Genomic DNA, 53,310 nt, shown 5'->3' with positions numbered 1-53,310 from the left:
AAGAGGTTATTTAAGGCATTTTAGATCAGACAAAATAATTAAGATGAAAAATAGGCTTAGAGCAGATGCAATTGAAGAATTATAAAAAAGTGAAAGGATGATTAATTATGAAAGCAACTGGTGTAGTAAGAAAAATTGATGATTTAGGAAGAATTACGCTTCCAATGGAACTTAGAAGAAATCTAGGAATTAAGATTGGAGATCCAATAGAAATATTTGTAGAAGGTGGGGATATTATCTTAAGAAAATACCAAGTAGGATGTCATTGCTGTGGGAAAATGGAAGGACTAACAAAAATATTAGATTTAGATATATGTCCTAAATGTTTAGCCGAATTTAAGAAAGCAGCAGAGCTAATTAATAAAGTTAGAAAGGATGAAGCTTGATGAACAATTTATCAGAAAAGTTGCAAAAATACATTAGCGAAAATACCGTTATAGTTTGTGTCGGAACTGACAAATGTATTGGAGATTGTTTAGGCCCTTTAGTTGGAACTTTACTTACAGAAAAAGGTTTTAACTTTCCTGTATATGGTACATTAGAAAAGCCAATTCACGCATTAAATATGGATGAGCGTTTAAGTGAAATATACAGTAAACATCCTGATGCATTGATAATTGGAGTTGATGCCTGTTTGGGCAGTGAAGAAAATATAGGTGAGATTCGTGTAAGAGATTATGCAATAAGTCCTGGTAAAGGAGTCGGTAAAGAACTTCCTGAGATTGGAGTTGCATCGGTCATAGGTATAGTAGATTCTGGTGATAATTCTGAGTTCTTTTTTTCGAGAAGTATAAGACTCTCGTTTATCATGAACAAAGCAAAAGAAATTGTTGAGATATTAACAAAAGCTGCAAAAGAAGAGAATTCAATGAGAAATTTTTATAGAGAGGAGATTGAAGAAAATGTCTGTAGTTGAATATGACGATGTTGGAAGAATGAAATATAATCCGGAATATCATTTTAATCAGGGTACATCGTGGAGTGCAGAAGATAAAGAATATTTAATAGAATGGCTAGATAAAATCGGATTAGAAGAAATGTCACTTGCATTAGGAAGAACTGAAGCAACAATTTCAGAAAAAGCTAGAGTATTAAGAAAACAAGGGAAAATGAAGCCAGATGCAAAATCAAGAAATCCTAGATTGCTAAGACTTGAACTTAATAAAAATAAGCAGAGAAAAAAACGAACAGTTTGGAATACAAAATTAAGTCAAGATCAAGTTGAAGAAGCTGTAAGGCTTAGAAAAGATGGGAAAACACTTAATGAAATAGCAACTATGTACAATGTATCAATATATACAATATTTAATTCAATAAAAAGAGCTACTAAGAATCCCGACCAAAGCATTCGAAGTAGCACAACAAAAAATTCAACTTCATTATACCATATGGATGGAGGAATGCAAGTTGTTAGTTAAATGTAGTGCAATAACATGTATCCATAATAAAGATGGGATGTGTAGCTCAAAATCAATAGAAATGATTGATTTTGAGTATTACGAAGACTTAGAAGGCAAGAGAAAAAATTTATCAGAAGATGATATGAAATGTTCGACTTACAAAAGTGTTTATAGAGATTAGGAGGCAAGTATGGCCGAGAATAAAGAACAACCAAAGTTAAACATACAGAAAAAAATATCTAGGGCAAGAGTGATGCTTCAAGAAAAAGAATTGAAAAAGACCGGATACAATAAGTACTCCAACTACACTTATTTTGAATTAGGTGATTTTCTACCTCACATTAATAGAATATGTGATGAACTTGGGTTATATTGCGAATTCCAATTTGAGGCTAATGAAGCTAAGCTTACTATTACTGATTCAGACAAAATTGAAGATTTTAAAACCTGGTCAACCCCGGTTGAAATAGCAATTTTAAAAGGATGCAGTGCAATACAGAATATAGGAGGGACCCAAAGTTTTGCAAGAAGATATTTATATATAATGGCATTTGAAATAGCCGAATCAGATTCAATAGAAGGTGGAGAAGTAGATCAAGAGGCTGAACAAGGTAAACAAAAAATTAATAAAGCTAGCGTATTTACAATTAAAAGTCTGTTAGATGAAACTCATTCCAACGAAAAGAAGTTCTTAGAATGGGCAGGAGTATCAAAAATTGAGGATATAACAAATGCTGCCTTGGGGACATGCATAAATAAATTAAATAGGATAAAAGAAAAGTTAGAGAAAGAAAAAAAAGATACTGAAAAAGAAAATATAATTCCAGAACAAATAGATTTTTAGGAGATGGACCAATGAAAGATTTAGAAGTAATTAAGGAGTTGCCAATAATAAAAACAAACTTTAAAGATGTGAAAGTATCTTTAAAGGAAACAATCGCTAAATATAAAGGGATAGTAGTAACAGAAGAAGGATTACAGGATTGCAAAGCCACTCAAAAAGAACTTGCAGGACTTAGAAACAAGATTGATGACTTTAGAAAAACAGTTAAGAAAGATATGGAAGTTCCTATTAAAGAATTTGAAGGGCAGTGTAAAGAACTTATGGGTTTAATTTCAGATGCAGAGCAGCCAATCAAAGAAGGAATTACTATATTTGATAATAAACGTAGAGAGGAAAAGAGAAACAAGGCATTAGAACTTATTCAGGAAAGTATACAAGCATATCAGTTAAATGGAAAGTATTCATCTAATTTAACTGTATTGGACAAATACTTAAATCTTTCAGCAAGTGCTAAAAGTGTCAAAGAGGATATAGCACAAAGAGCTGCAAGTTTAGCTAAAGAACAGCAAGATGAACTCAAATTAAAAGAAATAGAGAAATCTACAATATTAGCAACTATAGAGAGTGCTAATGCAAATATAAAATCAAAGCTAAAATTTGAGGATTTTGATAGATATATAAATATGAATTATCCATTAGATAGGATAATTAAAGAAATTAATATCAGAGCGGAAACCATAAGAAAGGCAGAGAATCCACCAGAACCTCCTAATGAAGAAATAAAGCCTATGGATAAAGTAAATGGACAGAAAGTTATTCATACAGATCCTAAACCAGCTCAAAAGCAAGCAAAAGAAGTAGAAACATTATATTTCTATGAACTTAGAGTAATTGCTAATGGGGAAAATATGTTGAAATTAAAAAAATTAGTACAAAGTGAAGGATTTAAATATGAAACGTTAAATAAAGGCGTAGTCAAGAAATAGGAGCTGATTGAATGGCGGGATGGCAGAAAATATATAGGGATATACAAGACCACTGGTTATGGGAAGATAAGCCATTCAGCAGAGGACAGGCATGGATAGATTTAATACTAACAGTTAACCATGAGGATAATAAAACTTTGATTGATGGTGAACTTTTAGAAGTTAAAAGAGGGTCAAAAATTACGTCATTAAGAAAACTTGCTGACCAGTGGGGATGGAGTACAACAAAGGTAAAAAAGTTTTTAGAAATGTTAGAGAGAGATAAGATGATTACTTATAAAAGTGACAATAAAAAAACATCGGTAACTATTGAAAATTACAGTGTTTATCAAAGTAAGGATATTTCAGAAGTAACAGTAAAAAAACAATCAAATAACACAGAAATAATGCAGAAAAATTTCAGAAGTAATTCAGAAGTAATTCAGAAAAAAACAAACAAGAATTATAAAGAATATATAAAGAATTATAAAGAAGGAGAAGAAGAGAAAGAAGTACAATTAAACCCCCTTTCCTTTCCGACTCCATTTCATGAGATTATTTTTAATCAATGGCATGAAATATCATATAGGACATGGTTTGAAGGTTGTGAAATTGAAGAGAAAGAGAATTTAATTATTATTACTGTAAAAGAAGCACTTAAAAAGACTGCTATACAGAACAGTTATGCAGATCCATTAAGAATCTTGCTAGGTAAGGATATTAGTATTAAGTGCATAGAAAGTGAGGAATAGAGAAGATGGGAGATATTATAAATTTAATTATATCTATAAAGGCCTCAGATATTTATCTTGATGATATGACTGGAACATTAACAATAGAAGCTGCAGTAAAAGAAGCTCAAAGGAAAATGCAAAGAAGTCTAAATAAAGTTAAGGGACTTCATGAAATTATAAAGTGTTTGAGAGGTGAAGATGATGATTGATATAACAGAACACATGGGGTTAGCTTATCACATGACTTGGAAAGTTTATCCTAGAGTGAAAAATAAATATGAATTTGAGGATTTGTTTCAGGTAGCCTGTGTAGGACTAATTAAAGCTGGAAAAGGTTTTGATGAAGCACGAGGAATTAAATTTACAACTTATGCAGTTCCAAAGATAAAAGGAGAGATCATTAGATTTATAACAGACGATAAGAAGTTCAATATTTCTAGAAGTGTGCCTCACAATTTCATGCTGTGCTCATATGAAGCTGAAAGAGAAAATGGAAGTTTAGAATCAAGAATAGGAACTGAAAGCTTTGAAGATGATTTCATAAATATAGAAATCTTAAATGAAGCTATTCAAAAATTATCAGATAGAGAAAAGAAGATATTAAAACTGCACATAATAGATGAACTCACTCAAAAGCAAGTAGGAGAAATGTGTGGAATAGCCCAAAATCAAGTTTCTAGGATAAAGAGAAGAGCTATTAAAAATCTAAAAGAATTAGTGAATTTTAGTGTTTGTGAGAAGGTGACAATGTGATATTGAAATTTATGCAGTTAGGTAAGAATCCTATAACTGGCGAAGATAATGAAAAAGATACTTGGGAACTTGTAAGTAAGGACTTACAAGAGGAATCAAATGAGCTGCTAGAAGCTATTCAAGAAGGTAAGCTAATTCATATAGCTGAGGAAACCTTTGATGTAATTCAGGTATGCATAAGATCATTAGTTTTATTAAAGAAAAATGGAATTAATTTAGAGGTTGAAAACAAGCAACATAATAAAAAATTAGTTAAGAGACGTTGGAATTATTTGAGGTTTATCAGAGTGTTTTGGGATAAGTAGGTGGGTTTATGTATGAAGAAAAATATTGTAATGAATGTGGTACAAGTTATGGAGTAGAATTACATCACATAATGTCAAGAAAGCAGCTTAAACCACTAGAAGATTGTAAGCATAATCATGTGAACCTTTGTTATAACCACCATAGAGATCATAAAACAGGGATTCATCATAATAGAAAATTATATTTAAAGTATAGGCTGATATTTCAGAATTATTTAGAAATGCACCTATTAAAAGATTATGTAACTAGAGAAGAAATAAAAGAAGTTTTAGAAATAAAAGATAAGCCGTTAGATAGACTCTTAAAGAGTTTAAGAATGCACAAGGGTAAATATGCTAGAGAAGATGTGATTCTTAAATGTATGGCCGATAAGAAGGTAACAGAGGAGGAAATTTTGGGGTTAGAACAATAATGGATACCTCAAGAAAGACTCTAATAAATAAATGTTGTTGCCACTTTTGCATGAACTATCAGCCACAATATAAAAATAGCATTAAATTATGTCATGGAATATGCAGAGTTACAGGAGCTTATAAACAAAGAACGGATAAGTGTAAGAAGTACTTTAAGGAAGGACTACAAATTAGATTATTGGAGGAATAAAAAATGAATTTAGAAGAAAGTATTAAATTAACAGTTGAAAATAAATTAAAGGATGGATCCATAGAAAAAATGGTTTCAGATTACGTTGAAAAAGGAATTAGTGAATCATTAAAAGAGTTGTTTGGTTGGAGTGGAGATGCAAGAAAAGTAATTGAAGGGCAAATAAAATCAGTCATGGTTCCATACTTAGAAAACTATGATTATTCCCAATATATTGTCAAGTTGGACAGCGTTTTAGCAGATGTATTAAACAAAGTTACTGGCGATAATAGAAAGTTGTTATCTAATTTTAAAGAATTAATGGCTACAGATGTTGAAATAAGGGAAGTTAAAATTTCGGATGTATTTAAAAAGTGGTGTGAATATGTAAGCAAAAACGTTGAAACCGATGGTTTAGAGGTTACCTATGATGATGGGCCAAGCTATGAATCAGTAGAAGTTTCATATGAATTTGAGGAAACTGAAGAAAGAAGTTGGTTAAAGCAAGAAAAAGGAAGAATCATTTTTGAATGCGAACATGATGAAAAAATGAATGTTTGTATTGATGTTTATAGATGGGATGATATTCATAAAAAGAATCAATGGAGCTTTAGTGTTGATGATAATTGCAATTTAAACTCTCTAAGACATATTGATGAATTCAAATTATATCTTATGGCATTAAAGCAAGCCAATGTTTACATTGAAATTGATAAAACGTATGACAATGAGAATGTATATCCAGAAAAGGAACCAGAAGCATATTATGAATAACGTTAGGAGAGCCAGATGATATGAATGATGATTTTTTAAGAGGTATGGGAATAGGAGTTATTATAGGGGGGGTTACCGTTTTAATAGCTACACTAAAGGGATTTAAGATAAAATTAAAAGATTTATTTAAATAGTTAAATCTTGCAGGACTAGGAGTGTTAGCAGCAGGGATTACAATTGCTAATGTTAAGGTTACTGCAAATTAAGAGGGGATTTTCCCCTCGATATAATATATGTATTGAAGGTGATACAGATGATTATAAAAGAAAGAATCCAGAAATTAATTAAAGATGATTTTTATATAGATCATAAGGCTATAGGGAAAACTCAGATGCAAGAAAAACTTGATTATGTAAGGATATATGATAAAGCTAAAAAGTTTAGTGCTATTCAAATTATAAATATATCAAAAAATATGATTTCTGACATTGATAAGAAATTAGCTAATTCATACTTAATCAAAGAGGAAGTTTGGCTTATTGGTGGAGAAATAGCATTGGATTTATATATCTAGAATGAAAGGATAATGTATCTATGAAAAAATATAAAGTTAAAGTAGAACAAATAAAAGAATATGAAATAGAGATTGATGAGACTAAGTTTACAGAAGAAGATATAAAAGGCTTTGAAAGTGCTATGTGGAAACTTGATGAAGTTGAAGATGATAAGTATGCTTCAATAGCTTATGAGATAGCTAGAATAAGAGCAAATGATTTAAGTTATGAAGGGTTTGGATATCCATTAATAAAAGGTGAAAATAATTCTTTTAGAGATGGTGAAGAGAATGATGCAATTAATTTTTCAAAAATAGATGAGGACTATATAGGCATTGAAGTTGAAGAAGTGAATTTGTAGATTCGGTTGACAAACTTACATGAAAATCCTAAATAATTAACATCGTTATTTGTAGATTAAAGGAGTGGTATAACAATGAGTTTATATAAAAAAGGGACATGCGATTATTGTGATGATAAAAATAAGATTTTAAGACCTTCACCATTTATGGCAGATGCAAAAGCAATGATGTGTGAGCATTGTTGGAATGAAACAAAAAAAGAATATGAAGCTTCCGACGGGGTACAAATACCTGATTTTGATAGTAATAAAGATGAATATGAGATTTTAAAGAATAGTATAGAAACTAAGGAAGAATGGATAATTGAATTAACTGAATCTGATAGTGAAATATGGGGTTCCGACATAGATTGTACAAGCAGGGAAGAAGCGATAGAAAAAGGAATGGAAGCTGCTAAAAAAGATGGTTTAACATCATTCAGAATTGGTAAAAAAGAACCATGTGGAATGGCAATAATAGATGTTGATACCATAATAGAGTATGCTCAAGACCAGTTATATGGTGAAGTCGGAGAAGTTTCTGAAACTTATTTAGAAGAGGTCACTAGAGATCAAGAGAAGGAGCTGGAAGAAGCCTTAAATGAAGTGTTTTATAATTGGCATAAGAAACATGAACTGTTCCCGAACTGTTATAAGGTTCTAAATGAAGAAGTGATAGAAGTTAAGTAATTCAGAATGTGTAGAAAGTACATGAAAGGCGGTTTTATGGAGATAAAGAAGATTAAAAGCAGAATATGGGTAAATGATTATACTATAAGCTTTGAGTATGATACAAAAAGACGTAATCATAAAACCCAAGAAAGAATAGTTACAACAATAGATGAAGAATCGGCCAAAAGAGATTTTTGGTTATGGGTACAAGTAAATAATGAAGATAAACCTTATAGAGCTATGGCTAACGTAAACATTCTAGACATAGCAAAAGGAGAAGGCAGATATATTAGCCTTTAACCGATATTCAATTCAATCGTTCCTGGAATACCAGGTTGCAAAGACTAGGGGAAATTAGTCATTTACCCTAGTTGAAAAAAGCTAAGAGGTAAAGCGTAAAATCCCCTCGGTTGGCGAAATATTTGGAAAGTAGCTAAATCACGATTTCCTTAATAACTTAGACAATTTGAGTTATTAAGGTGATTAAATTGAATATATTAGAAGAACTTGAAAAAGGGGATATACCAAATAATAAAGAAATATATGAATCATTTTTAGTAGGGAATAAGAAAGTACAAGATTATAAAAAAATATGCTGTTCTGTTTCCGGTGGAAGTGATAGTGATTTAATGATAGATTTGTTCATGAGACTTGATGAAGAAAAGAAAGTGACATTTGTATTTTTTAATACTGGATTAGAATATCAAGCAACTAAAGAACATTTAAAATACTTAGAAGATAAATATGACATTGAAATAGTTGTTATTAACGCTAAAAAGCCTATTCCTATAACATGCAGAGAATATGGGCAACCTTTTATATCAAAACAAGTAAGTGAATGGATAGAAAGACTACAAAGACATAATTTTAAATGGGAAGATAAAAGCTTTGAAGAGTTATATGAAGAATATCCAAAATGCAAAGCGGCTTTAAGATGGTGGTGTAACGAGTGGGGAGAGGATAGTAAATTCAATATAAGTTACAACAAAGGATTAAAAGAATTTATGATAATTAATCCTCCAGAGTTCAAGATATCACCTAAGTGCTGTAAGTATGCTAAAAAAGATATAATTCATGATTTCATAGAAGAAAATGATTTTGATTTAAATTGTTATGGAGTAAGAAAAGCAGAAGGTGGAGCAAGATCTGCAGCCTATAAGAATTGTTTTACTAATAATGCAGTCAATGAAGACACAGATGAATATAGACCAATATTTTGGTATAAAGATAGCACTAAGAAAGCTTACGAGCAACATTTTAATATAAAACATAGCAAATGTTATACAGAATATGGATTAAAAAGAACTGGTTGCGCTGGTTGTCCATTTAATCAAGACTTTGAAGAAGAACTAAAAATAATAGATCAATATGAGCCTAAATTATTCAAGGCAGTAAACAATATTTTTAAGGATTCTTATGAGTATACAAGAGCCTATAGAGCATTTGTTAAAGAAAATTTCAAGAATGTAAATAAAGAAATAGATGGTCAAATGAGCATTGATGATTATATAGCAGTTTAGTTACTGCATAATACTAAAAACTGATGAAATATAAAAAACTATAGAAAGGATGATTAAAATGAGCAACCTAAACGAAGAGGTAAGTATTAAATTAATAGGAAAGATAACCTTACTTTTACCAGTGTTAGAACAGAAATTAGATTTACAGTTAGAAATTAAAAGAGCTATAGATGAAACTTTATATAACTATGATGTTCAAACTAAATGTACAGATCTAATTACTTCAGATATAGAAGAAAAAGCTGCTTTATATAGAGCTTGTAAAAAGTTAGAAGGTTTAAGCCCAAATACGTTAGAAAATTATAGATTATTTTTAGAAAAATTAGATCAATTTTATACAAAACCATGTGGCACAATTACAACAATGGACTTAAGAATGTTTTTGGCTGTACTTGGAAAAGGTAAGCAGCAATCTACTATTAATGGTTATATAACAATGCTAAAAGCCTTTTTCGGATGGTTGCAAAATGAAGAATATATTATCCGAAATCCGGCTGCCAAGCTGAAATTAACCAAAGTACCAAAGGTTATATTGCAGGGATATAAAGCAGAAAATTTAGAAAGATTAAGGGAAGCTTGTACCACAGAAAAAGAAAAATGTTTATTCGAGCTATTAGATAGTACTGCTTGTAGAATATCTGAATTAGATGAAATTAAGATTGAAGATATAAATTTTACTGAACAAAGCCTAATAGTAACAGGTAAAGGGAACAAGCAGAGGATAGTGTATTTTTCTACAAAAGCTAAACTTCATATAAAAGCATATATAGGAAAAAGAACTAGCGGATATCTATTTGTATCAGATAAAGCACCACATCAACATATAAGAGTAAGAGCATTACAATTAATTTTATCTAAGATTAAGAAGAGAACAGAGGTTACGGAGAGAGTTCACTGTCATAAATTCAGAAGAACTCAGGCAACATATTTATTAAACAGTGGAATGACTATTCAGGGAGTACAAAAGATTTTAGGACATACTAGTCCAGATACAACTCAACGATATGCTCAATTAAGTCAAGAAAACTTAAGAAATGAATATAGAAGATTAGTTGTATAGATAAAAAATAAGGACTTAAATGTTACTATTATAAAACTCTATTATCAAATAACTATCAATATCATAAGAAAGGAGAACATATTATGGGAGCTAAAAACTGGACTAAAGAAGAAGTTGGATTACTAGAAGATAAATGGGGTTCTACTCCAATTCCTCAAATAGCCAAACAATTAGGTAGAACAATACATTCAATAAAATGCAAAGCATACAAAATAGGATTAGATACTTTTATAGATTGCGGTGAATATGTAACCTTTAATAAATTCACAAAAGCAATAGGATACGGTGGTAGTTATGGCTATTTAGAGAAAAGACTTTTAAAACTAGATTTTCCATTAAAACATAAAAAATCTATAAAAATGAGATATAAAGTTGTGTATATAAAAGATTTTTGGATATGGGCAGAGCAGCATAAACAGGATATAAGTTTTGCTAAATTCGAGAAAGGCATGTTAGGTGAAGAACCAGATTGGGTACAAGAAAAAAGGAAAGCTGATTCATCCAATCCAAGTAAACTCAACCATAATAGAAAGTGGACTAAAGCAGAAGATAATTTGCTTATAGAGAAAACTAAATTATGCAGATATACGTATAAAGATTTAGCAAGAGATTTTAATAGAACTGAAAATGCGATTAAAAGAAGGTTACATGATTTAGCAGTACCGTATAGACCAGTTCCTTTAGATACACATGTTAAATGGACTGATGAAGAAAACAAGAAAATGTTTGAACTTCATGAAAAAGGTTATGACACATATGCTATAGCTCAAGCCTTAAACAAAACTCACTTAAGTATTTCGGATAGATTAAAGAAGGTTGTGGTTTAATTGAAAAAGTTAAATATTTTAGATGGTCAAATTGATTTATTCAATATGCCTATTCAAGAACCTATTATCAAGCCTAAAGAAAAAGTTATAGTTGAGAAACAAGAGATAAAGGAAGATCGCTTCCAGAATATAATAAACCTTTATAAAGAGAGCTGTAATAGAATCATAAAAACTGTTTCTGGAGCATTACTTGTTGAATTAGAAGATAAGACAAAGTATTTTAATGGACAAGGCGTGCATGAATTTGATTTAGGTATAGATATAGGATTAATACCGGCAGATGAGATCCTTATCGTTAACCAAGATAAACCTTTAAATGAAATACAGCTTAAAAAATTAGAAGAAATTAATCCAAATAGATATATAAAGCGTAAAGGTGATGCAAACATAATAATACCTGGTGATAAAACTACAGTTATAACACCTCGTGGATGGGTAATAGAGTGGGATCAGAAACCCGTATATAAAGAAGATGAAGTTGTCTTGAGAACAATAGAAATAAAAGTTCCGGATCAAAATTTAAATGCAGGAGATATCGTTGAATTTGAATATGAAAAAGAAACATATAAAGGGAAAATAGTAAGCATTTATAACAATGGCGAAACTATAAATGTAGTTTGGAATGGAAAGCATACAGCCTTTTATTATAAATGTGTAAGAAAGATAGCTTAGGAGGGATAAAACAATGGAGTATGTTAATGAAATTAATATTAATGAAGCTGTAATTCATGTGCTAGATAGCAATGGAGAGGAAGCAATATTAAATGAATATAGTTTGGAATTAGACGAAGAGACGTATATGTTTTTAAACAAGCATATTGAAAAGTGTTTAAAAGACGAAGAACTTAGATATGCAAAGTTCAATCAAGAAAGAAGCATAGTTAAGGAGGTAACGCAAGATTATTTAAATGGAATAGATAAAGATTTAATAAATTTATCCAAAGAGTTAGCTAAGCAATTATTCATGATAATGTTAGGCAATGTAAATATTCCAAGTGCTGATTTAATAGTTGCATCAATAACTACAGATCAAGGTCCTATGGTTGCAATACTTAAATTAGATTATATTAAGAACTTTACTCATGAAGTCCAATTCATAGATAAAAAAGTAGGAGTTGGAATTGTACCACAAGCAGCAGGACTTCCGGGCAGAGGACAAAAAATACAAAAGGCTGCATTCATTAAACCAATTAGAGAAGATGAAAGATACAATTTAATGGTTTTAGACAAACAAAAAATCAGTAAAGAGGATGAATATGGGGCCAATTACTTTATAAATACATTTTTAGGTGCAAGCATAGTAACTAATGAAAGAGATATGACTAAAACTTTTGTAAAGGCGGCTGAGAACTGGACCAGAAGAAATATTACTGATGATGCAGTAAAAGCCGAAGAGATTAGAAGCACTATAAAAACTAAGTTAAAAGAAGATGATGTTATAAATATAGATGAATTTTCAACAATTCTGTTTTTAGAAGATCCACAAATGGGAGAAGACTTTTCAAGCTATATAAAACAACAAGGATTAAACAATGAGGTGTTAGTAGACAAGACTTGGGTAGAAAAGAAACTAAAGAGGACAAGGCTTAATATAGATAAGCAGATAGATTTATACATTGATGAAGATACTTATCATGATTCTAGCAAATTTGAAATAGTACCAAATGGTGATGGAACTATAAACATGGTAATAAAGAACGTTATTAACTATATAGAAAAGTACTTAGAGTTTTTAAAGAAGGTAATCTTATGAGATATCTTAAAACTAACAAGAGTAATTGGAGAAAACTCTGTAAGGGAGAAATACAGGCAGAACAGTTAGAAATTAATATGAAGGAGAGTGGCTCAGAAATGGAGACATGTAATAATTGCGACGAATGTGTTTATATTGGAGAAGGAGATTATGCATGCATAAAAGAGGGAGAACCTAAAATAGTAATAGTAGGCTTTAGTATACCGACAAAGGATTATGGATGGTGCAAAAATAAGAATTAAAAACTAAATATGAGGATGTTATCATATCACTGTATTAAGATTTCATTCTCATATATTAGTGAAAATCATATGATAATAGAATTGAACAAGGTGATTTAAAATGGAAAAGAAAATTTGCAATAAATGTGGACAAGAACTATCCCTTGAAATGTTTTATAAAGATAAAAAGGCTAAAGATGGATATAGAAATCCATGCAAAGTAAGTGTGAAGAAGTATTACGAAGAGAATAAAGAGAAATACAGAGAAAATAATAAGGAATATTACAAGAACAATAAAGAAAAATTAACTGAACGTCATAAAAAATATTATGAAGAAAACAAAGAATATTATGCTAACCATAGAAAGCAATATTACAAAGAAAATAAAGAAAAAGAATCCGAATTAATGAAAAAATGGAGACAAAACAACCTGAAAAAAGTGGCTAGATGTTCTAGAAAATGGGCAAGAAATAATCCAGAAAAAACTAGAATTAAAAATCAACGCAGAGTTGCTAAAAAGAAGCAACTACCTTCAACACTTAATGAAGAACAATGGATAAACATTAAAAACTACTTTAATAATAGATGTGCTTATTGCGGCAAGGAACTGCATTTAGAACAGGAACACTTCATTCCAATAACCAAAGGTGGAGAATATAGCTCCAATAATATTATACCAGCTTGTAGAAGTTGCAATGCAAGTAAGCACGATAAAGACTTCTTTGAATGGTATCCGAAATATAGGTATTACAGTAAGAAAAGAGAAAAAGCTATACTTAATTTTCTTCAATATAGCAATAATAAACAACAATTGCATATGACAATCAATTACAAATAAAAGGAGGACAATATGGTAAAGAAGAATCCTGGTAAATTATTTGAAGAAGATATTAAAAGATCAGTTCCAGAAGATTGCTTTATATATAGATTTAAAGATGGGACTGCAAATTTTAGTGGATCTAGAAATGAAAATGTAAGATTTCAAGCTAAGAACATATGTGATTTTATGATAATGACTATAGAAAACTTAATATTGCTAGAGTTAAAATCTCATGCAGGTATACGTATTTCATTTGATTGTATAAGAGAAAACCAAATAAAACAAATGTCTGAAATAGATCATCCAAAGATTAAAACATATTTCTTATTTAACTTTAGGGATATGGAAAAGACATTTGCTATTGAAGCAAAGAAAATTAAAGGGTATATGGAAACATCAGATAGAAAGTCATTTCCTTTTACGTGGTGTGAAGAGAATGGAATTGATGTATTAGGAACTAAAAACAGGACTAGGTGGAGATATGATTTAAAAAGATTCTTTGAAGAAGTGGAGGGATCTTATGAATGAATTAAACAGCAAATTCATAACAACTGAGGACCTTAATAATTTCAATAATCTTATGGATGAAATAGATATATTAAAAGACAATGATTATTCAAAAGCTTATACACTTCATAAAAAAGCTCTTAGGCAATATGACAGATGGAGCACAATACTTTTTGATATAAGAACTGGGGAAAGCAGAGGCATAGCTAAAAATCCAGCATTAAAGGATAGAGTAGCACAAATATTAAAAATGATAGATAACTCTTATATTACAGCTAGAATGGTTTGGGGCAAGGCTAAAGATGATATTACAGGAGGCAAGTATTAATGAGTAAATTAGATGAAATAAAGAAATACTTAACTGAAAATATGGGAAAAGAAAAGCAAGAGCTATTAGCAGATATTCGTGAAAAATTTTCTGTAACAGAAAAATCAGCAGATATTTATTATTATCAGTGGAAAGGGGAATTTACAAGAAGTAAGAATTGTAAACCCAAAGAAGAAAAGAAGGTAGAAGTTAAATATCAGGAAGAGGAAAAGAAAGAAATTATAATTCCACATGATGTTAAATCTATTAATGTAGATGAACAGGAAGTATTTAAGCAGACAAAGCTAAAAATGATTTCTGGAAAATTTGAAGGTGAGTATGGGGAATATGAAGTTGCAGATTGTGCAGTAAAAGTTGGAGATGAATTAATTAAAAATGAGAGCGATTTAGAGAATTTTAGAAAAAATCAAATAAGGCAGTTTTATATGATGCTTGGAGAAATAGCAGAAATTTTAAAATTAGTTAAGTAGGTGAAGCTATGAGGAGAGCGACAATATTTAAGTGCAATATGACTGATTGTAAAAGCAATGAAGATGAAGCTTGTACTATGACTTATATATATTTAGATAAAAGAATATGCGCAAATTTTGAAGAAAAAGAATCAGTAAAGAAAATAAAAGAGATAAAGAGACTTGTTGTGGATAATACAGAAGATGATTTTCTTAATATAGCAGTACTAAAATTAGATTGTCCGCATTCATATAATATGCCGGAAAATAATGCGAATTGTATGAATGGGTGTTGGAGCTGCTGGAAGAATTCTGTTATATCATCTGGAATGGATTTTAAAAAAGTTGATAAGTAGGTGAAGCTATGAACATGGAGAATATCAAGAAAGAATTAGATTTATCTATATCAGACGAAGAGAAAGACATAGCATATGTAAATAAGCTTAATAGAACTAAAGATAAAATAAAGTATTTAAGGTTTGTAAAAGGATATACGCAAAAAAAGACAGCTAAAATGATAGGTATATCTGAAAGGCATGTCAAACGTTTAGAAAAGGAATTGAAAATGTCCCCTTAATGTCCCCAAAATGTCATCTAGGCAAAGAATAAATGGAAGAATATAATAAATATAAAGATAAAAAATGTCCAGCTAAATGGTATGGGTGGACTATATCTAAAATGAGGTGATTTAGTTGCTTGATAAAGAAAAGATAAAAGCATTTTATGTTAGTGGATATAATGCAGTGGAGATAGCTAAAAAACTTTCTTCAGAAGTTGAAGCGGTAAGAAAGTGTATTCAAAGAAATTTTGGAAATTTAAAGCACAAACATGAAATTGCTGTTCTCCAAAGAAAAGAAGAAATTAAAGCAACTAATTATGAGGCTAATAGATATATTAGTGATAGATCATTTATATTAAAGAATAGGTCCGTATATAAAACATTACCTAATGGAGACATAGTATTAAATAGAAAAGTATCAGGAGCTGTCGCTTGGGATACACCCAGGAGGCTAGTAAATGAAAATAAATGCATAGTTTAAATAAATCCAGCAAAGCGTACCCCTAAACGCAGTTATTGGATTAAGGTTATGGACAGGCAAGACCGTGTAACCTCTCATAAATTCTCAATATACCCTTTTATAACATAAAAATACCTTGTAGAGTTGAAGTCTTAGGTTTATACCTGAGAGATTAGTAGACGATATGAGGTATTTTATTATGCTTATAAGTCAGTAGAAACAAAAAATATATTATGAAAGGAAGTGGATCCCTCCATGGCCTTAATATATAGTATCTACTGACTTAATTTTTAATTCAATAAAACAGAAAGGAGCCAATAAGTAGATGGAAAGTATTTATAAAATGTATAAATGCAAAAGAAAAAAATGTAGAAGAGAAATGATTTTATTAAGTGAAGATATTAGAAAAGCCAAAGAAGAAGGAAAATACTTATCATGTGCTTATTGTGGCAGCAAAGATATAGAGAAGATAAAAGAAACAGATAGCATAAAAGATTGTTTTAAAAATGATGAAAAGAAAAGGTGAGAGCTATATGAATAAGAAGGTTAGAAATGAGATATGTGAATGGGCTCAATTAATAGCACTTATACTATCTATGCTGTATAGTTACAAAGACAGAATACTTTGGAGTATTTATATGTTACTTGTAATGTTAGTTATTGAATTTATTTGTAAGGATAGAGAGGAAGAGTAATTATGAAATGTTCAAGTTGTGGAAATAGGGTATCACTTTTATTTGGCTTTACTGAACTGCCTAAAAATGAAGACAATCGAGAAAAGATAAGATTATGCCATCAATGTGGATTAAAAGTTTTTAGAGGCGTTTTATATACCCCTCAATTAGCTCGATATATAACTGAGGACGATTTAAAACAATTAGATAAAAGTTTAAAGTGGGGAAAAGACAATAAAGATGAGATAGAAGCAGCAATCAAAAATGAAGGTAGATAGAAAAGATTAAATAAACATACTGGAGGTGGTGAAAGTGAGATATGGCTAGACAAAGAAGCCCAGCTAGGGATGAAGCTTTTGAAATATATAAGGAACATAAAGGCAATATAACAAATAGAGAGATTGCAAACATACTGAATGAAGACGAAAAGAAGATTGCGGTATGGAAGCAAAGAGATAAATGGGATAACAATTCTAATGTTGTACAACAAAAAAATAAATGTTGTACAACAAATAAAAATACCAATAAAAAAGCTAAAAAGAAGAGTGGTAAAGAGCCTATTGCAGATGAAGTTGAAGAGATCATGAGTAATGAGGAATTAACTGAGAAGCAAAGGCTTTTTTGTTTATATTATATTCAAGATCATAATGCAACTATAGCAGCAATTAAGGCAGGATATAGTAAAGATACTGCACGAATTATAGGAGCTCAGAACTTATCAAAACTTAACATTAAAAATGAACTAAAAAGGTTACGGGGATTAATAGGTAAAGAAATATTTACGGAAACTATAGATATATACAGGCAACAAGAAGCAATAGCCTTCGCGAATATTAATAATTTTTTAGAAATAGATGTAAAAGGCGAGGATTTTAAATATAACACTGTACTTGTAAAGCCAAGCGATGAAATAGATGGTAGTTTGATAAGTGAGGTAAAGCAAGGAAAGTATGGGGTTTCCATCAAGTTATATGACAAGAGTAAAGCGTTAGATTCTGTTTATAATATTTTAAAAGAAATACCCAAAGAAGAAATTCAGCTAGAAAAAGAAAAACTGGATTTAGAGAAAAGGAAACTTGAAATCGAAAAGCTAAAGGCCGAGATCACAAAACTTAATGTTAATGGTGCATCATCAGAAAAACAAAAAGGAAATATGGATAAATTATTGGAAGTATTCAATAAAGGTCCGGTAGTTGAATAATGGATTTTGGACAATTTGGTTTAAAAGCATGGAACTTTATAAACACACCAATAGAAAAAGATGCACGTATTAACATTCTTGAAGGTAGTGTAAGAAGCGGCAAAACTATTGCCATGATGCTCAAATGGTTTAGATATATAGCAGATGGGCCTAAAGGATTATTAGTAATGACAGGAGTGTCAAAGGACACTATATATGATAATGTTCTTAGAGATATGTTTGATACATTAGATGAAGATGACTATTCGTATAATAGACAAACAGGAGACTTGAGAATATTTGATAGAAATATAAAAGTTATTGGCGCTAAAGATGAAGGGTCAGAAAAATATCTTAGAGGTAAAACTTTGGCAGGCGCATATTGCGATGAATTGACATTGATGCCAGAGAAATTCTTTAAACAGCTTTTAAACAGACTTTCGATAAAAGGTGCTAAGTTATATGGCACAACTAACCCAGATAGCCCTTATCACTATCTATATAAAGAGTACATAGATGATAAAGGAAAACTAGAAACAGGAATGGTTAAAAATTATCATTTTATGTTGGATGATAATCCAAACTTAGATGAAGAATATAAAACATTTATTAGAAATGCTTATACTGGATTCTGGTATTTAAGGATGATAGAAGGCAAATGGGTAATAGCCGAAGGTGCAATTTATGATATGTGGGATAAAGACTTAAACACATTCACTGATGAAGAATTACCACAATATTTTAAAGATAGAGCGCAAAGATATATTGCTATTGATTACGGTAATACTAACCCAACAGTATTCTTAGATATTTGGGATGACGGTGATATTATATGGATATTAAATGAATACTATCATGATAGTAAGAAAAAAGGCCAAAAAGAAATAACTCAATATGTAAATGACTTAGTGAATTTTGTGGGCGATGACTACCCAAGAGCAATAATAATAGATCCATCAGCAGGAAGTATGAAAACAACAATTAGAAATAGAGGGTTAAGGATAAAGGATGCTGATAATGATGTTTTAGAAGGCATAAGAATGATGGCAACATTTATAGGAAATAGAAAGTTTAAGGTCCATAAAAAGAATTGTCCTCATTTCCTTGAAGAAATTGCGGGATATGTGTGGGATGAGAAAGCGGCTTTAAACGGAATAGAAAAACCAGTAAAAGAAATGGACCATGCTTTGGATGCTGCAAGGTACTTCATTAAGACAATAATTAAGCCTAGAAGATTAGCAAGATAAATTGTAAAGAAAAACACATGATAATATTTACGCTTACATCTTAAACAATAATGCCTTAAGAATAGTTTGTTTGTGTTTTAAAATCCGATAATTATATTTACAATGGTTTATTTTACAAGTATAATAAAATCATAATCTATAAAGGGGTTGTGATTTATGATATATGGATATTGTAGATGTAGTACCAATGAGAGCAAACAAGATATTACGCGCCAAGAAAGGGATTTAAAGGCATTAGGAGTTACAGATAAGAATAATATCTACAAAGAGTATGAAAGTGGTACAAAATTAAATAGAATAGAATTACAAAGGCTGCTAGACAAAGTCAAAGAAGGTGACACAATAGTTTCTACAGAGGTTAGCAGAATAACTAGATCAACTAAACAGCTATGTGAGATTATAGAGTTTGCTAAAAACAAACATATTAAGCTGGTTTTAGGAACATTTGTAGTAGATTGCACAAAAGATTTAGACCCAATGACAGAAGGAATGCTAAAGATGATGGGCGTGTTTAGTGAACTGGAAAGAAACATGATAAGTCAAAGAGTTAAATCTGGAGTTGCTAATGCTAGAGCCAAAGGGAAAATAGTAGGAAGGCCAACATTAACTATTAAGGATATACCACAAAAGGTTGTTGATATGTATGATTTATATAGAAATGGAACAATAAGTAAAACAGACTATGCTAAGATATGCAACATATCAAGGCCAACATTAGATAAATATTTACAATTAATTAAAGAAGGTTAAAGGATGCTCAATATTGGGTGTCCTTTTTATTATGCATTAGAAAGGAGGTAATTGAGTGAAGAAGACTAAAAGGAATAGGAACTATAATAAACAATACACAAAGGATGGAAAGATAATTCAAAACAGCAATAAAGCCAAAAAAACTGCAATAATGGATGCGTTTCAAAATGTTTTAGCCAGATTAGGAGCAGGAACACCAAACCTTATTGAGAGTACAGATTATCCAATGACAAGGCTTACTCAAAACTTTCAATTGCTTAATAGTTTATATAGATCACATTGGATAATAAGAAAAATAATAGATTGTCCTGCGGAAGATATGGTTAAAAATTGGATAGACATTAATACACAAATGGATCCTGATGATATAGAAAGATTTGAAAGACTACAACGCAGAACAAGAGTCAAAAGGGATATTTTACAATGTTTAAAATGGTCAAGGCTTTATGGTGGCGCGGCGGCAGTAATAATTATCGAAGGGCATGAAAATATGCTAGATCAGCCTTTGGATTATGATTCAATAATGCCAAATAGTTTCAAAGGTCTTATTCCAAGTGATAGATGGACAGGAATAACTCCAGGAGCAGATATGATAACTGATGTAACTAATCCTGATTTTGGGTTGCCTGAGTATTATGAGTGGGCTACAGATGAGTTTAGTGTAAAAGTCCATCATAGTAGAATTCTAAGGTTCACAGGGAGAGATTTAACCACTATAGAAAGATACACAGAACAACATTGGGGAATAAGTGAAGTTGAGCTTTTATTTGATGAATTGAAGAAAAGAGATAATACAAGTTTTAATATCGCTCAGTTAGTATTCCTTGCTAATTTAAGAGTGCTTAAAATGGGCGATTTAGGAGAATTACTTGCTATAGGTAATGAAGATGGTCAGAAAGATTTATATAACACCATTCAAGCTCAAAACTGGCTTATGAATAATATGGGAATGTATTTATTGAATAAAGAAGATGATTTTCAAACGCATCAATATTCATTTTCAGGATTAAATGATATATATGAAAGTTTCATGTTGGATATTGCTGGTGCGGCTGAAATGCCAGTAACAAAGATATTTGGAAGAAGCCCACAGGGAATGAACGCTACTGGCGATGGTGACAAAGATAATTATTATAACACAATAGAGCAAAAACAGACTGCACAGTTAGAACCAGCGTTAGATAAACTACTACCGATAATGTATGTTAGTGAATTTGGAGCAGTTCCGGAGGATTTAGATTATTCATTTAACCCAATAGAAACTCCAAGTGAAGATAAGCTCGCTGAAATAGTTGATAAGAAGTCATCGTCAATTATAAATGTGTATAACGCCGGACTAATATCTCGAAAGGTTGGATTAAAAGAATTAAGACAGTTGGGTAACACTACTGGAATGTTCACCAATATAACGGATGAGGATATAGACAATGCTACTGATGATATTAATATAGGTGATTTACCTCCATCAAACAATGGATTCATTCCATACAATAACGATAAAAGTATATATTCAATGGATGCTGATCCAGATAATTTAGAAATTGAAATAGAATCCGAACAAATGGCAATTAATACTTACGAGTTAGAAATAGAAAGAAGCATTAAGCAAGGCGATTGGGAAGCGGTAGCAAAATTCAAAGAGATATTAGAAGATGAAAAGGACCATCTAAGAATATTAAATAATTTAAAGAAAAATCGTGGGTGGTAGATATGATACCTAAGAAGGACACCGCTAAGGACTTATGGATGCCAAAAAGAAGGATAGAGTTAACTTATCAAAGAAGCCTTAGGATTTTAATGAGAAAACTTGGAAAAGAGCTGAAAAGTAAAAATGATTTAGCTGATATATTGAGAGCTCTTAAAAAGTATATGAAGTCAAAAGAATTTCAACAATACGCTTATGCTGCAGCTAGAAAAATGGTTACAAGTGTTTTTTCAGACTCAGGTAAGACATGGAGAACAGCAGCTAATGTTAATGGACAAGGCAGACAGATATATGAAGCTTTAAGGCATGAAATGGAGACAACACCAATAGGTATATCCATAAGAGATCAAATTGAAAAGAACGCTGAATTGATAACAAGGGTTCCTGGAAAAGTTTCTGAAGAACTAACAGAGTATATTACTAAAAGGAGTTTAGAAGGTAGAAGAAGTTCTGACATTGCGGAAGAGCTACACAGTATTTATCCTAATATGCTTAAGAATAAAGTGGATTTAATTGCCCGTACTGAAACAAGTAAAGCAAGTACAGCGTTAACTAAAGCTAGATGTGATAACTTAGGAATTAAAGCTTATATATGGAGAACTAGTGAAGATATAAGAGTTAGAGAGTCCCATAAGAATATGGATGATGTTATTGTATTTTGGAGCAATCCACCAAGTCCAGAGGCGTTAGAGGGAGAAAAGAATGTAGGCTATTATCATGCAGGTAATATATATAATTGCAGATGTTATCCAGAACCAATAATTAAATTAGATTTTATATCATGGCCCCACAAAGTTTACTACAATGGTCAAATAATTAGAATGAGTAGAAAACAATTCGAGAGTATAATGTAAGAAAGGGATTGATATTATGGAAGATAAGATTGATTTAATAACCGCTATAAAGCAATTAAAAAAGATGCAAGGCGAACTTGAAAATAGAAATATGACTGCTAATGAATATGATAATTTACAAGCTGTAAAATATTCATTAAATCATTTAGAAAGCCACTTAGAAAATATAAGAAAAAATAAAACTAATTCTGATGGAGATAAAGAAAATGAATAATATGCAGGAATAAATAACATAAATATTCATTAATTATTGCATAAATGTATAAAAGCGCTTAAAAACACGGGGAAATACATTAAAAATCAATGAAATATGAATAATTATTTCGCTAAATAATAATTTAGTGCGAAATTGAAGGAGCGAGATTGTGGAAGAAAATTATGATTGGAAAAGCAAAATAACTTTAGATAGAATAGATTTAATATCTATGGCTAAAGGAATGAAACCTAATGATAATATTCCAGAATTAATTTACCGAGGAAGCTTTAATAGAGATGGAGAATGGCAATGGAGCTATGATGCCTTTGAGGATTTAACAGATATAGAGATATACAATGTTTATACAAAGTGCAAAAATAGTTGGAAAAGAGATTAGTTTATATAGAAGAGCAGAAAGGGGAAGAGGTAATGAAAGACTGGGGAGAAAGATTGCAAGAACTACTAAAAAAAGAAAGAAAAGTTGATAAGTTGTTTAAAGAGTATAAACCAAAAGGATACTTTAATATTGATAGCAAGTTACCAAATAAGAAAAGAGACATTCCAATGCCTAAAGTTGAATCAATTCGGATTTATGAGGACCATACAGTTTTATTGGAAAAACTCTTAAACAACCCAAGAGTTGAAAGTATAACAATAAGTCATCAAAGAGTTGGAGAAGTTGAACCAACCGATATAAAGGCTAAATTAAAGGAGATGAACGAAAATGATAAATGATGAAATCTTCAGATATGTAATAATACGACCTAAAAGTTGTTATCCAGTGGCAGGAGGAACGGGAAAAGAGAATACTTTTATAATAGAGTATACGTTATTTGAAATATATAAAAGTTTTGAAGTTAAATCTGAAAAAGACATTCTTTCAGTTGATGATTTAAACAGTTTTATTCTAAAACATGAAATGAATGACTATATAAAAAGTTGTAAATGTGAAGGAGTGCAAACGCCTAAACCACTATTAGGTATAAAACCTCACTTTGCATGGATAGAGCAACGTATAGATGAAATTATAAAAGCTATGGATAGATATAGAGAAGCTAAGAAGGGAATACCGAAAGATTGGTATCTGGAATTAGCACAGCTTGAAACTGAAAAGAATAGAGTATTAAGCAATATGACTTACTTAAGTATAGACGCTGATGAAATTGAAGAATCTCTAAAAAAGAACTTTCAGAATTCATTTGTGAAATTTTTCAAACAAGGGAGGTGATCCAATATCTCGCTTGGTTTATGTGTTAATAAACTAATAACTTTAAGAAGGTAAGAAATGGATACATTGGTTTACTTTATAGTTGTTATTTTAAGCTTTTATATTGGAAGATGCTCTGGATTAAATGAAAGACAGTTCAAACGAATCAATAAAATAGGGCACAATCCATTGCCTAATTATCCAAGGCCACAAAGACTAAAGGGAGGATATCAACCTAATAAGATGAAAGAACCGCTTTATGAAGCACCAAAACCACCTAAAACAGGAAGCGGAATAAAATAAAAAGAGGATTAAAGCCTTAATAATAGGGCTTATTTTTATACCCCAAATTACTTGAAGGGAGGTGAGAATAGAATGTTAGCTTTTTATGGTGATAAAATTTCTCAAAATAGAATTAAAACACCAGAGGGATACTTAATTATTAAAAATTGTCCACTTGCTAGAACTGGAACTTATGAGTATTTAGCAAGCGAATTAGGTATTGAGGGTAGTAACGATATAGTAAATGTGTTTAGACCTCCAGAAGAGGTATTTAACATTGCAAGTATTGCCAGTTTTAATGGTAAATCTGCAACAAACAATCATCCACCTGTTTTATTAGATGCTCGTAACAATGGTATCTATGAAAAAGGCACAGTTATTAATGTTAGACAAGGAAAAGATAATGAATCGGACTTATTATTAGGTGATTTGATTATCAAGGATCCGCAATTAATAGATGAAATTGAGAGCGGAAGAAAAAAAGAAATATCTTGCGGATATGATTGCATATACGAAGAAGATGGAAATGGGAATTTCATTCAAAGGCAGATACGAGGTAATCATGTTGCCATTGTAGAAAATGGTAGAGCAGGTTCTAGAGTAGCTGTTAAGGATAATTCAACAACTAAAATTTCAAATATGGAAGGAGAAAAGAAAAAGATGAGTAAAATAAAATTTCCTAAAAGATTCAATGGGCCAATTTCTAATGTACTTGTTGGAATGGGTCTTAAAAGTTATGTACAAGATGCAGAACCACATGAAATCGCTGAAGCTGTTGATGCATTAGCAGAGGAAAGAGAGGATGCACCAGTAGAAAAAGCAAAAGATGCAGAGGCAGAAACACCAGCAGAACAAGCAAAAGAGGATCAAGGAATAGCTGCTTTAAGTGAAAAAGTAGACCAATTAGCAGGAGTTGTTCAAAAGTGTATGGAAATGATGCAAGGCTCCAAAGATGAAAAACCAGAAGATGCAATTGACCAAATGATTGAAGAATTAGGAGGCCAAGAGGTTGAAGGTAATGCAGGAGACCAAGAAGAATCTGTAACAGTTCCAGTAGAGGAAATGCAAGATGAAGATTTAGTTGAAGGTGAAGTAACTGATCCATCTGATAGACCAAAGAATCCTATAGCAAATGCTGACAGCATAGCTATGATAAAAGCCTTAAAAGCAATGAAGCCAGTTATTGCTGCAATAAAAGACCCAAAGGAAAGAAAAAAAGCTTGCGATAGCTTAATGGTTGAATTTAAGAAAGCAAATAAGACTAAAACAAAGGATAATGGCTATCAAAAAATATTAAATGCTCAAAAAATCAATTCAAAATCAAAAGCTCAAAAAGCAACAGATTCTCCAGAAAAAAGATATGAAAATATTGAAAATTCTTATAAATCAGTAAGAAATAAAAATAAAGGAGTGAAGTAATATGCCAGGAAGTGCAATAGGAATTGAAATGAATTATGGATACCCAGGAAGTTTTACTAGATCAATTGATACAATTATAACTCCAAGAACTTTAAAATCTATTATAACAAATGATAAGGAAACAGAGGATCCAGTGGCATTTGGAGAACCAGTAATATTAAATGCCGATAATACTTATTCAAGATTTGGTTCTGAAGGAACAGCTGCAAATTTTGCAGGTATAGCTTTAAGAGAAATTAAACAAGCAACAGATTACTATACTGGTGCAGGTAATTATATTCCAGGAGAAACTATGGATGTCATGGAAAGAGGTACTATAGCAGTAAAATGCAATAATGGTACACCAACAGCAGGTGGGAAAGTATATATCAGAATTTCTGCAAATGGAACTATTCCAAATGGAGTTGTTGGACAATTTGAAGCAGCAGCAGATAGTACAAACACAGTAGAAATTACTAATTTAAGATGGAAAACTGGTAAGATAGACAGTAATAAGGTTGCAGAAGTAACAATACTTACCAGAGTAAATCCGTAGAAGGAGGGAAAAGTAAATGGATTATAATTTTAATTATGCTGGACAAACTTATGGTCAACAATTACCTTTAGGAGGATATGCAGCAACAGTAATGGATGCCGCTTCAATCGGAAGTGGTATGGCATACTTAGAAGGGGAATTAGAAAAGAAAGATCCTAAACTTAATGAACCACTAGCAAGTGTTACATTTGCAAGAGATATGCCGATTAGAGTAGGTGGAGGATGGGTAGAGACAACATCTCATCTATTTGCTAATTATGCTACATCTGGTGGAAACAACAATGGAATAATTAGGGGACAATCTAATGATATTCCAGTAGTACAAGCAGATACAAGCAAGGATATTTTTAAGACATTTGCATGGAGCAATATTCTTAAAGTTCCATTTATAGATCAACAAAAAATGCAAGGAATAGGAAGAAGCTTAGATGCTATTTTAGATACAGGAATAAAGCTAAACTATAATAAAGCATTAGATTATATTTGTTATAAAGGTGTGCCAGAATTAAATGTTTATGGCTTGGTTAATAATCCTGATGTTACAACTTCAACGGTTGCAAACAATGGAGCTGGAACATCTACTAAATGGGCAAATAAAACGGCACAAGAAATTCAAGAGGATATTAATATTTTAATTAATACAACTTGGAAGAATTCAGAGTATGATCTTACTGGTATGGCTACACATATTTTAGTACCCCCAGAACAATATAATTACTTAGTAAATCATGTTGTTAGTTCTGCAGGTAATGTTTCAATTTTAACTTACTTATTAGAAAATAACTTAGCTAAGAATCAAGGATTAGACCTAGATATTCAGCCAAGTAGATGGTGCATTGGAGCAGGATTAAGTAATACTGATAGAATGGTTGCATATGTAAATGATGAAAGTCGTATTCTTATGGATATTCCAGTACCATTAACAAGAGCTATGACTCAGCCTTCAGTAAATGACATGGCTTATCTTACTGGTTATGTAGCAAATTTAGGCCAAGTTAAGACATTGTATTACCAATGCATTGAGTACGCAGATGGTATTTAGGAAAAAATACTTCAAATAAATATTATAAGCAATAATTAAGGACTTATTTTTAGAAGTCTTTTTTTATTGCTTAATTTTTAATTAAGGAGGATAAAGAAATGTCAACATTGATATTTTCAACTAGAAAAATAAGGTGTAAAGGTGACGATGGAAAAGAATTTATAATTCCTCGCAATGAAATGAAACATGTTCCAGATTGGGTGCTAAAAACGCCAGATTATCAATTAGGAGTAAAAGGTAAGCATATTACGGTGGCTGATACAAAACAAAAAAGAACTAGAGCTGAAAATGGCGATATTAAATAAACTGGAAAGCTGGTGGAATTTATGATAGATTTGGCAGCTAATGCGGGTAACATTAAAACTGGAACAAATCCGCCTTATACGTTAGTAGATAACTTTTACGTTATGTACCCTCAGTTTGGGAAAGATTTAGATAATAATTATGTTGTGCCAGTAGAAGTTCAAGAAATGTATTTGGAATTAGCAAATGCATGTATTAAAGAAGCTAGATGGCATAAAACATGGAAACTTGCGATGGGATGGTTTATTGCTCATTTTTTAACTTTATATGTACAAGGGATGGCAGACCCAAACAGTGGAGCAGCAGCAGTTTTAAAAGCTGGGCAAGCACAGGGATTACAAACCTCAATGAGTGCAGGAGATGTTTCTATAAGTATAGATTATTCCACAATAACAACTGGCATTGATGGATGGGCAGGATGGAAACTAACTACCTATGGTCAACAGTTAGCTAATATCGGCAGACTAATAGGTAAAGGTGGCATGTATATATATTAAAATGGAGGGATTTAAATGCTAAATGGTTTCACAAATGTAACTATAACTAAAGATTTAACAGAAGATATGAGAAAATCTCTTGAAGATTTAGCAAAAAAAACTGTATGCATTGGAATACCAGACAGCACAGAACATCCTGATAGCAAGATAACTAATGCACAACTTTTATATATTCATACTAATGGTGTGAGAGATAAAGAAATGATAAGAGAAATGCAACATGATTTAAATACTATGCCATATTCGAAAGCACACGAATTGTATGTTCATGAGAATGGATCACCACTATGGAAATCACCGCCTAGACCAGTTCTAGCACCAGCAATAGATGCTAATAAAGAACAAATAGGAGAATTAATGAAAGATACCGCAATAGATGCATTAGAAGGTAAAGATATAAGCCCTGCATTAAACCAAGTAGGGATGCAAGGCCAAAATATAGCCAGAGCATGGTTTACTGACCCAAGAAATGATTGGGAGGAAAATACAGAAAGAACAATAAAGAAAAAAGGTAGTGATAGGCCTTTAATTGATACTGGAGAGTTAAGAAAAGCTATTACTTATGTAATAAAGGATGGTGATATATAGTGATTGATTTATCGACAGTTATTCTGGATACTAGACTTTCACAAACAATTACCGTAATAAGAAAAAATGGTAGATTCGTTGCAGGAAGGTTTCAGTTGGATGAACCTAAAACAATAAAAATGCAAGGGATAATAAGCATCGCAAATGCTAAACAAATTGAATTCATTCCAGAAGGCGATAGGATTGGTGGCGAAATTGCGATTCACACCACACAACCACTTTATAATTCTAGAAATGCTACCGATTCAGAAAAGGCTGGAATTTCAGATGAAATTGTATGGCATAATGAGCCATACAAAATATATCAGGTAAATGAATATAGCGATTATGGCTATTATTTTGCTATAGGTCAAAGGATGGCGAGCGATTAATGGCAGAAAGAATTTTAAAATTAAAAGAAATAGAAGATTTTTTTCAAAGCATAACTTGCCAAATTATTGGATTAGATATGACAAAAGAAGAAAATCAAAGCAAAGTCAGAATAACATGGCCACAAAATGGAGCACCTTCATGGAAAATTAATGAAGATGTTATTTTTTTGCGCGTAACACCAATTGATGATAAGGTCGCAAGAACGCTAAATATAATCTATGACACAAACAGTGTAGATGATGATTTTTTAACAAAGAAGACAGGTTATACAAGGGTTCATAAAATAGATTTTTCACTTTATGGTCCCAATTCTTATGATAATGCTGATTTGATAAGATATTCTCTTTTAGATCCTCATTTATTAAAAGAAAAATTCAGAGAAAATAATTTAGCTGTAATACCAGATATTCCAATGCCAGTTAGGGTGCCAGAACTTTACAACGGCCAATGGTGGGATAGGTCGGATTTTTCAGCAATGTTTAATGAAGGCGTAATAAGAGAACAACAGACACCATTTATCAAGTCTGTAGAGATTAAATTAGCCACAGAAAAGAAAACAATTGATATTCCAATAGATAAAAATTGATAGGGAGATGATAGAATGGCAACATTACCACTTAATGAAGTTGTAGATGTAAATGTGAGTGTTGGCCCTGTTAGCAAAGTTAGAACTAGTTTCAACCTTGGGTTAATAGTAGGTAAAAGTGAAATTATTGATGTAGCTACAAGGGTTAAAAGTTATTCAAAACTTGCTGATATGACAGCAGATAAATGGACAGAAGACCATCCAGAATATTTGGCGGCACAAATATATTTTTCACAAACTCCAAAGCCTACTAAGGTTGTAGTTGGTAGGTGGGATTCAGCTAATAGTGAAACAGCAGTACAAGCTGTTACGGCATGCAGAGAAGCTAATAGTGAATGGTATGCATGTACAGTATGCAGTGCAACAAAAACTGAAATTGAAGCAGTATCAAAATATATTGATTCATGTGATCCGGCAAGTGCATATTTTGCAACAACAGCAGATACAGATGTTTTGTCTGGTGAAGAAGGTAATATTTTAGAAACATTAAAAAAGAATAATGTCCATAGAACGTTATCACAATATTCCACTAAAACAGAGGATGCAGTAGCAGCTATTATGGGATTTGCTATGGCAGCTAATACACAGGCTAATAATTCGGCTTATACATTGAAATTTAAGCAAGAAGCAGGAGTTGCGACAGAAGATCTTACAGCTACTCAATTAACAATAATAAAAAATAATAATGGAAATGTTTATGTTAATAGAGGGTCTGTATATAATATGTTTGAAAATGGAGTTACAGCAGATGGTACACCTTTTGATGAAATTTTAGGACTAGATGTACTTACTAATAATATTCAAGCTGCAGCTTTAAATTCATTGCAATCAAATTCTAAAATAGCACAAACAGATGATGGAATTGCATTACTAATAAATAATCTTACTGCAGCATTAGAAAAATCAAGGACAACTGGTTTTATAACTGGTGGTACTTGGAATGCAGCAAGCATTTTAACAGTAAACACAGGTGATGAATTGCCTAGAGGTTATAAGATAATCGCTGATAGTATTGCAAATCAAACTCAAGCAGATAGAGAGGCTAGAAAAGCACCTCCAATTTATATATTAGTTAAACTAGCAGGTGCAATTGAATATGTCTCTATTAATTTATATGTGAATAGGTAGGAAGGAGATAAGCAAATGTATGATGTTTACAGTTTTAATGATGTAACTTGTTCGTTTTCTCATGAGAATGTGGGTTCTAAATCAACTACCGGAGCTGGTACTGGTAGCATAGCAGTTTCTCAAGCAACTACTAAGACTGAACATAATGTTTCAGCAGATGGGAGAGTAATGATCTCTAAAGTTGCTGGCGACAATGGAACAGTAGCGGTTAACGTTCAACAAACATCAGAGATTCATCAATGGTTACAAAAATCTTGGTATAACTATATTAATGGTTCAGGATCAACAACAGCTGATTGGGCAGCTATGGCAATCACTATTAAAGATAACAATTCAGATTTTACTATAACATGTACAGGAGTATCACCTGAAAAGCCAGCAGATATTCCATACCAGGCGCAAGGGCAAATGGTTACATGGAATCTAATGGCTGCAGAGATAACTAGAGAATAAGAAAGGAGCGTTAATCAATGGATATTCCAGAAAAAACAAAACAAATTGATGTAGATGGACGTACGTTTTTATTAAATAAAATGGATGCTCAGACAGGATCACTTATGTTGCTAAAACTTTTAAAAATACTAAAGCCACTTTTTAAAAACATAAATACAAAAACTTTGGATATTAATTTAGAGGATTTGAATTTAGAAGATTTAATAGATGGATTAACAGATTTACCGGAAAAAGACTTTAAATATATCCAGCAGAATGCATTAAAAGTAGTTCAAGAAATATTACCAGGTGGCAAGCCATTTATTTTAAATCAATATGGAGAATTTGAAGCTTTGAACATATCAGACAACGTTGGATTAACAATGAATCTTACAATTCAAAGTTTATTCTTTAACTTAAAAAATTTTTTTCCAGAAAGCCTCTTGAAATCTCTGACAGCCAAATTGAATATATCCCAGCAGAATTAAAAAATATTGATGCTTTTTTATATGCACCAGTAATTGCGGGGATGTGGCGACAACATGAATTGTGGGATGGGACATACACTTTAGATGATCTATTAGATGCTCATGAGTTGTTAGAAGTGACGGAAGAAAATAAAAGAAGAGCGTATGAAGCTTCAAGGAAAGAAGGGGGTGTGTAGAGAGGATGGCTACTATTGATTTAATTAAAAGTTATCTAGTTGGTATCGGGTTTAAAGTAGATGAAGATTCGTTTAATAAAGCCAATTCATCTATGGATAACGCAGAACAAAATATTAAAAAATTTAATGAAAGTAACCAAAAAGGTTTTTCGGAGTCTAGTGAAACTCTGAGAGATCTTTTTTCTTTATTCAATACTTTTAGCCGAGGCGTTAGTGAATTAACACCAGGGTTAAGAACTCCTTTTCAAAATATGATTAATGACATTCTAGTATTAGTTAAATTGTATTCTAAGTTTAATGAGCAAATCAAGAAGAAAGCTGATAATAGTAATATCAAAACATCTAATGCAGAGACTAAAGGACCTACAGCCAATCAAAATACTTCAGAATCTGGAGCTAAAGGGCTGGCCACTATCCCTAAAAATGAATTACAGAATGTAAATTTAGTAGAACAAGTTTTAAACGCAAAGAATGCAACTAAAGAATTGGCAGAAGAAGGTACAGCTAATATAGTGAAATTTTCTCTTAGTGCAGTTACCAAGTTCGCTCTAGTTGGTACAGCTATTGTTGGAGTAGTTGCAGGAATAGCAAAGTTAGTTTCGGGAATTTCAAATTTAGCAAAGCAAGATATAGAAAATGAGAAACTTTCGCGGCAACTATGGACCACAAAAGAGAATGCTAAAGAAGTAGATATGGCAATGAAAACATTAGGTGTATCTATGCAGGATCTATGGCTAAGTCCTACTTTGCTAAAGCAATTCAACCAATTAAGGCAAGATTCTAAAGAACTAAAATTACCAAGAGAATACACCGATAATTTAAAAGTCATTCAAGGTATCGGTTTGGAGTTTTCTAGATTGAAACAATTAGGAAGTTTAGCTTTTCAATGGATAGGAAATTATATTCTTAAATATGCAGCAGGACCATTGAATGATTTAAGAGAAACTGTAAGAAGTTTTAATGAATGGATTATTAAAAATATTCCTAATGCGGGTAAAGTTATTGGTGAAATAGTAGGAGTCTTAATAAAGATAGTGGCTATAATACTAAAAATAGGAGTTGCACTATTCAAATTAGCTTCACCGATATTCGGAATTATAAAATTAATAGGCCAGATTAATGAAGAGTTTGACAAACTTCCTGAGCCGACTAAAAAGACAATAAAATCGATTATAGCAATACTTGTACTGTTAACATCTCCTTTATTATTAATACTTGCACTTTTAGATGATGTTATGACTTATTTCAAAGGTGGAAAGTCTGTAACAGGCACATTTTTAGATAAATTAGGAAAAGGCGCAGCTTATCTAGAAGAAAAGGTCAGGAATTTAATAGCTTATCTTAAAGAGTTGAAAAAAGAAATAATGAATAGCTCATTTGTAAAAGGTGTTCAAGGTGCTCTAGGAAGTATAAAAGCCGTATTTAATGATCCTTCAAAAAATGATAATTTGAAGAACGCACTAAGTAATGCAAATGCAAATGTTAATAATTTTTCTAATACTAATATGAATAATAAAGTTTCAAATTATACTACTTCAAGTATAAGAAACGAATCTAATTCATCAACTACAACACAAAATTCACACAATAGTATAAAAAATGACAACAAAATTTATGTGTATAGTGGAAATGATGCTAATGTAACTGCAAAAACTGTAAATAAAAATCTTAATGGAATAACATTAAGAAGTTTACAAGGAGGTTATTAAAATGGCGCAGGAAATATTTAAGACATATTTTGAAACAGCGCAAGGAAATTATTTGTTTGATGCTTATTTTAATATAGACCATGAAAGTACATTATCTATAACGGAACATCCAGTTCAAACAGGAGCTAATGTAGCAGACCATGCATTTATGCAACCTAATATATTGAGTTTTGAAATTGGAATGTCTGATGTAATGATTGATGTAACATATGGAGGGTTCCAAAGCTTTTCAAATGATTCAGCTAGTAGATCAGTAAATGCTTATAAAATACTAAGGCAGTTGCAATCTGATAGAATAATGATTAATGTTTATACAAAGTTATGGAATTATACAAATATGCTTATAGAATCTCTATCTGCATCTGATTCAAATGAGACAGCATATGCATTAAAAGCAAATGTGACACTAAAAGAATTGTTAGTTGCTACTGTTACTACAGTTAAAATCTCAGAAAGACCACAAAAGACAGATTTAACAAATGAGGGTGAGCAAAAGGTGCAAGAGGCAAGCGCATTAGCTAGTTTCCTTGATTAAAAGGAGGGAATTTAATTGTATATATTACCTGTAACATCAAATCCTAATCAAACTTTTACAAGTACAATACCTGTAGATAGTGGTTCAATAAGATTTAATTTTTTCCTTAGGTATAATACAGAATCCGGCTGTTGGGTGCTAGACATTTTAGATTCTAGTAATAACGGCTTAGTTTCAGGAATTAATTTAGTTACTGGAGTAAATCTGTTAGAGCAATATAGCTATTTAAAATTGGGCTCATTGAGATTAATAAAAGTGGACACATCTTTGACAGATGATTTACCTACTGAATATAATCTCGGAACTAGTTTTGTTATTGTATGGGGGGATACAGTATAAGGAATCAATCGAATATTATATAATGTAAGGAGGACAGAATATGGAAAACAATAGCATAGAGGTTGCACAGAAACAACCTCAAGTTAGAAATTATTGTTTTGAGCTAGCTGTTAATGAATTGCAAGAAGTTTTAGTTAAACATAATATATATCTAGCTCAATTTGATCAAGTAATATCACAATTACATGCTAAAATTATGCGCGAGAGCAAAATTCAAAAAGAAAAGTTGCTTGTTTAAGTTATTTAATGTAAAATTATGTTATAAAATAGCAATAGGGGGAGAGACAATGTATTGCAGGGAATGTGGAGAAATGTATTTTAATGATAAAGCTGTAATTTGTGTTAAATGTGGCGTAGAAAAAGGTAAAGGAAAAAAATATTGTCCTGAATGTGGAAATTCAATTCCTAATCCTAAATCAGAAGTATGTTTAAGTTGTGGAGTTTCTTTAAAAAGAGAACGGGAAATACAAACAACGCAAACTAGTTCGAATCCCAAATCAAAAGTTGCAGCCGCATTGTTTGCATTCTTTTTAGGTACTATAGGTATACATAGATTTTATTTAGGGTATACTGTTTTAGGAATTATATATATAGTGTTATTCATTTTAGGATTTCTTACATTGGGAATAACATGGATAATTGCTGGGATATGGGCATTTATAGAATTTATATTAATATTATGCGGAGTAATAAAAGACGTAAATGGAGATCCATTATCATAAAACAAAACTAATTAAAAGACTTTGATATTGTATTAAAGTCTTTTTTGTATGTATAAAGAGAGGTGATATGTTGAGTACGCAAGAAACTGTATGGAAATATTTAAGATCAAAAGGGGTACCAGAGAATAGTACAGCCGCAATAATGGGGAATATTCAACAAGAAAGTGAGTTCAATCCAAATGCAGTTGAAGTCGGTGGAGATGGATTTGGGCTAATTCAATGGTCGTATGATAGAAAAATACAACTTAAGGCATATGGAACTGATTTAATACATCAATTAGAATTTTTTTGGTCAGAATTAACAGGAGAAAATACAAGTGTAACCGGAGCCGAATACCAATGGTACGAAAACGATAAGTATTTTTCGCATAGTGAGTTTATGGCAGGCAGTGGAAGTATAGATAGATTGGCAGAAGCGTTTTGTGTATGTTTTGAAAGAGCAAACGCACAATTAGCAAATTTAAGCAATAGAATAACTTGGGCAAACAAGTATTACAGTCAATTTACAGGAACAATAGGAGATAGTGCTAATAGTAATTCTGAACAATTAACCATTGAAGCAACCAATTATCAAGTTATCGCCAATAGTGAGAAAAAAGGAGATATCTTTTTTGGAAGAAGATACAGGATAACAGTTGTTGATAATTCGGGTAATGCCTTAGATGTTTCAGATTTACATTGCACATTCAATATAGAAAAAACTATATTAATGCAACCTAATTCAAGTGTTATTGCTATTTATAATTTGAACGCAGTTACTGAGAATAAGATTATGATGTCTGGAGTTAGAGTAACAGTAGAAGCAGGTTATGAAGGATCACAATTTGGATTAATATTTGATGGCGATATTCTTCAAACAATTAGAGAAAAGGAAAATGGTAATACCTATAAGCTAACAATAGTGGCTTTAGATTCAGATAGAGCTATAAACTTTGAGATCGCTAATTACTCTATAGCTAGAGGACAAACTGCAAGAGATATAATTGAACATATAGCAAGCAAAGCAAGTACTCCTATTCCACTTGGAAGTATTTCTGATAAATTAAAAAATAGAACATTAACAAGAGGAAAAGTAATGTTTGGGAAAATAAGTGATTATATACAACAGATAGCTGAAAGTTATGACTTACATTTTTATATGGATAATGGTGAATTAAATCTAGTAAGCATGGATGAGTTACCAGATGGAGAAATATTTGAATTGAATCCAAGTTCTGGCCTTATAGGAGTACCTTCACAAACAGATTATGGATTAACAGGACAATGCTTATTAAATCCTCAAATTAAGCTTAATAGCCTTATTCATATAAATAATAGTTTGGTTAGAGCTAAGCAGATTGAAATTAATAGCAATAATTCTGCACCGAGTGTTTCAACGACTAGTACTAACAGTAGCGAAAATATGCCAAGCGTAAATAGTTCAAGACAAGCTATTATCGCGGAAGCTAAGAAAATATGCGATGATCCTAATGTTAGATATAGTCAAGAAAAGAGAGGACAGACAATAGGAGGAATAACATATTACGATTGTTCTTTGTTTGTAAAACATTGTTATGGAGTAGCAGGATTAGACATATTAGATATAACAACAAATCAATGGCAGCAAGTAAAAGCTCAAGGGCTATATAATATAGATCTTCAAGCTGCAATTGCTGGAGATATTGTATTTTGGTTTGATGGAGATGGCACATGTTATCATGTGGCTATATATGGAGGTAACAACGATATATATGCAGCAAGAACAGCTAATAAAACAGGTGATGAACAAGTATCTTATGGTCCTATTTATGGCGACTATGTTATAGGAAGACCAAGACCACTCATAGATGTAGATGGTGGAGAATTACCAAGTGCAAATAATGATACAAATTCTAATACAAATAATTCTCAAACTTTATTTAGATCACTTGATAAAGATGGAATCTATCGTATTATAGCTATGACGTATCAAGGCGATACAAGAGGAAATGATTGGTATATAAATTTTCAAACAATTACTCAAGAAGGTGGAGTAATTCCATCAGTTGCAAGTTAAGGAGTGAATACTTTGAGTAGAAATATAAAAGAGATAATTATATCTAATAATGATTCAGAGAAGGATAAAGCATTAGCAAAGTCAATAAAGAATGTAATTAGAGTTTCTATTCCTGGGATAATTCAAAGTTTTGATGCAAAAACTCAAACTTGCACAGTACAACCTTGTATAAGGGAAAAGGTTATTGGCTCTGACTATTCTACTTCATGGAAGGACTTGCCTTTATTGCTTGATGTACCAATTGTCATTCCTCGTGCTGGAAATTTTATTTTAACATTGCCAATAAAACAAGGTGATGAATGTCTTATAATATTTTCTGATATGTGTATAGATGGATGGCTTAGTTTGGGTGAAATTCAAAATCAGCTTGAAAAAAGAAGACATGATCTTTCAGACTGTTTTGCAATTTTAGGAACATATTCACAGCCTAATGTGATATCAAATTATTCTACAGATTCAGCCCAATTAAGAAATTTAGCTGGAACTCAATATATAGAAGTGAAAGATAGCGAGATTAATATAGTTGGAAATTTAAAAATAAATGGAGAAAATTATCAAGCACCTTAAAGGTGTTATTTTTATGCCTTTTTTTTAGGGGGGATATAATGAAATACCGCAAATTAGATGTTAATGGAGATTACACTTTTGGAAAAGGCCAACAATGTCTTACCTATGGAACTTATGCAGTGGCTCAAGCAATAAAAACACGTATGAAGCTTTTAAAAAATGAATGGTTTGAAGATTTAGAGGAAGGACTTCCACTGTTTCAGCAGATATTAGGAGTTAGAGGTACTGGAGATAATGTGACAATAGTTGATTCTCTTATAAAATCAAGGATTTTAGGAACTACTGACGTAAGAGGAATAGATAATTTTTCAAGCACTTACGATTCAAGTTCAAGGCAATATTCATACACCGCTACAGTTAACACAAAATATGGAGCTATTACAGTCTCCGATTCTTTATAGAAAGGATGTGGTTAAATGTCTTATATAACACCTGGTATTAATGATGCTGGAATTCATATTCCTACGTATGCGGATATTAGAGACAGCTTAATTTCAAGCGCTCAAAAAATTTGGGGTTCAGATATATATTTAGGGGCAGACTCGCAAGATTATCAGTGGATAGCCACTGTAAGTGAAAAAATATATGATGCCTTTCAATTAGCTGTAGATGTTTATAATAACAAAAGTCCTGTTACAGCATTAACAAATGCTCTAGATTCATTAGTAAAAATTAATGGAATAAAGAGGCAAGCTGCTACTTATAGCACAGTACCAGTAACTATTACTGGCATACCAGGAACACCAATAAGAAATGGTATTGTATTAGATATTGGCAATATTAAATGGGATTTACCAGACATAGTAACAATTCCTGAAGAAGGAAATATAACAGTTATTGCTACATGTGAAATAGCGGGTCCTATTGTAGCTAATGTAGGTGAAATAACAGGTATATATAATCCTGTTTATGGTTGGAAGGGTGCTTATAATCAAGAAAGTGCAACTTTAGGTTCGGAAATTGAAAGCAATAGTAAATTAAGAAAAAGGCAATCTACAAGCACAGCACAACCAAGTAAAACAGTGCTGGAAGGAACAAAAGGTGCCGTAGCAAATGTCGCTGGAGTTACAAGGTCAGAAGTATATGAAAATGACACAAATGTTGTGGATTCTAGAGGATTACCGCCACATTCTATTACAGCTGTAGTTGAAAATGGTGATAACGAAGATATTGCTAAAGCTATTTTTGCGCATAAAGGGCCTGGATGTTATACAAATGGTGATATAGAAATTGAAGTTACAGATTCGGCTGGTGAAATTACCCCAATAAGATTTTTTAGAATTGAATATGTAGATATAGATGTGGTTGTAAATGTTAAGGCCTTAAGAAATTATACAACAAATACAACAAGTACTATTAAAAATAACATTGGAACTTATCTTAATTCATTAGGAATAGGCTCAAATTTAGACATATCTGCTTTATGGGGAATTGCTTTACAGGCTAATGCTGATTTAACAAATCCAACATTTTCAATAACAGGCCTAACAGCAGCTAGACATGGAGGAACGCAAGGAACCAATGAAATAGATTTGAGTTTTAAAGAAATAACAAGAGGCGATGTTAATTACATTACCATTAATGTGACATAGAGGTGGTTAAATGGCTATAGATAGTTATTTAGATAATATAACATCCCAACATAGAGATAAACCTAACTTCATAGCGTGGCTATCATCGAATTTAAATATAATAGATGATATTTATAATGTATTAAAAGGTATGGACGAAGCTTTTGATATAGATAATGCAATTGGAAATCAATTAGATACATTAGGAGTAATAATAGGAAGAGAAAGGGCTTTAACATTTCAACCTTTGAATGGCTTTGATCCTGTTTTAACAGATGATTACTATAGATTAGTATTAAAAGCTAAAATTGCATTTAATATGTGGGACGGAACAATACCGTCAATGTATGAAATTTGGAGTAATATCTTTGGAGATGATCCTGATTTGAGTTTACAAATTAAAGATAATCAGGATATGAGCTTCAATGTCTATATAACAGGATATGCAGACCAAATACAACAGGACTTGGTACAGCATGGGTATATTGTTCCGAAGCCTCAAGGGGTCAAGGTTAACTATATTGGGCGTTCTAAAATTCCGTTCAAGCCTTATTCGGCTATGAAAGTTACGGTTTCCAAAGTTGAAACTATAAATACGAATTGGGATCCAGCAGAAAAAATTCATGCAAATTCTTATATTGCTATGAAAGTAGGAATTATAAAAACCGAGGTGATTAAAACGGGACAGCCTGAGGATGTAATTTGGGAAGCGTTAAAAGCAACTGAGCCTACATGGTCTGATAAGCAAAATTATTCATGGTCAGATACTAAAACTTATTAAGGAAGGTGAAGCGATGCAGTATTCAACTAACTTTGGATTTAAAATGCCTGAAGACACTGACAAAGTAAATCAAGAGGATTTTAATTATAATTCCAAGATTATTGATAAAAAACTTATACAAGCACAACAAACACTTGAATTGGTGGATATCTTAATAAAAGGTTCAAAAGTAGTAGATGAGGGTGGAAATTATCTTGTAGATGAAAATGGTAACTATATCGTTAGCTAATAAGGAGGAATGAAAATGGCAGAGTTAAAAATAAGCGATTATATAGATGTAGATAGCATAGATGGAACAGAACTTATTCTTGTAAGTAAGGATGGATCATACAGAAAAACAACAATAGAAGAAATAAGAAATTTAGCAAGTGATATAGCTAATACAGCCTTAGCAGATTTACTTAATAAAGCTGCAAGTGCTCACGATGTAAAAAATATATTAAATGCAATCAATAATAATTTCGAAAATCTTAATGCGCAATTGTCAGATTTGACGAACAAAGTATATGAAAGAAAATTTAACCCTAAATTTATGCACACACTTCATATTGGGCAACCACAGGATAATTTAGGGAATATATGGATAGAAGATAATGAAACTACACAATCATATTTAAACGGTTTATCAAACATGCACCTTGATGGTCTAAACATATGTGTAAATATTGCTTATAACAAAAACATAAGTTCACTATATCAAGTAGAGAGCAATGAAAAAATTATTGATACTATAAATAAATGCAATATATTAAATATAAAAGTAAATTGCATTAAATGCCATTTATCAAAAATTAAAATTAGTGATATAGATTCTATGACGTATAGCACTTTTTTTAGTACCTATAAATCAATATTGATTTCATTAGCTAATAATCTACATTTATACAATATTCCTTATTTTATAGTATTTAATGAGTATAATCTTGTTTATAATTATCTAAATACCGCAAATTTATCACCCACATTAGACATAATAAATTCTATAAAAGCTATCGGTTATAAAACTGGAATATCTCCTGGTGGGATAAATGATGCCTTTTCTATAAGCGATTCAATTTTAGAAGCTTGTGATATTATGTGTTTAAACTACTACCCTTCAGTTGGAAATAAAGGAAGTTTAACAACTTTGAGAGAAGTAGAAGAAGCTATTGTGTCTGGTGGTATCAATGAATTTATCAACATGGTTAAACTAAAATTCCCAAATAAACCAATAATAATAAGCGAGACAGGGCTAATGGATTATTGGAAATCACTAGAGTTTCCTTCATGGTATAATTTTGAAGAATCGGATAAAATTAAAACCAACGGAAAGGTAATAAGTTTATACTTACAGGGATTATTTAATGCTTTAAATGACTTAGATATATCTGAAGTTTGGTGGTGGTTTAATTTATATAATAGTTATGAAAGTGTCATTAATACTTTTGATGAATATTTGAAGGGAGGTATGTAAAATGAATAGTGTTAATGTGAACGATGATGCATTTACAAACCTTATAACAATTGGCAGTGAGCTTGGGAAATACGCTAAGATAATATCGTTTAAGAAGGAAGATTATATTGATGGAATAAATGATTTATTAGCAAAAGTTAGAGTATTTTTAGATATAACTCAAAACGAAATTATTTTTAATATAATACGTGTTAATGATACAATTAATATTGTTATTATAAAAAATGATTTAGAACTAGGTATTGCCTTTGCTGAAAGTACAACAGAATATATAATTTATGCTTATAGCACTATGGTAAATACAAGAATAGGGGTACAGGTTCTATATGCTCAAAATAAATCATACTTAAATTTATATTCGGGACAAAAACATAATATTTCTCCAAGTGATATTGTTCAAAAAAATATATTAGATTGTAGGCTAAACGTTTATCACAAAACAGAAACCAGAACATACTATTACTGGTTTAGAGCATTCGATATTGATATTGTTAATCTTAATGCTAATCATTTTACGGGGGTTATTAATTTCCAGCATAAATTTGATTCGACACTTTATGGTGGAAAAATATTTGTAGATATAAAGGGTACAACACCTACTATTTTATTAAGTGGAATCTATACATGTGCTTTAGACAAAACTATATTTAATATTGGAGTAGTCATAAATGGAGATGGAACTTTAAGTGTATACTTTCAAAATACAAAAACTGGAACAAATATTGATTGGTGTTTTGAAAAACTACCAGATGATATTATGTTGGTAAATAAAATAAAAATTTATGATAAACACGTAGGACAGTATAGTATACCCGATGGAACGCATGGTACAGTATTATTATTAAATTAATGAGAGATGGGTATTAAAATGGCATTAAGTATAAATAAAGAAATAGATTTAGTATATGCAGGTGTTTTTAATAATATAGAATTATTAAAAACGCTTAATAATACTTTACAGATGTGATTACAAAAACTATAACCGTAACTAATATATATATAACTAAAATTGAAGGTAATGGTGAAAATATAACTATAGACGTAGCCTTTTATAATCAAAAAAAATGGTAATACTATTATTCCTAATATGTCGTATAGCTTTATTCCAAATATAACGGACACATCTCTAAACTTCATTAAACAAGGCTACGAATACTTGAAGCATCTTGATTAATACAGAAATGCAATTGATTTACTAGATGAGGGACAAAGAGCTTAGTTTGTTCACAATAGGAAACAGGGATGCAGTATTAAGAAACTAAGAATGGAGGTATGAAGCATGACAGGTAAAGATTTAATTAAGAAAATCAAAGAACTTGGAGTTGAAAAAGAAGTTGTATTTTCAGAAGATTATATGAGAATACAACTTCAAGATGTTAAGATAGAAAATAATAAAATAGTCTTAAGGTAAATAGGATGTAGTAAAATAAAAATTTTAAAAGCAATAAAAGAGGACTAGCAATAGTCTTTTTTTGTTGCCTATTTTAATAAAGAAAGGAAGATGTAAATGGCTAATTTTAATAGCATGATTCTTACAAATAAAGGGCAAGTTTTATATGCTAAAGGCCAAGCTGGTAAAGTAATAAATTTCACTAAAATAGCTGTTGGAATAGGTGATGTTGGAAATACAGATCCACAAACTCTAACAGATTTAGTTAGTAAAAAATTTGATATAGCAATACAATCCAAAGCAGTTAATACATTAGAAAAAGTAGCTATAATTAGTGGGACTTTAACAAATGAGAACATGACAGAGAGCGTTTATATTCAGGAAATAGGGCTATATGCACTTGATCCTGATGATGGAGAAATTCTTTATTCTTACGCAAGTGCTGGGGAATATGGAGACTATACTTCGCCAGCTTCAAACGGTCCATACGCATGGAACTATCAAGTTTATGCAGCTATAGGTAATGCGGCTAATGTGACTGTTACATTAAGCAATTTGCAGTATGATACAAGCGTTATTAATTCGAATACAACATTTTCAATTATAAAAGGAACTACTCAAAAAGAAATAAATAAGAGCATAGATAATAAATTCAAAATTTATCCAACTACTAATGACGGGAATATTTATACAATTACAAACACAGATATTGATTCTTTAACAGATGGTTATCCACTAAAAGTAAGATTTAATGCAGCTAGCACAGGTAATTCGACACTAATAGTTAATAACTCAAGTGCAATGGATATAGTAGATTATTTCGGTAATAAAGTCTCAAATATACGGAAGGATTTAATTGCTAATGTTATCTATGATGCTAAGAATTCAAATTTTCAATTGTTGGGTAAAGGAGGTGAGGGGGATGCAACCGAAGATCAAGTTTTATTAGGGAAAAAGGTAACTGTAAATAGTGGAGTTATAACAGGTAAAATGCCTGATAATAATAAACCAAGTACAAATTTACCTATAAACGGAACTTATACAATACCAAAAGGGTATCATCCAGGTACAGAAGTTGTTACCCAAGACATTCCGACAAAATCAGCAGAAACAATAATACCAGGGACTACAGATAAAACAATTGCTGCAGGACAATATCTTTCAGAAGTGCAAACAATCAAAGGAGATTCTCACTTGACTCCAGAAAATATAGTAGCTAATGTACAAATGTTTGGTGTTACAGGAACAGCAAGAGGCTCTAGGGAAGCATCAGGAACACTCGCAACAAATGTATCTTCACAAACTATCACTTTAGGGAATAGACCTAAAGTTGTATTTGTTTATACTTATTTATTAGAATCAAGCTCTGAAAATACTCATGAATCAAACTATAATATAGTAACGGATTATTGGAAAATGTATTTTTCAGATGATCATGCAGGGAATCATGGTGGAATGGATACTTCTAATATAATTTTGACCGATACAGGGTTTACATTTAACGGAAATTTAAATCCTAGTGATGGTGAAAGTGGTAGCTGGAGAGCTTATTATTAAGATCAAGGAGGAATTATTTTATGAAAACACTAGTTATTTATGATAATACAGGATATATATTTTTTCAATTAACATCAGATAAGAACAGAATACCTGAAGGAGGTATTCAATATTTAGAGGATGAAGTTCCAACAGGAAAAAGAATAGTAGGAATTGATGTTTCTGTAACACCAAATACACCAATATATGAAGATATTCCAAAAACAGATATGGAAAAATTACAAGAGAAGGTAGAAGATTTGATACAGGCTAATGCAGAATTAACAAGTATAGTAGCAATGGAAACTCCACATGCTTAATATAATAAATTTAATTTTAAGGAGAGTGTTTAGAATGCAATTCAATAAAAACAGTGGATGTGTAAAGGTATGGGTTACTTTAATAGTAGGAGGTACCTATGAATATAAAGATGTTCCGAACCTTTTAAATTTACAAGAACAAGTAAAATTAGTTCTTGTTGATATGGGAGCTATGGAAAATACAGTGACAGAAAGTACTGCGTCATAGAAAATTCAGACTAATAAAATAATAAAAGTAATAGATCAGCACCGATGAGGTGTTTTTTTATTGTCTATATTTGTTGTTAATTATTATGAAACAAGGCAGGTGTAATGTGGAAGATGTAATAAAATATTTTAAAACAGCAACAGCAATAATAGGGACTATATTTACTTGGCTATTTGGAGCTTGGGATACACCATTAGGTGTATTAGTAACATTTATGGCTTTAGACTATGCGACGGGAGTATTAAGAGGATACGTGAATAAAGAATTGAGTTCTGATAAAGGGCTTAAAGGAATAGCCAGAAAAGTAGTTATATTTGCAGTATTAATTGTAGCAGTGTTATTAGATAGATTGCTTAATTCAGGAACTTGGGTATTTAGAACGATGACTTGCTATTTTTACATAGCGAATGAAGGACTGAGTTTGATAGAAAATGCAATAGGTTTAGGAGCTCCAGCTCCAGAAGGTTTGAAAGATGCATTAGCACAATTAAAAGACGGTGAGAAAAAAGAAATTAAAGAGTAGCCTTTTACGGTTGCTCTTTTTTAGTAATTAAAATTTAGAAAGAAGGAATTTAAAATGATAAAGTCATTAGTAAAAATCTTAGTTAAATTATTCGAGGCAAAATTAGAAAAGGCAGGAATAGAAACAACAATATTAAAGAATAGAAATTATTTCGTAGAAGCTAAAAAGGTTTGGAGCGCGCTTGATGAAAATGAGAGAATTTCTAAAACTATAGAAGAAAAAATGGTTTCTAAGATAGATCAATTCAACGAATCATTATTAAAAAAGTTTCCTGAACTATCTCAAAAAGACATTGATGATTTACGCCAAGCTATTGGTGGTGCAGTTAATGCTGGTAAGGAAGCAGTACTAGATAATTCTACAATTATAAAAGAATTACAAGAATCAAATGCTAAATTACAAGCAGAAAATGCAAGTCTAAAAGATCAACTAAGCAAATTTCAATCGCTTGCAGCAGCAACAGTAAACACAGATGCACAGCAAACAGTATAAGCATAGTTTTTAGGGTAGCCTTTAGGGTTACTCTTATTTTTATATTTAAAATAAGAAAGGAAGATATAAAATGAAAGGTATAGATATAAGTAATCATAACGGAAATATAAATTTTAACCAGGTAAAAGCAGCAGGAGTAGAAGCTGTTTATATTAAAGCTACGGAAGGAACAACTTTTAAAGATAGTTATTTAGACACCAATTATTCAAATGCGCATTACTCAGGATTAAAAACAGGATTCTATCATTTCTTAGTTGGAACTAGCGAGCCAGAAACTCAGGCTAATAGTTTTTATAATGTTATAAAAGATAAAGCCAGTGATCTTATTCCAATGCTAGATGTAGAAACTAATTTTGATGGATTAATGGATTATATATTAAGATTTATTGCTAAATTTAAAGAGTTATCAAACATGCAAATTGGCATTTATACTTATACTAGTTTTATGGAGAACTTAGATAATAGAATTGCTGATTATCCATTATGGGAAGCTAATTACAACAATACTCCATGGCAATTAAATTCTAATTTCTTTACTAATAGAGTGGGGCACCAATATAGCGAAACAGGCTCTGTAAGTGGAATAAATACTGATTGTGATATGAATGAATTTAATGAAGGAATATTAAATAAAACTAGTGGATATATAATTACTAACTATTTACCTAATGGTTATCAAGGTGATAATACTTTTAATGGTGTTGATGCTGATTATGTACTCCAATATTTTAAAGATGTTAGGTGTTATTTTAGAGGAAATGAAAAAGGGGTATGGATAGAAACTCAAAACTTGCCTATGAGCAAATGTTTAGAATTAAAGGAGACATTAGGAAGTTGGTTTTATTCTATAGGATAGTGATAATTTAATATATAAAAGTGTCAAGGGTATAGATTAATTTCTATACCCTTTATTTTTGCATATAATTAATACACGTTTATGAATTATTCGTAAATAGAATACACGTGTATTGACAAATAAAAATAGATGTATTATATTTATATTATCAATTAGGAGGTGATTTTACGGAATTAAAAGATATAAAAACAATACAAGAGGTGGCAGATGAATATAATATTTCTCGTCAAACACTGCATGGTAGGCTAAAAAATTTGCAAGAAGGAATAGAATACAGGAGACTAGGAGAAAGGCAACCAATATTATTATCGCCTGAAGGTGTAAAGAAAATAGTTAAATCCACAATAGAAGATTATGAAAACATGAGCAAAGAAGAGCTAATCAATATTATTAAAGAAGGAAATAAAAGAAAATAATAAAAGGCAGCAGCCGAAGCTACTACCTAATCCATTTTGCAAAATTAGTATAGCATAGGCGGCTCCTAAAAATCAAGGGAGTTGATATTATGAATGTAGATAAATTAAAAGATAAGTTACTAAAAGGAACATTTTTTTATTATAGAGATAGCTTGTACGTAAAGGGTGATATATACAATGTTGTAAGCTATGATGATGGAGAATTAGAGATATTTTTTAAAGGTGGAATAGTAGGCGTATATAAAGACAAATTAAAAACAATAAGAAGGCCAGGGAATATAATCGAGAAATTTGACTGGTGTTATATATTAAAAGATGAATATGATGAGTGTATTGGATACATCGGAAAGATTGAAGAAATAGCATAAATAAAAAGGGCTAGGGTTAAATTCCTAGCTTTTTTGTTGAGTAAATTATTATTCTATCTATTAGTATGCCATATAGAATTAGAGGGCTTACATCGCCACAGATTGTTAAAACAGCACCCACAATAGCTAGTACCATATAGAAATGAGACTTGCTTGAAATAAAGTCCATAATACACCTCACAATATAATATTATTTTAATTATTACCAATACATGGTAAAATATACGTGAGGTGGTATTGTGGGGGTAAAAAATAAATTAAAAGAAATTAGAATGAAAGACTACATGATGAATCAAAAAGAGTTTTGCAATATGCTCAAAATAAGTCAAAGCACTTATTCTAGTATAGAATCAAATAAGATACAAGGGAATATTGAAAATATATTATCAATAGCTAGAGCACTTAATCGTAAGGTAGAGGAAATATGGTACCTTGAAGATTAGGTGCCTTTTTATTTTGAAAATTATATCGAGTATTAGGAAAAATATTTAATTATAAAATAATTTTCTAAAATTAGGAAATATTTCGAATAGTAGTGCATACATATATAACATAAAGGCGAAGATGAAGCCGATAGGATAAAAAGTTTAAAAAATAGGAGGTCAATATGGAGACAATAGGCACAGATTTTGGCAGTTGTAATCTTAAGACGAGCGAAGGGATAATCATACCTTCAAAAGTTAAAAAGTGTACTAATTTTTTCGGAACTGAGTACTTAGTTGAGCTTGAAGAAGAATCTTACATTATTGGAGAAGGAGAATATGACACTATTTTAGATAAAACTAAAAAGGAAAATTTTTTACCAATGTTATGTGCAGCTTTAGGTATGAGTACAAAAGAACAAGTGGTCAGGGTAGTAGCTGGGTTGCCTATAAATCAGTATAAATCAAAGGCGAAAGAGAAACTTGAGCAGATAATACAAGATAATAGAATGCTTAATTTTAAACTCAATGGTATTGAAAGGCATATTATAATCGAAAATTTTGCGGTTACAGCAGAAGGAATAGCAACTTATTATTCATTGCCTGTAGAACAGAGAAAAGAGCTTAAAGATAAAGATATTATTCTTTTAGACATTGGTGGAAGGACCAGTGACATAGCATTAATAAAAGCTGGTAAAAAAAGAACAATAGGGGAAAGTACAAGCCTAGAGATAGGAATGATAAACATCTATAAAGATATTATAAATGAGGTTAACTCAAGATATACTTTAGGGCTAGATATTGAAGATGCAGAATATATCCTAAAACATGGTTTAGAGGTAGATGGAATAAAACAAGAAACACGATTTATAAAAGATATATTATTAAACAATATAAAGAAAGTATTTAAAGAATTAAATGTGTGTTACCCAGTAAGAACGTCGCCTATTTTAGTTACTGGTGGAGGCGGAGAAGCTTTTTTTAAAGCAATTTATAGAAGATATCCAACCGCAAAAATGGTAGATAATCATATGTTTTCTAATGCTATAGGATATAAAAAGGTAGGTGAAAAATTATGGAGAGATTAAGAATTGTAATAGAATTTAGTGGGAAAAAGGAAGAAGAATATAAGTTGTTTCACAATTTGCAAAAACATTCTAATCCGGCAGCTTATATAAAGGATGTTTTATTAGGGCTCGTACCTATACCAGGACAATTTAAACAAGCAGATACAAATGATAATGTAAAAGACGATGCAGATTTTGAAGAAGATTTAATGGATGTTTAGGAGGGATCAATTATGAAAATAAATTTAAGAAAAAACGAAGTAGTCAGGATTAAATTAGATGTTGATACATGTAGTGTAGTAATAAATGATAAAACTTTTACAGAAAAAATATCCGCCTTAGATGTTGCTAGAGTAGGTAAGAAATATGATAAAAAATTTAAAGATAGTTTCATAAGGAATATTTATCAAAGATGCATAGGAATTGGAACTGATGAATACAAAATGTGTGTTGACTACAGTTTTGAAGCGTAAAAATAGCCTACCAGACAGGAAGGTAGACTATCTTTAAGGTCGCTTATAATATAAGCTTATGCAATCACCTATAAAAAGATGAATGTTTTTAAGAATATTTAACAATTAATTTACAAATTAGTGATAGGATGCTAAGAGCAATTAAAATATAGCCACTTCCTATCCAAGTTTTTCTGATTAAGGTTTCTAAATTCATAATGAATTCTCCTTTAGAGTTTTTATTATAAGTATATCCAATCTTCTAGAAATTATAATGGAGGTATTTAAGATGTTAGACCAGTTAGATAATATTTGGAATAGCTGTACAAATTGGCTTGGACATATTTCTAATCAGGCTATAGGGAACGGATTAATTATTATTGGATCACATATGGAAGAAGTTGCTGGGGTACTAATAATGGTTGGCATTCTTTTTTGGATGCTTAAAAATACAAAAGTGTTTCGTTATGGCTGCATAACTTACGCATTAGGGTTGTTAATAGAATTAATTGGGTCAGTAATGGTTAAATAAGGAGTGTAATATGGAAATAAGTATTATTTTAGATAATAAAGTTGTTTATTCTAAAGAATTTAAGAGAATAGCTAAAGAACTAGAACGTGAAAAGACATCCCATGAATTAATAGTTGAAATTGAAAATAAACTAAAAACACTAATGTATAATGAAAAGTTGGTTAAAACTATTTTCTCATTAGCTAATGGTATATTAATCGCTAATTGTAATATCTCTATGGCGAGTGCTAATGACTTAAACACCACAGCAGTAACTATAAGAAAAAGCATAAATCCTATAGTGGAATTAATGGCTAGTTTGGGATACCCATTGACCTACTTTATGTTTGTTGTTGGAATGATGATGATAATTACTGGAAAGAAAAGCAAAGGACTTGAAGTTATGAAGTGGGCTGCTATAGGGTATGTTGGATTGCAAGTTGTACCTTTCTTTTTGGGATTGTTACAAGAAATAGGACATGACCTTAGAAGTTCCTTAGATTAGGTGATACCATGAAAGGATTAAAAATAATACCTCATTCTACATTAGATAATACCAATATTAAAGATTTAGTAAAAGCACTTCATAATCCCATGAGATATATAGAAAGATATAATTTTGATTGTTTAGATAAACTATTAGAAGAAGGCAAGTCGGTTCCGGTGAAAAAATTATTTAGAAGAGGATCCATAAAAAAACTATTAAAAGAAAAAGAAGATACGGACCTATTGGTTTTGCAAAATACATTTATTTATGAAATACAAATAACAAAAGAAAATATAGAATTTTTACTATTGAATAGAGACCTAAATAAGGTAAAGAAAATATATTCAAAATACATTGATAAGATAAAGTTTAACGATAATATAGTAGATTATCAAATTCCAATTAACAATGATGTAAGTGTTGCTGAAATGGTGAATAGAGAACATTTTATGTTTTCATTGAAAACCACAAATAGATCGCTAGAACCATTAAAATATATTCTAGATTTAAAGAGGAATTTGAAAGAAGATGAAATGTTTATATATCAGGTTATAATAGAACCGCTAAATACTGATTGGTGGACAACTTATACAAAAGCATATAAAAGCTTTAAAGATGGAAAGATGCCAAAGAAATTTCAGCTAAAATTAAAGGATATCTTTAATATATTTGGAAATATTACTTTAGATTTAGCATTAGAGTTATTGTATTGTTTTGAAGAAATAATATTTGGAACAGATGGAGTAGAAAAAATAGATACCACAGACGATGACGTAAGTGTTATGAAGAGAGAAAAAGGACTTTCTAACTCAACTATAAGAAAAGGAACTGAAAAAGGTTTTGAAACAGCTATAAGAGGTATAGTATATTCAAAGTCAGAGGCTAGACGGGAATTTTTACTAGAACAATTTAGTAATTGTTTTGGATGCATGGACCTGGATAATAACTTAGTTATGAGAAAAATTAAGAATACAAAAGACAATATGAAGAGAATTGCGAATAGAGAGCTATTTTGGAACCCAATTAATGATTCAAAATTTATATTGAGTGTATCGGAGCTTGAACATTTTCTACAACTGCCTCAGGTTACATTGCAAAAAGAGCTTGGAATAGAAAGATTAGATTTTGCAGAAATAAAGCTTGCTAAAGAGCTATTAGAAGGTTATATTCCTATAGGTCATATTTATGGAGGAAAAGGAATTGCATATTGGAGTAAAATAAAAGATTTACTTTGTTTATCTAAAGCTATAGTAGCGGTAAAAGGTGCAGGAAAATCTAAATACTTTGAAAACTATGTTTATAATGCCTATAAAGGTGGAGATTGTGTTGTTTATTTTGACTATATAGAAAATAATCAAAATGCATTGGAAGTAGCTAAACACATACCTAAAAATGATGTTATTACATTAGATCTAAGCAAAGGATTCACATTTGATTATCCAGAACTAGATATAAATACTATACCAAAAGATGATGAATATAACCGTAATATCAAACGATTTGCCAGTGATTATTGTATGCTAATGGAAAAGTTCATAAATACAATTAACACAGGAGATGCACAGCCTTTGACAGCCAATATGAGGAATATTTTAATTGCTGCATGTAGTTTGACTTTCTTAGCTGGATTTACAGATATGTATTCAATCTACAAAGTTCTTACTAATTATAGATTTAGATATACAGTGGTAAAGAAAGTTAAAGAAATGAAGATCTATCATGATGATGATTTTAGATTTGAGGTTATGAAGTCGCTAGATGTTATGGCTGATAGTAAAAAAGGTAGCAAAACTACTAATACTGTTATAGGGACAAATGACAAAGCTGATAGGGTATTAGATAGGTTTAATGCATTATTAAGAGACAGCAGAACTGAAGAAATGCTTTTAGGTATAGATAGAAATAATGTTAACTTTGTAAATATATTTGAACAAAATAAGGTTGTATTAGTTTTAATGCCTGAAGACTATTTTACCGATTATGAATTAAAAGATATAGTAATGACTTACTTTTTATCTAGAATGAAATTAGCAGGTCAAAAAAGAGCGGCACTTATTAAAGACAGAGAGAAAAGAAAAGTGGTTCATATAATGTTAGATGAAATACATCAATTAGACAACAGTACAAGCCTTATGATTAAAAACATAGCAGAGGATAGAAAATTTAGAACAACATATGTATTTACATGCCAGTTTTTAAAACAGTTCGGAAGGCTGTGGGATGCAGTTAAAGGGACGGGGTGTAATTTCATGTTATTAGCTGGATGTGAAAAAGAGAATTTTACATTATTAAAGGAAGAGATAGGATTTAATTTTGAATTAAATGATTTAATAAAAATGCCAGCATTTCATAGTCTCAATATAGTTAGAGGTAGGGAAAAAACAATAACCACATTTATGAGCAAATTGCCTGAAGAATTAAAATAAGAGCTAGGGAATAATCTTAGCTCTTATGACATATTTGAATTTTTACTATTCGTAGTTATGTATTAAAATTAAATTTTATATACTTTGGATTTCCTTTCTTTTTTCGGAATTTTAATATTTATATTTTTGCATTTAGGTAAATTGAGCATCTGTTC

General features: G+C 31.0%; 85 protein-coding genes (1 of these 85 only partly in view). 84 read left to right on the top strand and 1 reads right to left on the bottom strand.

Translation table 11 applies throughout. The features are described 5' to 3' along the window. The 77 genes from ACJDTP_RS21655 to ACJDTP_RS21275 form a co-directional block, all read left to right on the top strand. On the top strand, window positions 1-85 hold the 3' portion of the coding sequence (locus tag ACJDTP_RS21655) for a hypothetical protein (protein ID WP_406762452.1). Its footprint begins 113 nt before the window's first position; the window shows 85 of its 198 coding nt (coding positions 114-198); its start codon lies off the left edge, out of view; its stop codon occupies window positions 83-85. 22 nt (window positions 86-107) lie between these two features. Beyond that, window positions 108-386 (top strand): AbrB/MazE/SpoVT family DNA-binding domain-containing protein, encoded by a 279-nt coding sequence (locus ACJDTP_RS21650; protein ID WP_406762451.1) that lies wholly within the window; start codon window positions 108-110, stop codon window positions 384-386. Beyond that, a complete protein-coding gene (yyaC, locus tag ACJDTP_RS21645; RefSeq protein ID WP_406762450.1) occupies window positions 386-916 on the top strand; it encodes a spore protease YyaC in 531 nt (176 codons plus the stop codon). The genes ACJDTP_RS21650 and yyaC overlap by 1 nt, the downstream gene beginning before the upstream one ends. Further along, a complete protein-coding gene (locus tag ACJDTP_RS21640) occupies window positions 903-1,418 on the top strand; it encodes a hypothetical protein (protein WP_406762449.1) in 516 nt (171 codons plus the stop codon). Before yyaC ends, ACJDTP_RS21640 begins: the two co-directional genes overlap by 14 nt. Beyond that, entirely contained in the window at window positions 1,408-1,581 is a 174-nt protein-coding gene (locus tag ACJDTP_RS21635) for a DUF1540 domain-containing protein (protein WP_406762448.1), read from the top strand. The genes ACJDTP_RS21640 and ACJDTP_RS21635 overlap by 11 nt, the downstream gene beginning before the upstream one ends. Before the next feature lie 9 nt (window positions 1,582-1,590). Beyond that, window positions 1,591-2,244 carry an ERF family protein gene (locus ACJDTP_RS21630; protein WP_041896120.1) on the top strand — a complete coding sequence of 218 codons (654 nt, stop codon included), beginning with the start codon at window positions 1,591-1,593 and terminating at the stop codon, window positions 2,242-2,244. An 11-nt stretch (window positions 2,245-2,255) separates the two neighbouring features. Next, on the top strand, window positions 2,256-3,170 hold the full coding sequence (locus ACJDTP_RS21625) for a DUF1351 domain-containing protein (protein ID WP_406762447.1): 915 nt from the start codon (window positions 2,256-2,258) through the stop codon (window positions 3,168-3,170). Between the two features lie 11 nt (window positions 3,171-3,181). After that, complete coding sequence (locus ACJDTP_RS21620; RefSeq protein ID WP_406762446.1) at window positions 3,182-3,901, top strand: hypothetical protein; 720 nt, start codon at window positions 3,182-3,184, stop codon at window positions 3,899-3,901. Window positions 3,902-3,906: 5 nt separating this feature from the next. After that, window positions 3,907-4,092, top strand: a complete 186-nt coding sequence (locus tag ACJDTP_RS21615; protein WP_161223610.1) for a hypothetical protein — start codon at window positions 3,907-3,909, stop codon at window positions 4,090-4,092. Further along, complete coding sequence (locus tag ACJDTP_RS21610) at window positions 4,082-4,636, top strand: sigma-70 family RNA polymerase sigma factor (RefSeq protein WP_406762445.1); 555 nt, start codon at window positions 4,082-4,084, stop codon at window positions 4,634-4,636. Before ACJDTP_RS21615 ends, ACJDTP_RS21610 begins: the two co-directional genes overlap by 11 nt. After that, entirely contained in the window at window positions 4,633-4,941 is a 309-nt protein-coding gene (locus ACJDTP_RS21605; RefSeq protein WP_406762444.1) for a MazG nucleotide pyrophosphohydrolase domain-containing protein, read from the top strand. Before ACJDTP_RS21610 ends, ACJDTP_RS21605 begins: the two co-directional genes overlap by 4 nt. An 8-nt stretch (window positions 4,942-4,949) precedes the next feature. Beyond that, window positions 4,950-5,354 (top strand): hypothetical protein, encoded by a 405-nt coding sequence (locus tag ACJDTP_RS21600; RefSeq protein WP_406762443.1) that lies wholly within the window; start codon window positions 4,950-4,952, stop codon window positions 5,352-5,354. Window positions 5,355-5,548: 194 nt separating this feature from the next. Next, window positions 5,549-6,298 carry a hypothetical protein gene (locus tag ACJDTP_RS21595; protein ID WP_406762442.1) on the top strand — a complete coding sequence of 250 codons (750 nt, stop codon included), beginning with the start codon at window positions 5,549-5,551 and terminating at the stop codon, window positions 6,296-6,298. Window positions 6,299-6,551: 253 nt separating this feature from the next. Continuing rightward, the gene (locus tag ACJDTP_RS21590) at window positions 6,552-6,812 is read left to right on the top strand and encodes a hypothetical protein (RefSeq protein ID WP_406762441.1); all 261 of its coding nucleotides are present in this window, start codon (window positions 6,552-6,554) and stop codon (window positions 6,810-6,812) included. Between the two features lie 20 nt (window positions 6,813-6,832). Then, window positions 6,833-7,153, top strand: a complete 321-nt coding sequence (locus tag ACJDTP_RS21585; protein WP_406762440.1) for a hypothetical protein — start codon at window positions 6,833-6,835, stop codon at window positions 7,151-7,153. Between the two features lie 75 nt (window positions 7,154-7,228). Beyond that, window positions 7,229-7,822, top strand: a complete 594-nt coding sequence (locus tag ACJDTP_RS21580) for a hypothetical protein (protein WP_406762439.1) — start codon at window positions 7,229-7,231, stop codon at window positions 7,820-7,822. 36 nt (window positions 7,823-7,858) lie between these two features. Then, complete coding sequence (locus ACJDTP_RS21575; RefSeq protein WP_406762438.1) at window positions 7,859-8,104, top strand: hypothetical protein; 246 nt, start codon at window positions 7,859-7,861, stop codon at window positions 8,102-8,104. A gap of 188 nt (window positions 8,105-8,292) precedes the next feature. Then, window positions 8,293-9,324: a phosphoadenosine phosphosulfate reductase domain-containing protein gene (locus ACJDTP_RS21570; RefSeq protein WP_406762437.1), complete on the top strand. Its 1,032-nt coding sequence runs from the start codon at window positions 8,293-8,295 to the stop codon at window positions 9,322-9,324. A 58-nt stretch (window positions 9,325-9,382) separates the two neighbouring features. Then, the gene (locus tag ACJDTP_RS21565; protein WP_406762436.1) at window positions 9,383-10,384 is read left to right on the top strand and encodes a tyrosine-type recombinase/integrase; all 1,002 of its coding nucleotides are present in this window, start codon (window positions 9,383-9,385) and stop codon (window positions 10,382-10,384) included. 83 nt (window positions 10,385-10,467) lie between these two features. Then, complete coding sequence (locus tag ACJDTP_RS21560; RefSeq protein WP_406762435.1) at window positions 10,468-11,211, top strand: hypothetical protein; 744 nt, start codon at window positions 10,468-10,470, stop codon at window positions 11,209-11,211. Continuing rightward, window positions 11,212-11,883: a hypothetical protein gene (locus tag ACJDTP_RS21555; protein WP_406762434.1), complete on the top strand. Its 672-nt coding sequence runs from the start codon at window positions 11,212-11,214 to the stop codon at window positions 11,881-11,883. It begins immediately after the preceding gene. A gap of 13 nt (window positions 11,884-11,896) precedes the next feature. After that, window positions 11,897-12,964 (top strand): nucleoid-associated protein, encoded by a 1,068-nt coding sequence (locus ACJDTP_RS21550; protein WP_406762433.1) that lies wholly within the window; start codon window positions 11,897-11,899, stop codon window positions 12,962-12,964. Next, the gene (locus ACJDTP_RS21545; RefSeq protein ID WP_406762432.1) at window positions 12,961-13,206 is read left to right on the top strand and encodes a hypothetical protein; all 246 of its coding nucleotides are present in this window, start codon (window positions 12,961-12,963) and stop codon (window positions 13,204-13,206) included. The genes ACJDTP_RS21550 and ACJDTP_RS21545 overlap by 4 nt, the downstream gene beginning before the upstream one ends. Before the next feature lie 100 nt (window positions 13,207-13,306). Further along, a complete protein-coding gene (locus tag ACJDTP_RS21540; protein WP_406762431.1) occupies window positions 13,307-14,023 on the top strand; it encodes an HNH endonuclease in 717 nt (238 codons plus the stop codon). Window positions 14,024-14,035: 12 nt separating this feature from the next. Then, entirely contained in the window at window positions 14,036-14,533 is a 498-nt protein-coding gene (locus ACJDTP_RS21535) for a Holliday junction resolvase RecU (protein WP_406762430.1), read from the top strand. Then, on the top strand, window positions 14,526-14,840 hold the full coding sequence (locus ACJDTP_RS21530; protein ID WP_406762429.1) for a hypothetical protein: 315 nt from the start codon (window positions 14,526-14,528) through the stop codon (window positions 14,838-14,840). Before ACJDTP_RS21535 ends, ACJDTP_RS21530 begins: the two co-directional genes overlap by 8 nt. Next, on the top strand, window positions 14,840-15,310 hold the full coding sequence (locus ACJDTP_RS21525) for a hypothetical protein (protein WP_406762428.1): 471 nt from the start codon (window positions 14,840-14,842) through the stop codon (window positions 15,308-15,310). Before ACJDTP_RS21530 ends, ACJDTP_RS21525 begins: the two co-directional genes overlap by 1 nt. An 8-nt stretch (window positions 15,311-15,318) precedes the next feature. Continuing rightward, entirely contained in the window at window positions 15,319-15,645 is a 327-nt protein-coding gene (locus ACJDTP_RS21520; protein ID WP_406762427.1) for a hypothetical protein, read from the top strand. 14 nt (window positions 15,646-15,659) lie between these two features. After that, window positions 15,660-15,866: a sigma factor-like helix-turn-helix DNA-binding protein gene (locus tag ACJDTP_RS21515; protein ID WP_406762426.1), complete on the top strand. Its 207-nt coding sequence runs from the start codon at window positions 15,660-15,662 to the stop codon at window positions 15,864-15,866. A 115-nt stretch (window positions 15,867-15,981) separates the two neighbouring features. Further along, window positions 15,982-16,329, top strand: a complete 348-nt coding sequence (locus ACJDTP_RS21510) for a DNA-binding response regulator (RefSeq protein WP_406762425.1) — start codon at window positions 15,982-15,984, stop codon at window positions 16,327-16,329. 304 nt (window positions 16,330-16,633) lie between these two features. Next, on the top strand, window positions 16,634-16,834 hold the full coding sequence (locus ACJDTP_RS21505) for a hypothetical protein (RefSeq protein WP_406762424.1): 201 nt from the start codon (window positions 16,634-16,636) through the stop codon (window positions 16,832-16,834). 7 nt (window positions 16,835-16,841) lie between these two features. After that, window positions 16,842-17,003, top strand: a complete 162-nt coding sequence (locus ACJDTP_RS21500; RefSeq protein ID WP_406762423.1) for a hypothetical protein — start codon at window positions 16,842-16,844, stop codon at window positions 17,001-17,003. A 2-nt stretch (window positions 17,004-17,005) separates the two neighbouring features. Continuing rightward, window positions 17,006-17,260, top strand: coding sequence for a hypothetical protein (locus tag ACJDTP_RS21495; protein WP_406762422.1), 255 nt, complete (start codon window positions 17,006-17,008; stop codon window positions 17,258-17,260). 41 nt (window positions 17,261-17,301) lie between these two features. Next, entirely contained in the window at window positions 17,302-18,183 is an 882-nt protein-coding gene (locus ACJDTP_RS21490) for a terminase small subunit (RefSeq protein WP_406762421.1), read from the top strand. Further along, a complete protein-coding gene (locus tag ACJDTP_RS21485; protein WP_406762420.1) occupies window positions 18,183-19,409 on the top strand; it encodes a PBSX family phage terminase large subunit in 1,227 nt (408 codons plus the stop codon). Before ACJDTP_RS21490 ends, ACJDTP_RS21485 begins: the two co-directional genes overlap by 1 nt. Before the next feature lie 156 nt (window positions 19,410-19,565). Further along, window positions 19,566-20,159 (top strand): recombinase family protein, encoded by a 594-nt coding sequence (locus tag ACJDTP_RS21480; RefSeq protein WP_406762419.1) that lies wholly within the window; start codon window positions 19,566-19,568, stop codon window positions 20,157-20,159. 55 nt (window positions 20,160-20,214) lie between these two features. Further along, complete coding sequence (locus tag ACJDTP_RS21475; protein ID WP_406762418.1) at window positions 20,215-21,867, top strand: anti-CBASS protein Acb1 family protein; 1,653 nt, start codon at window positions 20,215-20,217, stop codon at window positions 21,865-21,867. 2 nt (window positions 21,868-21,869) lie between these two features. Next, a complete protein-coding gene (locus ACJDTP_RS21470; protein WP_406762417.1) occupies window positions 21,870-22,718 on the top strand; it encodes a phage minor head protein in 849 nt (282 codons plus the stop codon). Between the two features lie 16 nt (window positions 22,719-22,734). Beyond that, window positions 22,735-22,932, top strand: a complete 198-nt coding sequence (locus tag ACJDTP_RS21465; protein ID WP_406762416.1) for a hypothetical protein — start codon at window positions 22,735-22,737, stop codon at window positions 22,930-22,932. 151 nt (window positions 22,933-23,083) lie between these two features. Further along, window positions 23,084-23,311, top strand: a complete 228-nt coding sequence (locus tag ACJDTP_RS21460; RefSeq protein ID WP_406762415.1) for a hypothetical protein — start codon at window positions 23,084-23,086, stop codon at window positions 23,309-23,311. 32 nt (window positions 23,312-23,343) lie between these two features. Continuing rightward, on the top strand, window positions 23,344-23,649 hold the full coding sequence (locus ACJDTP_RS21455) for a hypothetical protein (protein WP_406762414.1): 306 nt from the start codon (window positions 23,344-23,346) through the stop codon (window positions 23,647-23,649). After that, entirely contained in the window at window positions 23,639-24,142 is a 504-nt protein-coding gene (locus tag ACJDTP_RS21450; protein ID WP_406762413.1) for a hypothetical protein, read from the top strand. Before ACJDTP_RS21455 ends, ACJDTP_RS21450 begins: the two co-directional genes overlap by 11 nt. Window positions 24,143-24,199: 57 nt before the next feature. Beyond that, window positions 24,200-24,424 (top strand): hypothetical protein, encoded by a 225-nt coding sequence (locus tag ACJDTP_RS21445; protein ID WP_406762412.1) that lies wholly within the window; start codon window positions 24,200-24,202, stop codon window positions 24,422-24,424. Between the two features lie 72 nt (window positions 24,425-24,496). After that, entirely contained in the window at window positions 24,497-25,822 is a 1,326-nt protein-coding gene (locus ACJDTP_RS21440; protein WP_406762411.1) for a DUF2213 domain-containing protein, read from the top strand. Window position 25,823: 1 nt separating this feature from the next. Next, window positions 25,824-26,357, top strand: coding sequence for a structural cement protein Gp24 (locus tag ACJDTP_RS21435; RefSeq protein ID WP_406762410.1), 534 nt, complete (start codon window positions 25,824-25,826; stop codon window positions 26,355-26,357). Between the two features lie 16 nt (window positions 26,358-26,373). Further along, window positions 26,374-27,399 (top strand): DUF2184 domain-containing protein, encoded by a 1,026-nt coding sequence (locus tag ACJDTP_RS21430; protein ID WP_406762409.1) that lies wholly within the window; start codon window positions 26,374-26,376, stop codon window positions 27,397-27,399. A gap of 98 nt (window positions 27,400-27,497) precedes the next feature. Beyond that, window positions 27,498-27,704, top strand: a complete 207-nt coding sequence (locus tag ACJDTP_RS21425) for a hypothetical protein (RefSeq protein WP_406762408.1) — start codon at window positions 27,498-27,500, stop codon at window positions 27,702-27,704. Between the two features lie 21 nt (window positions 27,705-27,725). After that, window positions 27,726-28,199, top strand: a complete 474-nt coding sequence (locus ACJDTP_RS21420) for a DUF4054 domain-containing protein (RefSeq protein WP_406762407.1) — start codon at window positions 27,726-27,728, stop codon at window positions 28,197-28,199. A 15-nt stretch (window positions 28,200-28,214) separates the two neighbouring features. Next, on the top strand, window positions 28,215-28,787 hold the full coding sequence (locus ACJDTP_RS21415; protein WP_406762406.1) for a phage virion morphogenesis protein: 573 nt from the start codon (window positions 28,215-28,217) through the stop codon (window positions 28,785-28,787). Continuing rightward, entirely contained in the window at window positions 28,787-29,158 is a 372-nt protein-coding gene (locus tag ACJDTP_RS21410) for a hypothetical protein (protein ID WP_406762405.1), read from the top strand. Before ACJDTP_RS21415 ends, ACJDTP_RS21410 begins: the two co-directional genes overlap by 1 nt. After that, window positions 29,158-29,745 (top strand): phage neck terminator protein, encoded by a 588-nt coding sequence (locus ACJDTP_RS21405; RefSeq protein WP_406762404.1) that lies wholly within the window; start codon window positions 29,158-29,160, stop codon window positions 29,743-29,745. Before ACJDTP_RS21410 ends, ACJDTP_RS21405 begins: the two co-directional genes overlap by 1 nt. A 15-nt stretch (window positions 29,746-29,760) precedes the next feature. Then, window positions 29,761-30,873 carry a DUF3383 family protein gene (locus ACJDTP_RS21400; RefSeq protein WP_406762403.1) on the top strand — a complete coding sequence of 371 codons (1,113 nt, stop codon included), beginning with the start codon at window positions 29,761-29,763 and terminating at the stop codon, window positions 30,871-30,873. Between the two features lie 15 nt (window positions 30,874-30,888). Further along, window positions 30,889-31,326, top strand: coding sequence for a tail tube family protein (locus ACJDTP_RS21395; protein ID WP_406762402.1), 438 nt, complete (start codon window positions 30,889-30,891; stop codon window positions 31,324-31,326). A gap of 17 nt (window positions 31,327-31,343) precedes the next feature. Beyond that, entirely contained in the window at window positions 31,344-31,793 is a 450-nt protein-coding gene (locus tag ACJDTP_RS21390; RefSeq protein WP_406762401.1) for a phage tail assembly chaperone, read from the top strand. Window positions 31,794-31,834: 41 nt separating this feature from the next. Continuing rightward, complete coding sequence (locus tag ACJDTP_RS21385; RefSeq protein ID WP_406762400.1) at window positions 31,835-31,969, top strand: DUF6889 family protein; 135 nt, start codon at window positions 31,835-31,837, stop codon at window positions 31,967-31,969. A gap of 5 nt (window positions 31,970-31,974) precedes the next feature. Then, window positions 31,975-33,678 (top strand): hypothetical protein, encoded by a 1,704-nt coding sequence (locus ACJDTP_RS21380; RefSeq protein ID WP_406762399.1) that lies wholly within the window; start codon window positions 31,975-31,977, stop codon window positions 33,676-33,678. A gap of 1 nt (window position 33,679) precedes the next feature. After that, a complete protein-coding gene (locus tag ACJDTP_RS21375) occupies window positions 33,680-34,213 on the top strand; it encodes a phage baseplate protein (RefSeq protein WP_406762398.1) in 534 nt (177 codons plus the stop codon). Between the two features lie 15 nt (window positions 34,214-34,228). After that, entirely contained in the window at window positions 34,229-34,552 is a 324-nt protein-coding gene (locus ACJDTP_RS21370) for a phage baseplate plug family protein (protein WP_406762397.1), read from the top strand. Between the two features lie 40 nt (window positions 34,553-34,592). Beyond that, on the top strand, window positions 34,593-34,790 hold the full coding sequence (locus ACJDTP_RS21365; protein WP_406762396.1) for a hypothetical protein: 198 nt from the start codon (window positions 34,593-34,595) through the stop codon (window positions 34,788-34,790). Window positions 34,791-34,839: 49 nt separating this feature from the next. After that, a complete protein-coding gene (locus ACJDTP_RS21360; RefSeq protein WP_479723089.1) occupies window positions 34,840-35,274 on the top strand; it encodes a TM2 domain-containing protein in 435 nt (144 codons plus the stop codon). 70 nt (window positions 35,275-35,344) lie between these two features. Further along, on the top strand, window positions 35,345-37,309 hold the full coding sequence (locus tag ACJDTP_RS21355) for a phage protein (protein ID WP_406762394.1): 1,965 nt from the start codon (window positions 35,345-35,347) through the stop codon (window positions 37,307-37,309). Window positions 37,310-37,321: 12 nt separating this feature from the next. After that, entirely contained in the window at window positions 37,322-37,876 is a 555-nt protein-coding gene (locus ACJDTP_RS21350) for a Gp138 family membrane-puncturing spike protein (protein ID WP_406762393.1), read from the top strand. Window positions 37,877-37,914: 38 nt separating this feature from the next. Next, complete coding sequence (locus ACJDTP_RS21345) at window positions 37,915-38,277, top strand: contractile injection system sheath initiator (RefSeq protein WP_406762392.1); 363 nt, start codon at window positions 37,915-37,917, stop codon at window positions 38,275-38,277. 15 nt (window positions 38,278-38,292) lie between these two features. Continuing rightward, a complete protein-coding gene (locus ACJDTP_RS21340; protein WP_406762391.1) occupies window positions 38,293-39,468 on the top strand; it encodes a baseplate J/gp47 family protein in 1,176 nt (391 codons plus the stop codon). 10 nt (window positions 39,469-39,478) lie between these two features. Beyond that, window positions 39,479-40,228 (top strand): baseplate wedge 1 family protein, encoded by a 750-nt coding sequence (locus tag ACJDTP_RS21335; RefSeq protein WP_406762390.1) that lies wholly within the window; start codon window positions 39,479-39,481, stop codon window positions 40,226-40,228. A 13-nt stretch (window positions 40,229-40,241) separates the two neighbouring features. Then, the gene (locus tag ACJDTP_RS21330; RefSeq protein WP_406762389.1) at window positions 40,242-40,457 is read left to right on the top strand and encodes a hypothetical protein; all 216 of its coding nucleotides are present in this window, start codon (window positions 40,242-40,244) and stop codon (window positions 40,455-40,457) included. A 15-nt stretch (window positions 40,458-40,472) separates the two neighbouring features. Further along, window positions 40,473-41,681 (top strand): hypothetical protein, encoded by a 1,209-nt coding sequence (locus ACJDTP_RS21325; protein WP_406762388.1) that lies wholly within the window; start codon window positions 40,473-40,475, stop codon window positions 41,679-41,681. A gap of 1 nt (window position 41,682) precedes the next feature. Then, complete coding sequence (locus ACJDTP_RS21320) at window positions 41,683-42,531, top strand: hypothetical protein (protein WP_406762387.1); 849 nt, start codon at window positions 41,683-41,685, stop codon at window positions 42,529-42,531. A gap of 429 nt (window positions 42,532-42,960) precedes the next feature. Next, entirely contained in the window at window positions 42,961-43,092 is a 132-nt protein-coding gene (locus ACJDTP_RS21315; RefSeq protein ID WP_406762386.1) for a hypothetical protein, read from the top strand. A 96-nt stretch (window positions 43,093-43,188) separates the two neighbouring features. Then, entirely contained in the window at window positions 43,189-44,628 is a 1,440-nt protein-coding gene (locus tag ACJDTP_RS21310; protein ID WP_406762385.1) for a hypothetical protein, read from the top strand. 20 nt (window positions 44,629-44,648) lie between these two features. Then, a complete protein-coding gene (locus tag ACJDTP_RS21305; RefSeq protein WP_406762384.1) occupies window positions 44,649-44,927 on the top strand; it encodes a hypothetical protein in 279 nt (92 codons plus the stop codon). 34 nt (window positions 44,928-44,961) lie between these two features. After that, the gene (locus tag ACJDTP_RS21300) at window positions 44,962-45,135 is read left to right on the top strand and encodes a hypothetical protein (protein WP_406762383.1); all 174 of its coding nucleotides are present in this window, start codon (window positions 44,962-44,964) and stop codon (window positions 45,133-45,135) included. A 106-nt stretch (window positions 45,136-45,241) separates the two neighbouring features. Continuing rightward, a complete protein-coding gene (locus ACJDTP_RS21295; RefSeq protein WP_173710658.1) occupies window positions 45,242-45,658 on the top strand; it encodes a phage holin family protein in 417 nt (138 codons plus the stop codon). A gap of 54 nt (window positions 45,659-45,712) precedes the next feature. Beyond that, on the top strand, window positions 45,713-46,150 hold the full coding sequence (locus ACJDTP_RS21290; protein WP_406762382.1) for a hypothetical protein: 438 nt from the start codon (window positions 45,713-45,715) through the stop codon (window positions 46,148-46,150). A 70-nt stretch (window positions 46,151-46,220) separates the two neighbouring features. Further along, a complete protein-coding gene (locus ACJDTP_RS21285) occupies window positions 46,221-47,006 on the top strand; it encodes a GH25 family lysozyme (protein WP_406762381.1) in 786 nt (261 codons plus the stop codon). A gap of 254 nt (window positions 47,007-47,260) precedes the next feature. Then, window positions 47,261-47,422, top strand: coding sequence for a hypothetical protein (locus tag ACJDTP_RS21280; RefSeq protein WP_406762380.1), 162 nt, complete (start codon window positions 47,261-47,263; stop codon window positions 47,420-47,422). Between the two features lie 89 nt (window positions 47,423-47,511). Continuing rightward, a complete protein-coding gene (locus tag ACJDTP_RS21275; RefSeq protein ID WP_406762379.1) occupies window positions 47,512-47,790 on the top strand; it encodes a hypothetical protein in 279 nt (92 codons plus the stop codon). A 16-nt stretch (window positions 47,791-47,806) separates the two neighbouring features. On the opposite strand, the gene ACJDTP_RS21270 is transcribed toward ACJDTP_RS21275, so the two are convergent. Next, window positions 47,807-47,959 carry a hypothetical protein gene (locus ACJDTP_RS21270; protein WP_406762378.1) on the bottom strand — a complete coding sequence of 51 codons (153 nt, stop codon included), beginning with the start codon at window positions 47,957-47,959 and terminating at the stop codon, window positions 47,807-47,809. A 70-nt stretch (window positions 47,960-48,029) separates the two neighbouring features. Here ACJDTP_RS21270 and ACJDTP_RS21265 point away from each other — a divergent pair, with 70 nt between their 5' ends. From ACJDTP_RS21265 to ACJDTP_RS21235, 7 genes are all read left to right on the top strand, one after another. Then, window positions 48,030-48,233, top strand: a complete 204-nt coding sequence (locus ACJDTP_RS21265) for a helix-turn-helix transcriptional regulator (protein ID WP_406762377.1) — start codon at window positions 48,030-48,032, stop codon at window positions 48,231-48,233. A 164-nt stretch (window positions 48,234-48,397) separates the two neighbouring features. Next, window positions 48,398-49,300 carry a ParM/StbA family protein gene (locus ACJDTP_RS21260; RefSeq protein WP_406762376.1) on the top strand — a complete coding sequence of 301 codons (903 nt, stop codon included), beginning with the start codon at window positions 48,398-48,400 and terminating at the stop codon, window positions 49,298-49,300. Further along, window positions 49,288-49,500 (top strand): hypothetical protein, encoded by a 213-nt coding sequence (locus ACJDTP_RS21255; RefSeq protein ID WP_406762375.1) that lies wholly within the window; start codon window positions 49,288-49,290, stop codon window positions 49,498-49,500. The genes ACJDTP_RS21260 and ACJDTP_RS21255 overlap by 13 nt, the downstream gene beginning before the upstream one ends. A 12-nt stretch (window positions 49,501-49,512) precedes the next feature. Continuing rightward, window positions 49,513-49,752 carry a hypothetical protein gene (locus ACJDTP_RS21250; protein WP_406762374.1) on the top strand — a complete coding sequence of 80 codons (240 nt, stop codon included), beginning with the start codon at window positions 49,513-49,515 and terminating at the stop codon, window positions 49,750-49,752. A 268-nt stretch (window positions 49,753-50,020) separates the two neighbouring features. After that, window positions 50,021-50,263 carry a hypothetical protein gene (locus ACJDTP_RS21245; RefSeq protein WP_161223748.1) on the top strand — a complete coding sequence of 81 codons (243 nt, stop codon included), beginning with the start codon at window positions 50,021-50,023 and terminating at the stop codon, window positions 50,261-50,263. 10 nt (window positions 50,264-50,273) lie between these two features. Then, window positions 50,274-50,747, top strand: a complete 474-nt coding sequence (locus ACJDTP_RS21240) for a hypothetical protein (protein ID WP_161223749.1) — start codon at window positions 50,274-50,276, stop codon at window positions 50,745-50,747. An 8-nt stretch (window positions 50,748-50,755) separates the two neighbouring features. After that, on the top strand, window positions 50,756-53,155 hold the full coding sequence (locus ACJDTP_RS21235; protein WP_406762373.1) for a hypothetical protein: 2,400 nt from the start codon (window positions 50,756-50,758) through the stop codon (window positions 53,153-53,155). Window positions 53,156-53,310: the final 155 nt, after the last annotated feature.

Origin of the sequence: Candidatus Clostridium helianthi (genome assembly GCF_045310795.1) — a bacterium.
Lineage (GTDB): Bacteria > Bacillota > Clostridia > Clostridiales > Clostridiaceae > Clostridium > Clostridium helianthi.
This window is presented reverse-complemented; position numbering and strand designations above follow the sequence as displayed.

Excerpts from the sequence above, each read along its gene's own strand:
- ACJDTP_RS21650 (WP_406762451.1), top strand. The coding sequence starts at position 108 with ATGAAAGCAACTGGTGTAGTAAGAAAAATTGATGATTTAGGAAGAATT.
- yyaC (WP_406762450.1), top strand. The coding sequence starts at position 386 with ATGAACAATTTATCAGAAAAGTTGCAAAAATACATTAGCGAAAATACC.
- ACJDTP_RS21640 (WP_406762449.1), top strand. The coding sequence starts at position 903 with ATGTCTGTAGTTGAATATGACGATGTTGGAAGAATGAAATATAATCCG.
- ACJDTP_RS21630 (WP_041896120.1), top strand. The coding sequence starts at position 1,591 with ATGGCCGAGAATAAAGAACAACCAAAGTTAAACATACAGAAAAAAATA.
- ACJDTP_RS21625 (WP_406762447.1), top strand. The coding sequence starts at position 2,256 with ATGAAAGATTTAGAAGTAATTAAGGAGTTGCCAATAATAAAAACAAAC.
- ACJDTP_RS21620 (WP_406762446.1), top strand. The coding sequence starts at position 3,182 with ATGGCGGGATGGCAGAAAATATATAGGGATATACAAGACCACTGGTTA.
- ACJDTP_RS21615 (WP_161223610.1), top strand. The coding sequence starts at position 3,907 with ATGGGAGATATTATAAATTTAATTATATCTATAAAGGCCTCAGATATT.
- ACJDTP_RS21610 (WP_406762445.1), top strand. The coding sequence starts at position 4,082 with ATGATGATTGATATAACAGAACACATGGGGTTAGCTTATCACATGACT.
- ACJDTP_RS21600 (WP_406762443.1), top strand. The coding sequence starts at position 4,950 with ATGTATGAAGAAAAATATTGTAATGAATGTGGTACAAGTTATGGAGTA.
- ACJDTP_RS21595 (WP_406762442.1), top strand. The coding sequence starts at position 5,549 with ATGAATTTAGAAGAAAGTATTAAATTAACAGTTGAAAATAAATTAAAG.
- ACJDTP_RS21590 (WP_406762441.1), top strand. The coding sequence starts at position 6,552 with ATGATTATAAAAGAAAGAATCCAGAAATTAATTAAAGATGATTTTTAT.
- ACJDTP_RS21585 (WP_406762440.1), top strand. The coding sequence starts at position 6,833 with ATGAAAAAATATAAAGTTAAAGTAGAACAAATAAAAGAATATGAAATA.
- ACJDTP_RS21580 (WP_406762439.1), top strand. The coding sequence starts at position 7,229 with ATGAGTTTATATAAAAAAGGGACATGCGATTATTGTGATGATAAAAAT.
- ACJDTP_RS21575 (WP_406762438.1), top strand. The coding sequence starts at position 7,859 with ATGGAGATAAAGAAGATTAAAAGCAGAATATGGGTAAATGATTATACT.
- ACJDTP_RS21565 (WP_406762436.1), top strand. The coding sequence starts at position 9,383 with ATGAGCAACCTAAACGAAGAGGTAAGTATTAAATTAATAGGAAAGATA.
- ACJDTP_RS21560 (WP_406762435.1), top strand. The coding sequence starts at position 10,468 with ATGGGAGCTAAAAACTGGACTAAAGAAGAAGTTGGATTACTAGAAGAT.
- ACJDTP_RS21550 (WP_406762433.1), top strand. The coding sequence starts at position 11,897 with ATGGAGTATGTTAATGAAATTAATATTAATGAAGCTGTAATTCATGTG.
- ACJDTP_RS21545 (WP_406762432.1), top strand. The coding sequence starts at position 12,961 with ATGAGATATCTTAAAACTAACAAGAGTAATTGGAGAAAACTCTGTAAG.
- ACJDTP_RS21540 (WP_406762431.1), top strand. The coding sequence starts at position 13,307 with ATGGAAAAGAAAATTTGCAATAAATGTGGACAAGAACTATCCCTTGAA.
- ACJDTP_RS21535 (WP_406762430.1), top strand. The coding sequence starts at position 14,036 with ATGGTAAAGAAGAATCCTGGTAAATTATTTGAAGAAGATATTAAAAGA.
- ACJDTP_RS21530 (WP_406762429.1), top strand. The coding sequence starts at position 14,526 with ATGAATGAATTAAACAGCAAATTCATAACAACTGAGGACCTTAATAAT.
- ACJDTP_RS21525 (WP_406762428.1), top strand. The coding sequence starts at position 14,840 with ATGAGTAAATTAGATGAAATAAAGAAATACTTAACTGAAAATATGGGA.
- ACJDTP_RS21520 (WP_406762427.1), top strand. The coding sequence starts at position 15,319 with ATGAGGAGAGCGACAATATTTAAGTGCAATATGACTGATTGTAAAAGC.
- ACJDTP_RS21515 (WP_406762426.1), top strand. The coding sequence starts at position 15,660 with ATGGAGAATATCAAGAAAGAATTAGATTTATCTATATCAGACGAAGAG.
- ACJDTP_RS21505 (WP_406762424.1), top strand. The coding sequence starts at position 16,634 with ATGGAAAGTATTTATAAAATGTATAAATGCAAAAGAAAAAAATGTAGA.
- ACJDTP_RS21500 (WP_406762423.1), top strand. The coding sequence starts at position 16,842 with ATGAATAAGAAGGTTAGAAATGAGATATGTGAATGGGCTCAATTAATA.
- ACJDTP_RS21495 (WP_406762422.1), top strand. The coding sequence starts at position 17,006 with ATGAAATGTTCAAGTTGTGGAAATAGGGTATCACTTTTATTTGGCTTT.
- ACJDTP_RS21490 (WP_406762421.1), top strand. The coding sequence starts at position 17,302 with ATGGCTAGACAAAGAAGCCCAGCTAGGGATGAAGCTTTTGAAATATAT.
- ACJDTP_RS21485 (WP_406762420.1), top strand. The coding sequence starts at position 18,183 with ATGGATTTTGGACAATTTGGTTTAAAAGCATGGAACTTTATAAACACA.
- ACJDTP_RS21480 (WP_406762419.1), top strand. The coding sequence starts at position 19,566 with ATGATATATGGATATTGTAGATGTAGTACCAATGAGAGCAAACAAGAT.
- ACJDTP_RS21470 (WP_406762417.1), top strand. The coding sequence starts at position 21,870 with ATGATACCTAAGAAGGACACCGCTAAGGACTTATGGATGCCAAAAAGA.
- ACJDTP_RS21465 (WP_406762416.1), top strand. The coding sequence starts at position 22,735 with ATGGAAGATAAGATTGATTTAATAACCGCTATAAAGCAATTAAAAAAG.
- ACJDTP_RS21455 (WP_406762414.1), top strand. The coding sequence starts at position 23,344 with ATGAAAGACTGGGGAGAAAGATTGCAAGAACTACTAAAAAAAGAAAGA.
- ACJDTP_RS21450 (WP_406762413.1), top strand. The coding sequence starts at position 23,639 with ATGATAAATGATGAAATCTTCAGATATGTAATAATACGACCTAAAAGT.
- ACJDTP_RS21445 (WP_406762412.1), top strand. The coding sequence starts at position 24,200 with ATGGATACATTGGTTTACTTTATAGTTGTTATTTTAAGCTTTTATATT.
- ACJDTP_RS21440 (WP_406762411.1), top strand. The coding sequence starts at position 24,497 with ATGTTAGCTTTTTATGGTGATAAAATTTCTCAAAATAGAATTAAAACA.
- ACJDTP_RS21435 (WP_406762410.1), top strand. The coding sequence starts at position 25,824 with ATGCCAGGAAGTGCAATAGGAATTGAAATGAATTATGGATACCCAGGA.
- ACJDTP_RS21430 (WP_406762409.1), top strand. The coding sequence starts at position 26,374 with ATGGATTATAATTTTAATTATGCTGGACAAACTTATGGTCAACAATTA.
- ACJDTP_RS21425 (WP_406762408.1), top strand. The coding sequence starts at position 27,498 with ATGTCAACATTGATATTTTCAACTAGAAAAATAAGGTGTAAAGGTGAC.
- ACJDTP_RS21420 (WP_406762407.1), top strand. The coding sequence starts at position 27,726 with ATGATAGATTTGGCAGCTAATGCGGGTAACATTAAAACTGGAACAAAT.
- ACJDTP_RS21415 (WP_406762406.1), top strand. The coding sequence starts at position 28,215 with ATGCTAAATGGTTTCACAAATGTAACTATAACTAAAGATTTAACAGAA.
- ACJDTP_RS21405 (WP_406762404.1), top strand. The coding sequence starts at position 29,158 with ATGGCAGAAAGAATTTTAAAATTAAAAGAAATAGAAGATTTTTTTCAA.
- ACJDTP_RS21400 (WP_406762403.1), top strand. The coding sequence starts at position 29,761 with ATGGCAACATTACCACTTAATGAAGTTGTAGATGTAAATGTGAGTGTT.
- ACJDTP_RS21395 (WP_406762402.1), top strand. The coding sequence starts at position 30,889 with ATGTATGATGTTTACAGTTTTAATGATGTAACTTGTTCGTTTTCTCAT.
- ACJDTP_RS21390 (WP_406762401.1), top strand. The coding sequence starts at position 31,344 with ATGGATATTCCAGAAAAAACAAAACAAATTGATGTAGATGGACGTACG.
- ACJDTP_RS21385 (WP_406762400.1), top strand. The coding sequence starts at position 31,835 with ATGTGGCGACAACATGAATTGTGGGATGGGACATACACTTTAGATGAT.
- ACJDTP_RS21380 (WP_406762399.1), top strand. The coding sequence starts at position 31,975 with ATGGCTACTATTGATTTAATTAAAAGTTATCTAGTTGGTATCGGGTTT.
- ACJDTP_RS21375 (WP_406762398.1), top strand. The coding sequence starts at position 33,680 with ATGGCGCAGGAAATATTTAAGACATATTTTGAAACAGCGCAAGGAAAT.
- ACJDTP_RS21365 (WP_406762396.1), top strand. The coding sequence starts at position 34,593 with ATGGAAAACAATAGCATAGAGGTTGCACAGAAACAACCTCAAGTTAGA.
- ACJDTP_RS21360 (WP_479723089.1), top strand. The coding sequence starts at position 34,840 with ATGTATTGCAGGGAATGTGGAGAAATGTATTTTAATGATAAAGCTGTA.
- ACJDTP_RS21345 (WP_406762392.1), top strand. The coding sequence starts at position 37,915 with ATGAAATACCGCAAATTAGATGTTAATGGAGATTACACTTTTGGAAAA.
- ACJDTP_RS21340 (WP_406762391.1), top strand. The coding sequence starts at position 38,293 with ATGTCTTATATAACACCTGGTATTAATGATGCTGGAATTCATATTCCT.
- ACJDTP_RS21335 (WP_406762390.1), top strand. The coding sequence starts at position 39,479 with ATGGCTATAGATAGTTATTTAGATAATATAACATCCCAACATAGAGAT.
- ACJDTP_RS21330 (WP_406762389.1), top strand. The coding sequence starts at position 40,242 with ATGCAGTATTCAACTAACTTTGGATTTAAAATGCCTGAAGACACTGAC.
- ACJDTP_RS21325 (WP_406762388.1), top strand. The coding sequence starts at position 40,473 with ATGGCAGAGTTAAAAATAAGCGATTATATAGATGTAGATAGCATAGAT.
- ACJDTP_RS21320 (WP_406762387.1), top strand. The coding sequence starts at position 41,683 with ATGAATAGTGTTAATGTGAACGATGATGCATTTACAAACCTTATAACA.
- ACJDTP_RS21315 (WP_406762386.1), top strand. The coding sequence starts at position 42,961 with ATGACAGGTAAAGATTTAATTAAGAAAATCAAAGAACTTGGAGTTGAA.
- ACJDTP_RS21310 (WP_406762385.1), top strand. The coding sequence starts at position 43,189 with ATGGCTAATTTTAATAGCATGATTCTTACAAATAAAGGGCAAGTTTTA.
- ACJDTP_RS21305 (WP_406762384.1), top strand. The coding sequence starts at position 44,649 with ATGAAAACACTAGTTATTTATGATAATACAGGATATATATTTTTTCAA.
- ACJDTP_RS21300 (WP_406762383.1), top strand. The coding sequence starts at position 44,962 with ATGCAATTCAATAAAAACAGTGGATGTGTAAAGGTATGGGTTACTTTA.
- ACJDTP_RS21290 (WP_406762382.1), top strand. The coding sequence starts at position 45,713 with ATGATAAAGTCATTAGTAAAAATCTTAGTTAAATTATTCGAGGCAAAA.
- ACJDTP_RS21285 (WP_406762381.1), top strand. The coding sequence starts at position 46,221 with ATGAAAGGTATAGATATAAGTAATCATAACGGAAATATAAATTTTAAC.
- ACJDTP_RS21275 (WP_406762379.1), top strand. The coding sequence starts at position 47,512 with ATGAATGTAGATAAATTAAAAGATAAGTTACTAAAAGGAACATTTTTT.
- ACJDTP_RS21270 (WP_406762378.1), bottom strand. The coding sequence starts at position 47,959 with ATGGACTTTATTTCAAGCAAGTCTCATTTCTATATGGTACTAGCTATT.
- ACJDTP_RS21260 (WP_406762376.1), top strand. The coding sequence starts at position 48,398 with ATGGAGACAATAGGCACAGATTTTGGCAGTTGTAATCTTAAGACGAGC.
- ACJDTP_RS21255 (WP_406762375.1), top strand. The coding sequence starts at position 49,288 with ATGGAGAGATTAAGAATTGTAATAGAATTTAGTGGGAAAAAGGAAGAA.
- ACJDTP_RS21250 (WP_406762374.1), top strand. The coding sequence starts at position 49,513 with ATGAAAATAAATTTAAGAAAAAACGAAGTAGTCAGGATTAAATTAGAT.
- ACJDTP_RS21245 (WP_161223748.1), top strand. The coding sequence starts at position 50,021 with ATGTTAGACCAGTTAGATAATATTTGGAATAGCTGTACAAATTGGCTT.
- ACJDTP_RS21240 (WP_161223749.1), top strand. The coding sequence starts at position 50,274 with ATGGAAATAAGTATTATTTTAGATAATAAAGTTGTTTATTCTAAAGAA.
- ACJDTP_RS21235 (WP_406762373.1), top strand. The coding sequence starts at position 50,756 with ATGAAAGGATTAAAAATAATACCTCATTCTACATTAGATAATACCAAT.